Raw genomic sequence first — 57,671 nt, 5'->3', positions numbered from 1 at the left:
ACGACATCGCCAGGCCCGGCACCGCGATCGATGAGCACCCGGGCCAGCTGGGAGGAACGCCGATCCAGCACGTGGTAGGCGACCTCGTCGTCGCCGGCCAGCAGCGCGGGAGCTTCGGGGTCCTCTTCCACGACCTCGGCGAGCACCTTGGCCACCGTGCGCGCCCCGACCCGGCCGACCGGCTCCGGCGTGGACGCCGTCGCGGTGATGCCGGATTCGGCCAGCAGCCGCGCCCGTTCGCCTTCGTCCAGGATGTCGATGTCGCCGACCAGCGCGTCCGGATCACCTAGCAGCGCCTCCAGCACCCGCACCAGCCGCTCGGCGAGGGTCTCGACCTCTTCGGCGGTGAACCGGCTGCCCAGGTACTTCAGCGTCAGCTCGATGGTGGACTCCGCGATCACCAGCAGCGTCATCGGGTAGTGCGTGGCGTCGTTGACGCCGACGCCGGTCACCGACATGCCGTCGATCGAGCTGGCGGCCGAGATCGCCTCCTTGTCCATCGGATACGACTCGAACACCAGCAGCGTGTCGAACAGCGACCCGGTGCCCGCCACCCGCTGGATGTCGGTGAGCCCCACGTAGTGGTGCTCGAGCAGACCGGCCTGGTCGCCCTGTAGCCGGGCCAGCAGCTCGCCGATGCTCTGGCGGTCATCGATGCGCAGCCGCACCGGCAGCGTGTTGATGAACAGACCCACCATCGACTCGACACCGGGCAACTCGGCCGGGCGGCCGGACACCGTCGCGCCGAACACCACGTCGCCGCGTCCGGTGAGACGTCCGAGCAGAATGCCCCAGGCGGCCTGCACCAGCGTGTTCACCGTGACACCGAGTTCGGCGGCGTGCTTGGTGATCCGGCGGGTGCGGTCGGCGTCGAGTTCGGTGACCACCTTGCCGATCTCGTAGTTCTCCGCGGCGCGCGGCTGCGGAGCGAGCTGGGTGGGTTCGTTGACGCCCTCCAGCGCCGCCGACCAGGCGCGCAGCGAGGCGTCCCGGTCACGCCCGGCCAGCCAGCCGAGGAAGTTGCGGTAGGAGGCCACCCGAGGCAAGGCGGTTTGGTCGCCACGCACCGCGTACAGCACCAGCAGGTCCCGCATCAGCAGCGGCATCGACCAGCCGTCCAGCAGGATGTGGTGGGTGGTGATGGCCAGGTGCCATTGCGCGGAGTCGCTGCGCAGCAGCGTGAACCGGATCAGCGGCGGGACGGCCATGTCGAAGTGCGTCGCCTGCTCGGCCGCGACCTGCCTGCGCAGCTCCGCGGTCCGCTCGTCGGCGGGCAGATCGGTGAGATCCACTTCGCGCCACGGCGCCTCGACCCGATCCAGCACCACCTGCACGGCCTGTCCGTCGTTGTCGGTGACGAACGCGGTGCGCAGGTTCGGGTACCGGTCGACGATGCCCTGAGCCGCCGCCCGCAGCCGTGCCACGTCCAGCGCGCCGCCCAGGTCCACCACGGCCTGCATGGTGTACACGTCCACGGTGGACTGGGTCATCATCGCGTGGAACAGCAGACCCGACTGAAGCGGCGAGAGCGGCCACACCTCGGTCATCGCCGGGTAGGTCCGTTCCCACTGCTCGATGTCGGGCTGACCCACCCGCACCAGCGGCATGTCCGACGGCGTGTAGCCACCCGCGTCCGGCCGGCGCGCGTGCGTGGCAAGCGCGGTGAGCGCCTCGACCCACAGCTGCGCGAACTCCTGCACCTGTTCCCTGGTCAGCAGGCCGGTCGGGAAGGCGAACGACGCGCCCAGGCTGGGCCCCTCGTCGGAGTCGGTGACGATCGCGTTGATATCGATCGTCGCGTTGGCCGGCATGTCGAGGTCCATGTCGACATCCAGCTGACCCAGGTCGGCCACCGGCACCCAGCCGATCTCGGCGAGCTGCTCGGGGATCTCCCCGGCCGACATCCGGCCCAGGTAGTTGAAGCTGATCTGCCCGGAGGATCCCAGACCCGCCGCGGTCTCCGGATTCAGCTGCCGCAGCAGGCCGTAGCCCAGGCCCTTGTCGGGCACCGCGAGCAACTGCTCCTTGATCGACTTCACGATCTCGCCGAGCGCGGCGCCACCGGCGAACGCGTCGGTGAGGTCGGCGCCGGACAGATCGAGCCGGACCGGGTAGGCCGAGGTGAACCAGCCGACGGTGCGGGACAGGTCCGCACCCGGCACCACGTCCTCTTCACGGCCGTGGCCTTCGAGCTTGATCAGCGCCGCGCTGTGCCCGACGGCGGCGTCCGCGGGGCCCGTCGCGCCCGCCGCGCCGTCGCCGCGCCAGCGGACGACGGCCATGGCCAGCGCCGAGAGCAGCCCGTCGTTCACACCGCCCCGGTACAGGCCCGGGATCGCGGTGAGCACCGCGTCGGTGACCTCGGCGGGCACGGTGACCTCGACCCGCTCGACGGTGGCGAACGTGTCCACCGCCGGGTCGAACGGACGCTCGCCCAGCAGCGGGTCCGGGGTGGCCGAGACCTGCTGCCAGAACGGCAGTTCCGCGATCCGCTCCGGCGAGCTCGCCGCCTCGACCAGGCTGTGCGCCCAGCGCCGCATCGAGGTGCCGTTGGCGGGCAGCGTCACCGGCTGACCGGCGACCAGCTGCGACCAGGCGACCGCCAGATCCGGGATCAGGATGCGCCAGGACACGCCGTCGACCACGAAGTGGTGCGCGACGATGAGCAGCACATCGCGCCGCTCGCGGTGCCCGCTATCGGCGTCCGCGGGTCCCTCCGTGGTTACGCTCGCTGCCTCCTGCGGGCCCGTCGCTCCCGCCGAGAAAGCGAACCAGACGAACTGCGCCATTGCGGCATTCGCCGGATCGAGCCCGCCCATCGCCCCGTCGAGCGCCTCGGTGGCGACCCGGGCCAGCTCGGCCTCGTCGGCGTCGGCCGCCAGGTCCACGCGGCGCACCAGGGCGTCGACATCCACCGCGCCGTGCGGCAGCGCCTCGAACGTCCAGTCCGTGCCGGTCCGGCGCAGCCGCGACCGGAGCACGTCGTGGTGGTCGAACACCGCCGCGATGGTGGCGACCAGAGTCTCCCGGTCGATGCCATCGGGCAGTCGCAGCGCCATCGTCTGCGAGAACCGCTGGTAGGACGAGCCGCTCGCGAGGATCTGCCGCATGATCGGGGTCAGCGGGATCTCGCCGACACCGCCGCCGGGCAGCTCCTCGAGCTTCACCTGCTCGGCGCCCGCGCCGAGCGCGGCGATCTCGGCCAGCGAGGCCACGCTGCGCCGCTCGAACACGTCACGCGGAGTGAACTGCACACCGCGCGCCTTGGCCCGGGAGACCAGCTGGATGGACAGGATGCTGTCGCCGCCGAGAGCGAAGAACGAGTCGTCCAAACCGATCTGCTCGACGCCGAGCACCTCGGCGAACACCTCGGCGATGACGGCCTCGACCTCGCTGGCCGGCGCGCGGAATTCGCGCGGGGCCAGCTCCGGCTCGGGCAGCGCCTTGCGGTCCAGCTTGCCGACCGGGGTCAGCGGGATCTCGTCGATCACCACGATCGCCGTCGGCACCATGTGCGGCGGCAGGATGCGCGAGGCGTACTCGCTCAACCGGGCCGTATCGATCTCGCGACCGGGCGCGGCCAGCACGTAGGACACCAGAATCGTCGCGCCCGCCTCGGTCTTGCGGCCGATCGTGATCGCGTACTCGACGTCTTCGTGGCTCGCCAGCACGGTGTCGATCTCGCCGAGCTCGATGCGGAAGCCACGGATCTTCACCTGGAAGTCCGAGCGGCCCACGTAGTCCAGCTCCCAGCGCACCGACGGCAGCGCGGCGTTGCCCGCCCGCTCACCGGGTTCGGCGAACCAGCGCACCACGTCACCGGTGCGGTACATCCGCGCGCCCTCGTCGCTCCACGGGTTGGCGACGAACCGTTCCGCGGTGAGGTCGGGGCGGTTGTGGTAGCCGCGCGCCAGCGCGCCACCGGCCAGGTACAGCTCGCCCGCGACGCCCGGCGGCACCGGGTTGAGCCGGTTGTCCAGCACCAGCGCGGACATGCCGCGCACCGGACGGCCGATGGTGATGTGCCTGCCCGGGGTGAGCTGGGCGTAGGACGAGATAATCGTCGTCTCGGTCGGGCCGTAGGCGTTGAAGTACTTGCGGCCCGGCCACCACTTGGCCAGCAGTTCCGGCGTGGTGACGTCACCGCCGACCGACGCCACCTCGAGCGCCTCCATGCCTTCCGGATCGACCGTGCCGAGCACCGCCGGGGTGATGATCGTGTGGCTCACCCGCTCGGTGCGCAACAGCTCCGCCAGATCGGGGCCGCCGATGACGGTCGAGGGCACGACCACCAGCGTCGCGCCGGTGTAGGCGGCACACAGCCATTCGAGCACCGACGGGTCGAAGCTCGGCGAGCAGATGTGCAGGAACCGGTGGTGCGATTCCAGCTGGTACAGATCCGCCGCGACGCCGACCAGTCCGCCCATGCCCGCGTGGGTCACGGTGACGCCCTTGGGCATACCGGTCGAACCGGAGGTGTAGATGACGTACGCCGGGTGGCGCATGGCCAGCGAGGAGATCCGGTCGGCGTCGGTGACTTGCTCGGCGGACTGGTCCTCGATCAGCTCACCGAGAGCCGGGTCGTCGATCCGCAGCCACTCCACGTCGCGCGGCAACCGGTCGACGTACTCGCTCGCGGTGATGCCGATGACGGCGCCGGAGTCGTTGACCATGTGCCGCATGCGGTCTTCGGGGTAGGTCGGGTCCACCGGCACGTGCGCGCCGCCGGCCTTCGCCACCGCCCAGAACGCGGCGACCATCTCGTAGGAACGCGGGAACGACAGCGCCACGATGCGCTCCGGTCCCACACCGCGCGAGATGAGCACCCGCGCCAGGCGCGAGGAGTACTCGTCCAGTTCGCGGTAGGTGATCGAGCGGCCCTGGTAGCGCACCGCGATCTGCTCCGGGTCCAGCCGCGCGCCGTACTGCAGCAGGTCCGGCAGCAGGCCGGTGGCCATGACGTCCTCGCCCTGCACGTGCGTGAGCAGGTGGAACTCGGCCGTGTCCAGCAGCGGCAGATCACCGATCGGGGTCTCGCGATCGGTGGTGATCGCGGTGAGCAGCCTGGTGAAGCGCTCGGCGAACACCCGCACCGTCTCGTCGTCGAACAGGTCGCGCGCGAAGGAGAACTCCGCGTACATGCCCGCGTCGTCGGGGTTCTCCCCTGCCTCGCGGATGGTCAGCGACAGGTCGAACTTGGCGGTGTCGACGTCGAAATCGACCGCGCCCACGTGCAGTCCGGGCAGCTCGAAGCTGCTCTCGGGCAGGTTCTCGAACGACAGCGCCACCTGGAACAGCGGGTGCCGGGCGGTGGAACGCTCGGGGTTGAGCAGTTCCACCAGCCGCTCGAAGGGCAGGTCCGCGTGCGCGAACGCCTGGAGATCGGCGTCCTTGGTGCGGGTCAGGAACTGGTCGAAGGTGAGATCGCCGTCCACGTGCGAGCGCAGCACCAGGGTGTTGACGAACATGCCGATCACGTCGTCGAGCTCGGCTTCGCCACGGCCCGCGATGGGCGTGCCGACGGCGATGTCGTCGGTGCCGGACATCCGCGCGAGAAACAGCGCGAGCGCGGCGTGCACGACCATGAACAGCGTCGCGTTCTGCTCCCTGGCGATCTCGGTGAGCATGCGGTGCAGCTCGCCGGAGATCGGGAACACCACGCGCCCACCGGCGAACGACTGCGTCGTCGGACGCGGCCGGTCGGCGGGCAGGTTGAGCTCGTCGGGCAGCCCGGCCAGCGCGGTGCGCCAGTATTCGGCCTGCTGCGAGATCAGGCTGTCGGGGTCGGTCTCGGAGCCGAGCACGTCGCGCTGCCACAGGCTGAAGTCGGCGTACTGCACCGGCAGCGGCGCCCAGCCCGGTTCCACCCCGGCCGAGCGGGCCGCGTAGGCCAGCATCACGTCACGGGTCAGCGGGCCCATCGACCAGCCGTCCGCGCTGATGTGGTGCGCGACGAACACGAGCACGTAGGACGTGTCGGATTCCGCGTCCGTCACGCGGAACAGCTTGGCCCGCAACGGAACCTCGGTGGTCACGTCGAATCCGGCGGAGATCACCTCGATGATCCGGTGCCGGATGTCCCCGGGCGAGACCGCTTCCGGCGTCAGATTCGGCACGGCCCGCTCGGCGGGCACGATCACCTGATGCGCGGTGCCGTCCTGTTCGGGGTAGACGGTGCGCAGCGTCTCGTGCCTGCTCACCACATCCCCGACCGCCAGTTGCAGCGCTTCGACGTCCAGTTCGCCGGTGAGCCGCACGGCCACCGGGATGTTGTTCACCGCCGAGGCGGTGTCGAACTGGTTGAGGAACCACATGCGCTGCTGCGCCAGCGACAGCGGAATGCGGTCAGGACGCGGCCCGGCCACCAGCTCGCGACGGCCACCGGCGCCCGCGTGCTGCTCGGCCTTGGCGGCGAGTCCGGCCACGGTGGAGGCCTCGAACAGCACCCGCACCGGGACACGAGCGTCCAACGCCGCGCCGATACGCGCCGCGACCTGCGTCGCCAGCAACGAGTTACCACCGAGTGCGAAGAAATCGTCATCGGCGCCGACACGCTCGACACCGAGCACCTCGGCATACACCGATGCCACGATCTCCTCGATCGGAGTCGACGGCGCGCGGAAGGCCTGGACCTCGAACTCCGGTTCGGGCAACGCCTTGCGATCCAGCTTGCCGTTGACGTTCAACGGCAGAGCATCCAGCACCACGAACGCCGACGGCACCATGTACGACGGCAACCCGGCGGTGAGCTCGGACTTCACCCGCGCCACATCGACACCGGCTTCGGCGTCACTGCCCACCAGGTAGGCCACCAACCGGTCACCGGTCTTCGGATCCGACTTCGCGATCACCGCCGTCTGCGCGATCTCCGGCAGCGCGAGCAACGCCGCCTCGATCTCACCCAACTCGATACGGAAACCACGAATCTTCACCTGGAAGTCCGTACGACCCCGGTACTCGAGTTCGCCGCGACCGTTCCAAGCAACCAGGTCACCCGTGCGATACATCCGGGCACCCGACTCGAACGGATTCGCCACGAACCGGTCCGCCGTGAGATCGGCGCGACCGAAGTAACCACGCGCCAACTGCGCACCCGCGAGGTACAACTCACCGGAGACGCCGTCGGGCACGGGCCGCAAGCGGCCGTCGAGGACGTAGACCCGGCTGTTCCATTCGGGCGCACCGATCGACACCGACGTCTCATCGGCGAGGGTGACCCGGTGGCTGGTGATCGACACCGCCGCCTCGGTCGGACCGTAGAGGTTGAACAGTTCCGTGCGCGGGTTCTCCCGCAGGAACCGCTGCGCCACCGAACCCGGCAGAGCCTCACCGATCGCCAGCACCCGCCACAGCGAGTTCGGCATACCCGCGGTCAGCAGCGCGTCCAGCATCGACGGCACCACATGCAACGTGGTGACCCACTCGCGTGCCATCAACTCGTTCAGATACGCCGGATCCCGATGACCATCCGGCGAGGCGATGACCAAACGGCCACCACACACCGCCGCCGACCAGAACTCCCACACCGACAAGTCGAACGTCGCCGCCGTCTTCAACAAAATCGCATCAGCCGCATCGAGACCGAACTCGACACTCTTCCACTGCAACTGATTCGCGATCGCACCGTGCGCAACAGCCACACCCTTCGGCCGACCCGTCGAACCAGACGTGAAAATCACATACGCCGTGTTCTCCGGACGCAACGGCCCAACCCGATCAGCATCCGTGACCGGCTTCGCATCCACACCCGACAAATCCAGCTCATCGATACGCACCACCGGCGCGACATCGGTCTCGAACTCCGCATCAGCGTTGCTCAACACACACACCGGTGCCGCCGTCTCCAGGATGTAGCTCGTGCGCTCGGCAGCCTGATCCGGATCCACCGGCACATACGCACCACCGGACTTCGCCACCGCATACATCGCCACGATCAGATCCACCGACCGACGCAACGCCAGAGCCACCCGTGACTCCGGACCCACACCCAACGAGATCAAATGCCGCGCAACGCGATTCACCCGGGCGTCGAGCGCGCCGTAGGTGATCGACTCGCCGTCCTCGGTGACGAGCGCGACTTCCTTCGGCCCGGCCGCCACCGTGGCGTCCAGCAGGGACACCAGCGTGGCCGAGGTGTCCACCGCCTGCTCGGTCGCGTTGCGCGCGGTCAGCAGCTGGGTCCGCTCGCCGGCGTCGAGCAGTTCGAGGTCGCCGACCGGAGTGCGCGGGGCGGCGACGATCTCGCCGAGCAGGCGCGCGAACCGGTTCACGAAGCCCTGCACCGTCGCGCGATCGAACATGTCGGTCGCGTAGGTGAAGAACCCGGTGATGCCCTCGGGAGCGCCCGCGTCGTCGTAACGATCGGTCGCGATGAGGTGCAGGTCGAACTGGGACAGCTCGGTGTCGATGTCCAGACCGGACACGCTCAGGCCGGGCAGTTCCAGCGCGGACTGCGCCAGGTTCTGGAACGACAGACCCACCTGGAACAGCGGATGCCGGGCGGTCGAACGCACCGGGTTGAGCACCTCGACCAGGCGCTCGAACGGCACGTCTGCGTTGGCGAACGCCTGGATGTCGGTCTCGCGCTGACGGGCCAGCAGGTCGGTGAACGCCTCGCCCGCCTCGACCCGGGTGCGGAACACCAGGGTGTTGACGAACATGCCGATCAGGTCGTCGAGCGCGGCTTCGCCACGGCCCGCCATCGGCGTGCCGATCGCGATGTCGTCGGTGCCCGACAGCCGGGCCAGCAGCACGGCCAGCGCGGTGTGCACGACCATGAACAGCGTCGCGCCCTCCGTACGGGCCAGCTCGATGAGCGCCTGGTGGGTCTGCGCGTCCACCCGCAGCTCGACCTTGCCGCCCGCGAAGGACTGCACCGCCGGACGCGGCCGGTCCGAGGGCAGGTCCAGCTGATCGGGCAGCTCGGCCAGCGCCTGGCGCCAGTAGGCGACCTGCTTGGCGGCCAGCGATTCCGGATCGTTCTCGTCACCGAGCAGTTCACGCTGCCAGATGCTGTAGTCCGCGTACTGGACCTCCAGCGGCGCCCAGTTCGGCGCCTCGCCCGCCGCGCGCGCGGCGTAGGCGATCATCAGGTCCCTGGTCAGCGGGCCGACCGAGGAGCCGTCACCGGAGATGTGGTGCACGACCATGGCCAGCACGTAGTCCACCGACCCGTCCGGCCCGGCCGGCGTGCCCTCTCCGGCGATCTGGAACAGCGCGACCTTCATCGGCACCTCGGTGGTGACGTCGAAGATCGTCGAGGTCAGCGCCACCACGGCGGACTCGATCTGCGACGGCGCGACCACCCGCACCTCGAGGCGCGGCACGGCCTGGGCGGGCGGCAGGATGACCTGCACCGGGCCCGCCTCGGTCTGCGGGTAGACCGTCCGCAGGATCTCGTGGCGGCTCACCAGGTCCGCGATGGCGGCACGCAGCGCGGCCACGTCCAGCGCGCCCGACAGCCGCACCGCGATCGGCACGTTGTAAGCCGCCGAAGCGGTGTCGAACCGGTTGAGGAACCACATCCGCTGCTGCGCCAGCGACAGCGGAATGTGCTCCGGCCGCGGGCCCGCGGTCAGTGCGCGGCGACCGCCCATGTCGGCGTGCTGCTCCACCCGCACCGCCAGCGCGGCCACGGTGGACGCCTCGAACAGCAGGCGCACCGGCACCCGGGTATCGAGCGCCTCGCCCAGCCGGGCGGCGACCTGCGTGGCCAGCAGCGAGTTGCCGCCCCAGGCGAAGAAGTCGTCGTCCAGGCCGAGCCGCTTGGACTCACCGTCGCGATCGGAGATCCGCAGCACTTCGGCGAAGGTGTTCGCCACGATCTGCTCGATCGGCGTGACCGGCGCGCGGAACACCGCCTTCTCGAAGGTGGGCCGCGGCAGCGCCTTGCGGTCCAGTTTGCCGTTGGCGTTGAGCGGCAACGCCTCCAGCTCGATCAGCATCGACGGCACCATGTACGACGGCAGCTCGGCCGACAGCGCGGATTGCAGCGCGCGCTTGTCGAGCGCGCCCGTCCGGGGCACCACATAGGCGACCAGCCGGTCGCCGATGCTCGGATCGTTGTGCGCGACGACGGCCGCCGCGCTCACCGCGTCCTGCCGCAGCAGCGCGGCCTCGATCTCGCCGAGTTCGATGCGGAAACCGCGAATCTTCACCTGGAAGTCGGTGCGGCCCCGGTAGTCCAGCTCGCCGGTGGCGTTCCAGGCCACCAGGTCGCCGGTGCGGTACATCCGGTCGCCCGACGCGCCGAACGGGTCGGCGACGAACCGGTCGGCGGTCAGATCGGGACGGCCGAAGTAGCCGCGCGCCAGCTGCGCACCGGCCAGATACAGCTCACCCGAGACGCCCACCGGCACCGGCCGCAGGCGGGAGTCGAGCACGTAGACCCGGCTGTTCCACTCCGGCGCGCCGATCGACACCGACGCCTCGTCGGCATCGGTGACCAGGTGGCTGGTGATCGACACCGCCGCCTCGGTCGGACCGTAGAGGTTGTGCAGTTCGGCGGCGTTGTGCCTGCGCAACCGCTGGGCGGTGGCGGCGGGCAGCGCCTCACCGATGGCCAGCACCCGGCGCAGCGAGTCCGACAGGCGGCCACCGGATTCGGTGAGCAACGCGTCCAGCATGGACGGCACCACATGCAGGGTGGTGACGCCGGTGGCGCGCATCAGTTCGTTCAGATACGCCGGATCGCGGTGCCCGTCGGCGGCCGAGATCACCAAGCGGCCACCGGAAACCGCGGCCGACCAGAACTCCCAGACCGACAGGTCGAAGGTCGCCGCCGTCTTCAGCAGCACCGCGTCCTCGGCGCCCAACTCGAAGACAGATGTCTCCCATTGCAACTGGTTGGCGATCGCCGCGTGCGGTACCGCGACGCCCTTCGGCTGACCGGTGGAACCGGACGTGAAGATCACGTACGCGGTGTTCGCCGGAGTCAGCGCACCCGTGCGCTCGGCCGCGGTCACCGGCGCCGTCGGGTACTCGGCGAGGTCGAGCCCGTCGATCTGCACGACATCGGCCGCCGCGGTGTGGAACCCGTCGCGGCCGGTGGTCAGCACGCACACCGGCGCGGCGGTGCCGAGGATGTAATCGGTCCGCTCCGCAGGCTGGTCCGGGTCGATCGGCACGTACGCGGCACCGGCCTTCGCGACCGCGTACATCGCGACCACCAGATCGCTGGAGCGGCGGATGGCCAGCGCGACGCGGTCCTCCGGGCCGACGCCGCGGCCGATCAGGTACCGGGCCAGGCGGTTGACCCGCGCGTCCAGCCCGGCGTAGGTCAGCTCCCTGCGGCCGGTCGGCTCGTCGGCGACCAGCGCCACGGCCGCCGGGGTCGCGGCAACCGTGGCATCCAGCAGCGACACCAGCGTCGCGGTCGTATCGACCTCGTGCTCGGTGGCGTTCCACGCGGTGAGGATGCGTTCGCTCTCCTCGGACGCGAGCAGATCGATCTCGCCCACCCGCACGGTGGCGTCGGTCAGCACGGCGTCGAGCACCCGCAGGAACCGGTCGGCGAAGCCCTGCACCGTGTTCTCGTCGAACAGGTCGGTGGCGTAACCGAATTCGGTGATGATCTCGGCGGGCGTGCCGTCCTCGGCGTACCGGTCGTACAGCGTGACGTGCAGGTCGGTCTTGGCCAGCTGCGAGTCGAAGTTGACCGCGCTCACGGTGAGCCCGGGCAGCTCGAAGGTGGTCTCGGCCAGGTTCTGGAACGACAGGCCCACCTGGAACAGCGGGTTGCGCGCGGTGGAGCGCACCGGGTTGAGCACCTCGACCAGACGCTCGAACGGCACGTCGGCGTTGGCGAACGCCTCCAGGTCGCGTTCCTTCACATCGCCGAGCAGATCGGCGAAGCGCTCGGCCGGCCGCACCCGGGTGCGGAACACCAGGGTGTTGACGAACATGCCGATCAGGTCGTCGAGTTCGCGTTCGCCACGACCGGCGATCGGGGTGCCCACGGCGATGTCGTCGGTGCCCGACAGACGCGACAACAGCACCGCCAGCGCCGCGTGCACCACCATGAACAGCGACGCGTTGTGCGCGCGCGCCAGCTCGTGCAGGCGGGCGTGCCGCTGCGGGTCGATCTCGAAGCGGATCGCCTTGCCCTGGAACGACTGCGCGGGCGGGCGCGGCCGGTCGGCGGGCAGCTCCAGCTGATCGGGCAGGTCGGCCAGCGCCGTGGTCCAGTACGCCACCTGACGGGCGGCCAGCGATTCCGGATCGTCCTCGGATCCGAGCACCGCGCGCTGCCACAGCGCGTAGTCGGCGTACTGCACCGGAAGCGGCTGCCACTGCGGCGCCTCGCCCTGCACGCGGGCCACGTAGGCGGCCATCACGTCACGGGCCAGCGGGCCCATCGACGAACCGTCGGCCGCGACGTGGTGCACGGTGAACGCCAGCACGTGCTCGGCTGTATCCGATCCCGCCCTACTCCCACCCGCGCCAATCCGGAACAGCGCCACCGCCAACGGCACCTCGACGGTGACATCGAAGGTGGTCAGCGCGAATCCGATGACGGCGCCGAGCAGATCCTCCTCGGCCACGTCGATCGGGGTGAGCGCCGCCGCCGACCGGTCCGCCGGACGGATCACCTGGTGCGGCCCGTCGGCCGAGCGCGGGTAGGTGGTGCGCAGCACCTCGTGGCGGGCGAACACGTCGCCGATGGCCTGCTCCAGCGCGGCCACGTCGAGCGTGCCGGACAACCGGACGGCCAGCGGGATGTTGTCCACCGCCGAGGTGGCCGTGTCGAACTGGTTGAGGAACCAGTACCGCTGCTGAGCGGGCGACAGCGGGATGCGCGCCGGGCGCTCCCCCGCCTCCAGGCGCGGCCGGTCCCGACCGGACCCGGCGTTGTGCTCCACCCGGGTGGCCAGCGCCTGCACGGTGGACGCCTCGAACAGATCGCGCACCGCGAGCTTGGTGTCCAGCGCGGCGCCCAGCCGCGCGGTCACCTGGGTGGCCAGCAGCGAGTTGCCGCCGAGTTCGAAGAAGTCGTCGTCCAGGCCGACCCGCGCGACGCCGAGCACGTCGCCGAAGGTGCCCGCCACGATCTCCTCGATCGGGGTGGACGGGGCCCGGAACACCTTGGCCTCGAACACCGGCGCGGGCAGCGCCTTGCGATCCAGCTTGCCGGAGGCGTTCAACGGGAACTCCTCCAGCACGACGAACGCCGAGGGAACCATGTAGGCGGGCAGCTCGCCGCCGAGTTCCGCGCGCACGCCCTCGATGTCAACCGAACGACCGGCGGTCGCGATGACGTACGCGACCAGCTGGTCGCCGAGCCGATCGTCCGAGCGCACCACGACCACGGCCTGGGCGATCGAGTCCAGGGCGGTGAGCGCCGACTCGATCTCGCCGAGCTCGATGCGCAGGCCGCGCAGCTTCACCTGGAAGTCGGTGCGGCCCAGGTACTCCAGCTCGCCCTTGTCCGTCCAGGACACCAGGTCGCCGGTGCGGTACATCCGCGCGCCGGGCTCCCCGAACGGGTCGGCCACGAACCGGTCGGAAGTCAGATCAGGACGCGCGACATAGCCGCGGGCCAGTTGAACGCCCGCGAGGTACAGCTCACCCGCGACACCCACCGGCACCGGGTGCAGCCGTGAATCCAGCACGTACACCTGGGTGTTGAACACCGGTGCGCCGATCGGCACCGACACGGTGTCGTCCTCGGTCACCTCGTGGAAGGTGACGTCGACCGCGGCCTCGGTCGGGCCGTACAGGTTGTGCAGTCGCGCGCCGGTGAGTTCCTGCATCCGCTGCGCGGTGGCGGCGGGCAGCGCCTCACCGGAGGCGAAGACATTGCGCAGGCTGGTGCATTCGTCGGCGCGTTCCTCGGCCACGAACACCGACAGCATGGACGGCACGAAGTGCGCCGTGGTGACCTGCTCGCCGGTGATGACCTGCACGAGGTAGGCCGGGTCGCGATGACCGTCGGGCTTGGCCACGACGAGGCGGGCGCCGACCTGCAAGGGCCAGAAGAACTCCCACACCGACACGTCGAAGGTGGCGGGGGTCTTCTGCAACACCACGTCGGTGTCGTCCAGGCCGTACTCGTCCTGCATCCACACCAGGCGGTTGACGATCGCGGCGTGCGAGACCGCCACACCCTTCGGGCGGCCGGTCGAACCGGAGGTGAAGATCACGTACGCCGTGTTCGACGGACGCAACGGCGCGCGGCGTTCGGCGTCGGTGACCGGCTCGTCGGAGTAGTCGGCCAACGACACCACGTCGATCTCGATCGCCTGGGTCGCGCCCGCGTCGAATCCGTCGCGCGAGGTGGTGAGCACACACACCGGCTGCGCGGTGTCGAGCACGTAGCGGGTGCGGTCGGCCGGATGGTCCGGGTCCAGCGGCACGTACGCGCCACCGGCGACGCTCACCGCGTACATGCCGACCACGAGGTCGATCGAACGGCGCATGCCGAGCGCGACCATCGAATCCGGGCCGACGCCCAGCTCGATCAAGTGGCGGGCAAGGCGGTTCACCCTGGCGGCGAACTCGGCGTAGGACAGAGTCGTCCCCTCGAACGTCACCGCGGGCGCGTCCGGGGTCCGCGCCAGCTGCGCGGCGAACATCGACACCAGCGTGGCCGCCGGGTGCACCGGATGCGCCGTGTCGTTCCACCGCTCCAGCACCTCGGTGCGCTCGACGCTGTCGAGCAATTCGACGTCGCCGATGGTCACCGACGCGTCCGCGGCGATCGCGGTCAGCATCCGCACCAGCCGCGACGCGACACCGGCGATGGTGTCGGCGTCGAACATGTCTGTCGCGTAAGCGAATTCGGCGGTCATGCCGTCGGCGGCGCCCGCGGCGTCGAACCGGTCGGCCAGGTTGAGGTGCAGGTCGAACTTCGCGGTCACCACGTCCAGCGGAACACCGGCCACTTCCAGGCCGGGCAGCTCGAAGGTGGCCTCCCCGGTGTTCTGGAACGACAGCATCACCTGGAACAGCGGGTGGCGCGCCTGCGAACGCGCCGGGTTCAGGATCTCCACCAGCCGCTCGAACGGCAGGTCCGCGTGCGCGAACGCCGCGAGGTCGGTGTCCTTGGTGCGCGCCAGCAGTTCGGTGAACGGTTTCGCGGGATCGACCGCGCTGCGCAGCACCAGAGTGTTGACGAACATGCCGATCGCGTCGTCGAGCACCGCCTCACCGCGGCCCGCGACCGCGGTGCCGATGGCGATGTCGTCGCTACCGGACAACCGGGCCAGCAGGGCGGCGAACGCCGCGTGCACGACCATGAACAGGCTGGCGCCGTTCGCGCGGGCCAGCGCGTTCAGCTTGCGCAACAGCTGCGCGTCGAGCGAGAACTCGTACACCCCACCGCGGTTGGACGCCACCGCGGGACGCGAGCGGTCCGACGGCAGGTCCAGCTGATCCGGCAGTCCGGCCAGGCGCTCGGACCAGAACGCGACCTGCTGGGCGATCAGCGACGCGGGATCGCCTTCGGCGCCCAGCGTCTCGCGCTGCCACAGCGCGTAGTCGGCGTACTGCACCGGCAGCGGAGCCCAGGCGGGCGCCTCGCCGCGCGAACGCGCGGAGTAGGCCACCATCACGTCGCGCGCCAGCGGACGCACCGACCAGCCGTCACCGGAGATGTGGTGCACCACGAACACCAGCACGTGGGTGTCGGGCTGTGAGCCGTCCATCGAGCCCGCGATGCGGAACAGCGCGGCACGCACCGGGACCTCGGCGGTGACGTCGAAGCCGGTCAGCACCAGTTCGCTGATCCGGTCGGAGATCTCGGCCTCGGACACCTCGATCGGGGCGAGATCGACGGCGTTGTGCCCGGCGGGCAGCACCACCTGCACGCCCTGGCCGTCGGCGGTCTCCGGGTAGACGGTGCGCAGCACCTCGTGCCGGTCGACCACGTCGGTGACGGCCTGGCGCAGCGCCTCGGTGTCCAGCGTTCCGGTGAGCCGGACCGCGAGCGGGATGTTGTTCACCGCGGTCTGGTTGTCGAAACGGTTCAGGAACCACATGCGCTGCTGAGCCAGCGACAGCGGGATCTTGGACGGACGCGGGCCCGCGACGAGCTCGCGACGGCGGCCGGTGCCCTGGTGGGTCTCCACCCGGGCCGCCAGCGCGGCCACGGTCGGCGCCTCGAACAGGGTGCGGACCGGGATCCGGGTGTCCAGCGCGGCGCCGAGCCTGGCCACCACCTGGGTCGCGATCAGCGAGTTGCCGCCCAGGTCGAAGAAGTCGTCGTCCAGGCCGACCGTGCGTTCGGCACCGGCCTGCGTCAGGCCGAGCACCTCGGCGAAGACATCGGCGACGATCTCCTCCACCGGAGTCGACGGTGCGCGGAATTCCCGTGCCTCGAAGACCGGCTCGGGCAGCGCGCGCCGATCCAGCTTGCCGTTCGGGTTCAGCGGCATCGCGTCGAGCACGACGATCGCGGCGGGCACCATGTACGACGGCAGGTGCGCGGACAGGTGCGCCCGCAACGCCTCGACATCCACCGTGGCGCCGTTCGCGGGCACCACGTAACCCACCAGCTGATCGCCGGTGCTGTGTCCCATCCCACCCTGCACCCGCCCGGGTCCGGAGCGCACCAGCGCGACCGACTGCGCGACCGATTCGTGGGCGGTCAGCGCGGTCTCGATCTCGCCGAGCTCGATGCGCAGACCGCGCAGCTTCACCTGGAAGTCGGTGCGGCCCAGGTACTCGATGGCGCCGGTGGCGTCCCGGGTCACCAAGTCGCCCGTACGGTACATCCGCGCGCCGGGCTCCCCGTACGGGTTGGCCACGAACCGGTCGGCGGTCAGATCCGCGCGACCGAAGTAGCCGCGCGCCAGCTGATCACCCGCGAGGTACAGCTCGCCCGCGACGTTCGGCGGCACCGGGTGCAGGCGCGCGTCCAGCACGTACGCCTGCGCGTTCCACACCGGAAGGCCGATCGGCACAGCGCCGTCCACCTCGTCGGCGACGGGTGCGTGGGTGGCGTGCACCGTGAACTCGGTGGGGCCGTACAGGTTGTACAGCGCCGCGTCGCTCACCCGCCGGATGGCGACGACCGCGTCGGCCGTGAACGCCTCACCGGCGACGAACAGCGTCCGCAGCGAGGCGAGCGCGCCGGCGTCGGCCGGGTCGATCCCGGCCGCGAAGACGCTCAGCATGGACGGCACGAACGAGGTCATGGTGACCCGCTCGGCCGCGATCACCTCGGCGAGGTACTGCGGGTCGCGGTGCCCGTCCGGGCTCGCCACCACGATGCGCCCGCCGGTGCTCAGCGGGCCGAACAGCTCCCACACCGACACGTCGAAGGTGGCGGGGGTCTTGAACAGCACCACGTCGCCAGAGCCGATGCGGTATTCGCCGGTGATCCAGCGGATCTGGTTGACGACCGCCGAATGCGGCACGGCGACGCCCTTCGGACGTCCGGTCGAACCCGAGGTGAAGATCACGTACGCCGGATGCTGCGGACGCAGCGGCGCGAGGCGCTCGGCGTCGGTGACCGGGTCGTCCGCGTAACCGGACAACTCCAGCTCATCGATGCGCAGCGTCGCGCGGCCCGCGCCGTCGAACGCGTCGCGCACGGTGGTCAGCACGCAGACCGGGTCGGCCGAATCGAGCACGTAGTGCACGCGGTCGGCGGGCTGGTCCAGGTCCAGCGGCACATAGCCGCCGCCCGCGGCGTGCACCGCGTAGGCGGCCACGACCAGGTCCACCGAGCGGCGCATGCCCAGGGCGACCAGCGTCTCCGGGCCGACGCCCGCCTCGATGAGGCGGCGCGCCAACTGCCGCACCCGGGCGGCGAATTCGGCGTAGGTCAGAACCGTTCCGGTGGCCGGGTCGACCACGGCGACCGCGTCCGGCGTGGCCGCGGCCTGCGCGGCGAACTCCTCGACCAGCGTGGTCGCCGGGCCGAGGTCGCGGGCGGTGTCGTTCCAGCCGCGCAGCGCCTGCGCGGTCTCCCGCTCGTCCAGCAGCGCGATGTCGCCGATCGGCCGGTCCGGTTCGGCGGCGACGGCCTTCAGCAACCGGCCGAAGCGGCGGCCGAACTCGGCCATGGTGGCCGGGTCGAACAGGTCGGTGGCGTAGATCAGCTCGGCGGCGATGCCCGCGCCGGTGCCGCTCGCGGTTTCGGCATCGCGTTCCGACAGCACCAATTGCAGGTCGAACTTGGCGACGTCGATCGGCAGGTCGACACCGCTCACCGTCAGACCGGGCAGTTCCAGGCTGTTCTGGCCGGTGTTCTGGAACGACAGCATCACCTGGAACAGCGGGTGGCGCGCCTGCGAACGCGCCGGGTTCAGGATCTCCACCAGCCGCTCGAACGGCAGGTCGGCGTGCCCGAACGCGGCGATGTCGGTGGCGCGCACCGAACGCAGCAGCTCGGTGAATGTCGCGCCGGACTCGATCGGGGTCCGCAGCACCAGGGTGTTGACGAACATGCCGATCAAATCGTCGAGCGCGCGTTCGCCACGACCGGCGACCGGCGTGCCGATCGCGATGTCGTCGGTGCCCGACAGCCGCGACAGCAGCACGGCCAGCGCGGTGTGCGCGACCATGAACAGCGTCGCGCCCCTGGTACGGGCCAGTTCGGTGAGCTGGGCGTGGGTCTGGGCGTCGATCTCGAAGACGTGCGTGGCGCCGCGGCCGGAGGCGATCGCGGGGCGCGGCCGGTCGGCGGGCAGATCCAGCTGCTCGGGCAGGCCGCGCAGGGTGTCCGACCAGAACGAGATCTGCTCGGAGATCACCGAACTCGGGTCGTCCTCGGCGCCGAGCACCTGGCGCTGCCACAGCGCGAAGTCGGCGTACTGCACCTCCAGCGGACGCCAGGCGGGCTCGCCGCCGTCGACGCGGGCGCCGTAGGCGGTCATCACGTCGCGGGTCAGCGGGCCCATGGAGAAACCGTCGGCCGAGATGTGGTGCACCACCAGGGCGAGCACGTGCTCGGTGGGGCTGATCTCGAACAGCCGGGCGCGGAACGGCACCTCGGCGGTGACGTCGAAGGCCGTGCCGATCAGCCGCGCGAGCTGCTCGGGCAGTTCGGCTTCGGTGACGTCGACCGGCGTGAGGTCGGGGATGACCTTCGCGGTGGCCACGGTCTGCTGACGCGCCGCGCCGTCCACCTCGGGGTAGAACGTGCGCAGCGACTCGTGGCGGGCCAGCACGTCGGCGACGGCGATCTGCAACGCCTGGCGGTCGAGCAGGCCGGACAGCCGTACCGCGGCCGGGATGTTGTCCACCGCCGAGTCGGGGTCGAAGCGGTTGAGGAACCACATGCGCTGCTGGGCCAGCGACAGCGGGACCAGCTCCGGTCGCTGCTGCGGCGCCAGCGGCGCACGGCCGCCGACGCCCGCCTTGGTCTCCGCGCGCGCCGCCAGCGCGACCACGGTGGACGCCTCGAACAGTTCGCGCACACCGAGGTCGGTGTCCAGCGCGGCCGACAGCCTCGCGGCGACCTGGGTGGCCGACAGCGAGTTGCCGCCGAGGGCGAAGAAGTCGTCGTCCAGGCCGACCCGCTCCAGGCCGAGCACGTCGGCGAAGGTCGCGGCGACGATCTCCTCGACCGGCGTGGTGGGGGCGCGGAACACCGCGGCCTCGAACACCGGCGCGGGCAAGGCCTTGCGGTCCAGCTTGCCGGAGGCGTTGAGCGGGAACTCCTCCAGCACGATCACGACCGAGGGCACCATGTACGCGGGCAACTGCCGCGCCAAGTCCTCGCGGACCAGGTCGGTGTCCAGCGCGGCGTCCGGCGCGGGGATGACGTAGGCGACGAGCTGGTCGCCCGCGTGCGCGTCCGAGCGCACGACGACGACCGCCTGTGCGACTTCTTCCAGGCCGGTCAGCGCCTGCTCGATCTCACCCAACTCGATACGCAGACCACGCAACTTCACCTGGAAGTCGGTGCGGCCCAGGTACTCGAGCTCACCGTGCTCGGTCCACGCCACCAAGTCACCGGTGCGGTACATCCGCGCGCCGGGCTCCCCAAACGGGTTGGCGACGAACCGGTCGCTGGTCAGATCCGGGCGCGCGACGTAGCCACGCGCGAGCTGGGCACCCGCGAGATACAGTTCACCCGCGACACCGACGGGAACCGGCCGCAAGCGCGCATCCAGCACGAACACCTGCGTGTTGAACACCGGCGCACCGATCGGCACGGTCTCGGTGTCGGCGTCCACCACTTCGTGGAAAGTGACGTCGACCGCCGCTTCGGTGGGGCCGTACAAGTTGTGCAGGGACGCGCCGGTCAACTCCCGCAGGCGATGCGCGGGCTTCGGCGGCAACGCCTCACCCGAAGCGAACACCAACCGCAGCGAACCACATTGCGCGGCAGCGACATCCGCCACGAACACCGCCAGCATCGACGGCACGAAGTGGGTGACGGTCACCTTCTCGGCGCTGATGATCTCCGCCAGATAGGCCGGGTCGCGGTGGCCGTCCGGCTTGGCGACGACCAGGCGAGCACCGATCTGCAAGGGCCAGAAGAATTCCCACACCGACACGTCGAACGTGGCCGGGGTCTTCTGCAACACCACATCATCGGCGGTCAGCTGGTAGGCGGCCTGCATCCACACCAGGCGGTTGACGATCGCGGAGTGCGAGACCGCGACACCCTTCGGACGACCCGTCGAACCCGACGTGAAGATCACATACGCGGTATTCGAAGGACGCAGCGGCGCACGACGATCCGCGTCGGTGACCGGAGCCTCCGACAGCCCCTTCAGGTCCAGCAGGTCGATGCGCACCTGCGCGGTGTCGATGTCCAGATCACTGCCGGAGGTCAGCACGCACACCGGATCGGCCGTGCCGAGGATGTATTCGGTGCGCTCGGCCGGGTGATCCGGATCCAGCGGCACATACGAGCCACCGGCCACGGCGACGGCGTACATGCCGACCACCAGATCGATCGAGCGCCGCATGCCAAGCGCCACATACGATTCCGCGCCCACACCGCGCGCGATCAACCAGCGCGCCAGCTGGTTCACCCGCCAGGAGAACTCGGCGTAGGACAGACTTGTCCCCTCGAACGTGATCGCGGTCGCGTCGGGGGTGCGTTCCACCTGGTCGTAGAACATCGAAGCCAGGGTCGCGCCGTCGGCGGAGACCGCGGCTACATCGAACTCGGTGTCGTTCCAGCCGCGCAGCACGAGTTCGCGCTCGGCGGTGTCGAGCAGCTCGATGTCGCCGACCACCGCGTCGGGCGCGGCGGTGATCGCGGTGAGCACCCGGATCAGGCGGTCGGCGATGCGGCGCACCGTCTGCTCGTCGAACAGGTCGCGCAGGTAGCCCGCGCGCACCCGCAGCCGCGAATCCAGTTGCGCGATCAGGGTCAGCGGGTAGTGCGTGGCGTCGGCCGCGTCCAACCCGACCACGGCCATGCCGTCGATGTCCGCGGCCTGCGCCTGTAGGCCCGCGGCGTCCACCGGGTAGGACTCGAACACCACGAGCGTGTCGAACAGTCCGCCGATGCCCGCGACCGCCTGGATGTCGGCCAGGCCCACGTAGTGGTGGTCGAGCAGGTCGGCCTGCTCACCCTGGGTGCGGACCAGCAGATCGCGCACGGACTCCGACGAGTCGAAGCGCACCCGCACCGGCACGGTGTTGATGAACAGACCGACCATCGCCTCCACGCCGGACAGCTGAGCGGGACGCCCGGAGACGGTGGTGCCGAACAGCACGTCGTCGCGGCTGGTCATCCGGCCGACGAGCATGCCCCACGCCGTCTGCAACACGGTGTTCGGGGTGACACCGAGCGAGCCGGCCAGCGCGGTCAGCCGCGCGGTGGTCGCCTCGTCCAGCTCGAAGAAGTACTCGCCGGACAGCGAGGTGATCTCGCGACCGGCGTCCGGCCGCGCCAGCAGGGTCGGCTCGCCGACACCGCGCAGCGCGTGCGCCCACGCGGCCAGCGACGCCGCGTGGTCCTGCTGCCGGGTCCAGTCCAGGAAGTGCCGGTAGGAGCGCACGGCGGGCAGCGCGGAAGTATCCGCGTGCACGGCGTAGAGCATCAGCAGATCCCGCATGAGCAGCGGCATCGACCAGCCGTCGAGCAGGATGTGGTGGTTGGACACCACGAACTGCCAGCGGTCGGGCGCCACCTGGATCAGCGTGAAGCGGATCAGCGGCGGTGCGGCCAGGTCGAACCGCCGCGTGCGGTCGGCCTCGATCAGGTCGTCGGCCGAACCGGATTCGATCCGGTCGTGTTCGGCCCACGCGACGCGCACGCTGTCCAGCACGATCTGCACCGGGTTGCCGTCGTGGTCGCTGACGAACGCGGTGCGCAGGTTCTCGTAGCGGTCCACCAATGCCTGTGCGGCAGCGCGCAACCGGGCGGCGTCCACCCGGCCGGTGAGGGTCAGCACCGCCTGGGCGGTGTACACGTCCACCGAGCTCGCCGCGAGGCGGGCGTGGAACAGCAGACCGGCCTGCAGCGCCGACAGCGGCCAGACGTCGGCCAGCGCCGGGAAGCGCCGCTCCCAGGTGTCGATATCGCGCTGTGTGATCCCCCGCCCCGAGCCGCCCCGCGCACTTCGCACCAGCGCGAAGTCCGACGGGGTGTGCCCGCCCGCGCCCGCCGAATTGGCATGGCGCGCCACCGCTTCCAGCGCGGCGGTCCACAGCTCGCCGAACTCGCGCACGTCGGCGGCCGACAGCAGGGTCGCCGGGTAGCCGATATTGGCGGTCAGCTTGTCGCCGACCACGATCGCGTTGACGTCCAGCGGCGCCATCGCGGGCATGTCCGCGTCGTAGGCTCCGCCCAGCGCGCCCAGTTCCGGCGCGGGGATCCAGCCGAAGCCGCGCAGCGACTCCGGCACGTCACCCTCGGAGATCCGGCCGAGGTAGTTGAAGCTCACCTGGCCGGGCAGTTCGCGCGGCAGCTCGGCGGCGGTCTCGGCGTTCAGGTAGCGCAGCAAGCCGTAGCCGATGCCCTTGTCCGGCACCGAGAGCAACTGCTCCTTGACCGCCTTGACGGCCGCGCCCAGCGCGGGTCCGCCGGTGAACGCGGCGTCGACGTCGATGCCGGCCAGGTCGAACCGGACGGGATAGATCGCGGTGAACCAGCCGACGGTGCGCGACAGATCCGCACCCGCCACCACGTCTTCCTCGCGGCCGTGGCCCTCCAGGCGGATCAGCAGCGAGTCCTCGCCCCGCGCGGCCACTCGCCGCGCCCGCCACTTCGCGGTGGCCAACGCCAGCGCGGTGAGCAGGCCGTCGTTGACGCCGCCGTGGAACAGCGCCGGAACCGTGGTGAGCAGGGCCTTGGTGACCTCGGCGGACACCTCCACGCGCAGTTTCTCGATGACGCCGGACGTGTCGAGGGCCGGATCCATCGGACGGTCGGTCAGCAGCGGATCGGCCGTGGCGACGACAGAACGCCAGTAGTCCAGCTCGGCCACTCGCTCGGGGTCGGCGGCCTCGCGTTGCAGCGCATGCGCCCAGGCGCGCATCGAGGTAGCCGGAGCGACCAGCTCGGGCGTCTGGCCCGCGGTGCGCTGACCCCAGGCCGTCACGAAGTCCGGCACCAGGATGCGCCAGGAGACGCCGTCCACCACCAGGTGGTGGGCGACGACGATCAGGCGTCCGGCGCGTTCGGCGGAATCGGGTTCCAGCCAGACGAACCGGATGACCACGCCCGCGGCGGGATCGAGCCGGTCCAGCGACTCGTCCAGCGCGGCCGAGGCGATCGCGAACAACTCGGCATCGGTGGCGTTCGCGGCGAACTCGGTGCGGTCGATCAGCGCGTCCACCTCGACGGTGCCCGGCGCGGCGGTCTCGACGACCCAGTCGTCGCCGTCGCGGCGCAGGCTCGCGCGCAGCATGTCGTGCCGATCGATGACCGCGCCGACCGTCGCGGCGATACCCGCCCGGTCGATGCCGACCGGCAGTTCCAGCGCCAGCGTCTGGTTGAACCGCCCGAACGAGCCGCTCCGCTCCGCCATGAACCGGACCACCGGCGTCAACGGCATCGCGCCGATGCCGCCGCCGGGCGGCTCGGCCAGGGTGGTGGCCGACGCCTCGGCCTCCTCGGTGGTCTCGGCGACGGACGCCAGCCCGGCCACGGTGCGCTGCTCGAAGACGTGCCGCGGGGTGAACACCACGCCGCGCGCCTTGGCCCGCGAGACCAGCTGGATGGAGACGATGCTGTCGCCGCCGAGGGCGAAGAAGGAGTCGTCCACGCCGACCCGCTCCACGCCGAGCACCTCGGCGAACACCTCGGCGATGGTCTGCTCGACCGGGGTGCGGGCCGCGCGGAACACGACCTCGGTGGCGAACACCGGTTCCGGCAGCGCCTTGCGGTCCAGTTTGCCCACCGGGGTGAGCGGCACGTGGTCGATCACCATGATCGACGAGGGCACCATGTAGGCGGGCAGGCGATCCTCGACGTGCGCGGTCAGCGCGGCCACGTCGATCGAGTGTCCCTGCGCGGCGACGACGTACGACACCAGCGACACCGCGCCCGCGGCGCTCTTGTGGCCGACGGTGACCGCGAAGTCGACGGTCTCGTGCGAGGCCAGCGCGGCGTCGATCTCGCCGAGCTCGATGCGGAAACCGCGGACCTTCACCTGGAAGTCGGAGCGCCCGACATACTCCACCTCGCCGGTGCGGGTCCAGCGAACCACGTCACCGGTGCGGTACATCCGCGCGCCGGGCACCGACGGGTTGGCGACGAACCGCTCCGCCGACAGGCCCGGCCGCGCGTGATAGCCACGCGCCAGCTGGATGCCCGACAGATACAGCTCACCCGCGACACCCACCGGAACGGGCCGCAGCTGGGCGTCCAGGATCAGCGACTGCATGCCCCTGGTCGGGCCACCGATGGTGACCCGGTCGCCCGGCGCGAGCGCGTCGCTGATGTTGGTCATGATCGTGGTCTCGGTCGGGCCGTAGCCGTTGTGGAAGCGGCGGCTCGACCCGTCGGGCGTGCCACCCCACTTGGCGACCAGATCGGCGGGCACGGCTTCACCACCGGCCACGATCACCCGCATGCCGGCCAGCGCGGCCGAATCCAGCGAGGCGAGCACCGACGGGGTGATGAACGCGTGGGTGACCCGCTCGGTGCGGATCAGCTCGGACAGCTCCTCGCCGCCGTAGACGCCGGGCGGGCAGACCACCAGGGCGCCGCCGCGGCCGATCGCGAGCAGGAATTCCAGGATCGAGGCGTCGAAGCTGGGCGAGGCGAAATGCAGTGCGCGCGTGTCGGAATCGACGTCGTAGCGGGCGTTCTGCTCGTCGCGGAAGTTGGCCAGACCGGCGTGGGTGACCACGACGCCCTTGGGCACACCGGTGGAACCGGAGGTGTAGATGACGTACGCGGGGTGCTCCGGCCGCACCGGGCGCACCCGGTCGGCGTCGGTGACCGCGGCGTCGTCGAACCCGTCGAGATCCAGTTCGTCGAGCACCAGCCATTCGACCGACTCGGGCAGCTCGGCGCGCACCGACGCCACGGTCAGACCGATCGGGGAGCCCGAATCGGTGACCATGTGCGCAATGCGGTCGGCCGGGTAGGTGGGGTCGATCGGCACGAACGCGCCGCCGGACTTGGACACCGCCCATTCGGCGAAGTACGACTCGTCCGAGCGCGGCACGGCGACCGCCACCAGGTCCTCGGTGCCGATGCCACGTTCGATCAGCAAGCGGGCCAGGCGGTTGGACCGCGCGTCCAGCTCGCCGTAGGACACACTTCGCCCCTGGAACACCACGGCGGGCGCCTCGGGATCGATGGCGGCGGCCTCGGCGATGAGGTCCGGCAGCGTCCGCGCGGGCGTGGCGGGCGCGCCGGTGCGCGCGACCAGGTCGGCCCGCTCGGCGGCGTCGAGCACGTCGATCGCGCCGACGGTGACCGACGCGTCGGCCGCCACCGCCGCGAGCACACGTTCCCAGCGGTCCACGATGGCCGCCGCGGTGGACTCGTCGAACAGCTCGGTGGCGTAGGTGAGCGCCAAAGCCATGGCGCCGGAACCGGTTTCACCGCGCTCGGCCAGGGTGAATTGCAGGTCGAAGCGCGCGACGTTCTCTTCCAGGTCCAGCGCGGACACCGAAAGACCGGGCAGCTCCAGGGTGGTGCGCTCCAGGTTCTGGAACGCCAGCATCACCTGGAACAGCGGGTTGCGGGCCTGCGAGCGCTCCGGCGCGAGCAGTTCCACCAGCCGCTCGAACGGCACGTCGGCGTGGCCGTAGGCGTCCAGGTCGGTGCGGCGCACGCGGCCGAGCAGGTCGGCGAACGACTCGCCGGGCTCGATGCCGGTCCGCAGCACCAGGGTGTTGACGAACATGCCGACCAGGTCGTCGAGCGCGGCCTCGCCGCGGCCCGCGATCGGGGTGCCCACCGCGACGTCGTCGCTGCCGGACAGGCGCGACAGCAACACCGCCAGCGCACCGTGCATCACCATGAACAGCGACGCGCCGCGCTGCCGCGCGACCTCCTCCAGCGCGGCGACCAGGTCGCCGGACAGCTCGCGGTGCAGCGTCGCGCCGCGGTGCGAGGCGACGGCAGGACGCGGGCGGTCGGTCGGCAGGGCCAGCTCGTCGGGGACGTCGTCGAGCGCGCGCCGCCAGTACGCGACCTGCTCGGCCAGCAGCGAGTCCGGATCCTCCTCGGAACCCAGGATCTCGCGCTGCCACACCGCGAAGTCGGCGTACTGCACCGCCAGCGGAGCCCAGCCGGGTGCGCTGCCGGTGCTGCGCGCGGTGTAGGCGGCCATCACGTCGCGGGTCAGCGGGCCCATCGAGAAGCCGTCGGCGGCGATGTGGTGCACCACCACGACGAGCACGTGCTCGTCGGGCCCGGCCGCGTACAGCCGGGTGCGCAGCGGAACCTCTTCGGCCACGTCGAATCCGGTGGTGACGAACTCGGTCACCGTCTCGATCAGCCGCTCCTGCTCCACCGGCACGGGATGCAGATCCAGGACGATGTCCTCGGCGGGCACGATCACCTGGACCGGGGTGCCGCCGTGCTCGGGGTAGCGGGTGCGCAGCGATTCGTGCCTGCGCACCACGTCGGCGACCGCCAAGTGCAGCGCCTCGACGTCCAGCGCGCCGGTGAGCCGGATGGCGATCGGCAGGTTGTAGGCCGCCGAGGCGGTGTCGTACTTGTTCAGGAACCACATGCGCTGCTGCGCGAACGACAGCGGCACCAGTTCGCCCGCCGCGCGCTCGCGCGCGACCAGCCGCTGTCTGGCGGCGCCGTCGGCGTGCGATTCCACCCGCGCGGCAAGCGCTTCCACGGTGGAGGCCTCGAACAGCGTGCGCACGGCGACGGTCGCGCCGAGCGCGGCGCCGATGCGCGCGACCACCCTGGTCGCGATCAGCGAGTTGCCGCCCAGATCGAAGAAGTCGTCGTCCACGCCGACCCGCTCCAGGCCGAGCACGTCGGCGAACACCGCGGCCACGGTTTCCTGCACCGGGGTGACCGGCGCGCGGAAGGCGCGCGAGGTCGCCGTCGGGGCGGGCAGCGCACGGCGGTCCAGCTTCCCGTTGACGGTCAGTGGGATCCACTCCAGCCGCACCACGGCCGAGGGCACCATGTAGGCGGGCAGCTGCTCGGCCGCGCCGTCGCGCACCGCGTCGAGCACCGGCTCGGCGCCGGGCTCGGACACCACGTAGGCGACGATCCGCTGATCGCCGGGCTGGTCCTCGCGCACGATGACCGCGGCTTGGGCGATACCGGGCTGGGCGAGGATCGCCGATTCGATCTCGCCGAGCTCGATGCGGAAGCCGCGCACCTTCACCTGATCGTCGGCGCGGCCCAGGTACTCCAGCTCGCCGAACCGGTTCCAGCGCGCCAGGTCGCCGGAGCGGTACAGTCGCCCGCCCGGCGCGTCGCCCATCGGGTCGGCGACGAAGCGGGTGGCCGACAGGTCGGGACGGCCGAGGTAGCCGCGCGCCAGCTGCGGGCCCGCCACGTACATCTCGCCCGCGACACCGACCGGCACCGGACGCAGCCGGTTGTCGAGCACGTACACCCGCAGACCCGCGATGGCGCGGCCGACCACGCTGCCGGAGGCGGCGGCGATGGTCGCGGCGTCCAGCGCGCGGTAGGACACGTGCACCGTGGTCTCGGTGATGCCGTACATGTTGACCAGCAGCGGCGCGGTTGTCGATGTCGCACCGGTGCCGTCGCCGTGGCGCGCCACCCAGTCCGACAGCCTGCGCAGTTCCAGCGCCTCGCCGCCGAACACCACATAGCGCAGCGCCAGCGGCGCGGCGTCGGGCGCGGCGTTCCGGTCGGCCTCGGCCAGCTGGTAGAACGCGGACGGGGTCTGGTTGAGCACCGTGACGCGTTCGGCGCGCAGCAGTTCCAGGAACTGCTCCGGCGAGCGCGAGGTGTAGTAGTCGACCACCACGAGGGTGCCGCCGAACAGCAGCGGACCCCACAGCTCCCACACCGAGAAGTCGAACGCGTAGCTGTGGAACAGCGTCCAGGTGTCCTCGGGCCCGAAACCGAAGTCGCGGTCGGTGTTCGCGAACAGACGCACCACATTGCGGTGCGCGACCGCGACGCCCTTGGGGCGGCCGGTGGAGCCGGAGGTGTAGATCACGTACGCGACGTTGTCGGGGGTGAGCGCCGCGTTGCGGTCGGCGTCGGTGATCGGCGCGTCGTCGGCGTCCTCGATGTTGCCGGTCTCCACCGCGAACCCGTCCAGTACGACGGCGGGCAGCCCGGCGGGCACCTCGACCTGCACCGTGGAGTCGAGCACCACGCTGGTCGGCCGGGAATCGGCGAGCACGTAGGCGATGCGCTCGGCCGGATAGGTCGGGTCGACCGGGACGTAACCCGCGCCGGTCTTCACCACGGCCAGCAGCGCGACCACGAGGTCCAGCGACCGCGGCAGGATCACCGCGACCAGGGTCTCCGGTCCCGCGCCGTCGCTGATCAGCCTGCGCGCCAGCACATTCGCGCGCCGGTCCAGCTCGGCGTAGGTCAGCGTCTCCACGCCGAAGCGGGCCGCGATCCGGTTCGGGTGCGCGGCGACGGCCGCGTCGAACAACCCGACCAGCGTGATGCCGGGATCGCCGAACGCGCCCGCGACGCTCTGGGCGCCGGAGGACACCCAGCGCTGCGACACGTCCAGCCGCTCGCCCTCGCCGAGCAGATCGATATCGCCGATGGCGACCCGCGGATCCTCGGCCACACCGCGCAGGATGCGCACGAAACGGTCGGCGAACGCGGCCACCGTCTCCGGGTCGAACAGTTCGGTGGCGTAGTTCCACGACAGCGTCAGCCCGCCCTCGGCGGACTCGCCGACGGTGAGCTGCACGTCGAATTTCGATGTGCCCGGGTCGAACTCGACGGCGGCGACATCGAGGCCGCCGGGCAGCGCGACGGTGCCGAGATCGGCCGCCGAGGCGGCCTCGAAGGTCAGCGCGACCTGGAACAGCGGGTGGTGCGCCTGCGAGCGCACGGGGCTGAGCACGTCGACCAGCCGCTCGAACGGCACGTCGGCGTTGGCGAAGGCGGCCAGATCGGTGCGGCGCACCTGGTCGAGCAACTCGTCGAAGCGAGCGCCCGGATCGACTTCGCTGCGCAGCACGAGCGTGTTGACGAACATGCCGACGACGTCGTCGAGCGCGCGTTCACCGCGGCCCGCGATCGGGGTGCCGATCGCGACATCGGTGCTGCCCGACAGCCGGCCCGCCCACACCGCCAGCGCGGCGTGCACCACCATGAACAGCGTCACGCCACGGGCGCGCGCCAGCTCCGACAGCGCTTCGTGCACCTGCGCGTCGACCGAGAAATCATGCGTGCCACCGGCATTGGAGGCGCTCTCCGGCCGAGGCCGGTCGGCGGGCAGTTCGATCTGGTCGGGCAGGTCGCGCAGCTGTTCGGTCCAGTAGGCGATCTGCCGGGCCGCGACGGAATCCGCGTCGTCCTCGGCTCCGAGCACCTCACGCTGCCACAGCGCGTAGTCGGCGTACTGCACCTCGAGCGGGGCCCAGGACGGCACCTCGCCGCGGGCGCGCTCGGTGTAGGCGAGCACGACATCGCGCAGCAGCGGCCGCAGCGAGAAGCCGTCCGCGCTGATGTGGTGCATGACCAGCACCGCCACGTGGTCGGTCGCCGACAGCGCGAGCAGGCTCGCCCGGAACCCGATCTCGGCGGTCACGTCGAAACCGGCGCTCGCCAGCTCGACGATCCGCGCGGGCAGCTCGTCCGCACCGACGGGTTCGGCGACCAAGTCGAAGGCGACCTCGCTCACCGGCAGCACACGCTGGTAGCCGGTGCCCTCCACCTCGGGGTAGATCGTGCGCAGCGCCTCGTGCCGCGCGAGTACGTCGCCGATGGCGGCGCCGAGCGCGGCGATGTCCAGCTCACCGGTCAGCCGCAACGCGACCGGGATGTTGTTCACCGCGGTGCGGTTGTCGAACCGGTTGAGGAACCACATCCGCTGCTGGGCGAGCGACAGCGGCACCAGCTCGGGGCGCTCCCGCGCGACCAGCGGCGTCCGGCCGCCCTCTCCGGCGGCCGATTCCACCTTCGCCGCCAGCGCGACCACGGTCGACGCCTCGAACAGCGCGCGCACCGGCACCTGGGTGTTCAGCGCCTCGCCGAGCCGAGCCGCCACCTGCGTGGCGACCAGCGAGTTGCCGCCCAACTCGAAGAAGTCGTCGTCCAGGCCGACCCGCTGCACGCCGAGCACCTCGGCGAAGGTCTCGGCCACGATCTCCTGCACCGGCGTGGCGGGCGCGCGGAACACCTTGGCCTCGAACACCGGGTCCGGCAGCGCCTTGCGGTCCAGCTTGCCGGAGGCGTTCAGCGGGAACTCGTCGAGCACCACGTAGGCCGCGGGCACCATGTACCCGGGCAGCCGCGCGCCGAGTTCGGCCTTGACCGACTCGACGTCCACCACCCGGTCCGGGTCGGTCACCAGGTACGCGACCAGCTGGTCACCGGTCCGCTCATCGGCGCGCACCACGACCACCGCCTGCGCCACCGACTCCAGCACCGTCAGCGCCGACTCGATCTCGCCCAGCTCGATGCGCAGACCGCGCACCTTCACCTGGAAGTCGGTGCGGCCCAGGTACTGCAGCTCACCGTCTTCGGTCCAGGCCACCAGGTCGCCGGTGCGGTACATCCGCTCGGCGTCGCCGAACGGGTTGGCCACGAAACGCTCGGTGGTCAGGTCGGGGCGGCCGACATAACCGTGCGCCAGCTGCGCGCCCGCGAGGTACAGCTCGCCGGGCACGCCGACCGGAACCGGTCGCAGCCGCGAATCCAGCACGTACACCTGGGTGTTGAACACCGGGGCGCCGATCGGCACCGACACCGTGTCGTCCTCGGTCACCTCGTGGAAGGTGACGTCGACCGCGGCCTCGGTCGGGCCGTACAGGTTGTGCAGCCGCGCGCCGGTCAGCTCGCGCAATTTCTGCGCGGTCACCGCGGGCAGCGCCTCACCGGAGGCGAAAACGTTACGCAGGCTGGTGCATTCGGCCGCGCGTTCCTCGGCCACGAACACCGACAGCATCGACGGCACGAAGTGCACCGTGGTGACCTGCTCGTCGACGATCAGCCGCGCCAGGTACGCGGGATCGCGATGGCCGTCCGGCTTCGCCACCACCAACCGGGCGCCGACCTGCAACGGCCAGAAGAACTCCCACACCGACACGTCGAAGGTCGCGGGCGTCTTCTGCAACACCACGTCGTAGGCCGCCAACCCGTATTCGGCGTGCATCCACACCAGGCGGTTGACGATCGCGGCGTGCGAGACCGCCACACCCTTCGGGCGGCCGGTCGAACCGGAGGTGAAGATCACGTACGCGGTGTTGGCCGGACGCAGCGGCTTGTGCCGGTCGGCGTCGGTCAGCGGTCCGTCGGCGAATTCCGACAGGTCGAGCTGATCGATGCGCACCTGCCTGGAGACGGTGGTCTCCAGGTCGGAGCCGGAGGTCAGCACGCACACCGGGCGCGCGGTCTCGAGGATGTAGTCGATGCGCTCGGCCGGATGGTCCGGATCCAGCGGCACGTACGCGCCGCCCGCGGCGTTCACCGCGTACATGCCGACCACCAGGTCGATCGAGCGGCGCATGCCGAGGGCCACATACGATTCCGGCCCGACGCCGTTGACCTTGAGCCAGCGCGCCAACCGGTGCACCCGGCGGGCGAACTCGGCGTAGGACAGATTCGTCCCCTCGAACGTGACCGCTGGACTGTCCGGCGTACGCGCGACCTGCGCCTCGAACAGCGAGACCAGGGTCGCGGCGGCGTCGCCGACCGGCGAGGTGAGCGCGGCGTCGACCGGGAACTCGGTGGCGTTCCACCGCTCGATCACCAAAGACCGCTCGGCGTCGTCCAGCAGATCGATCTCGCCGACGGTGACCGACGGCTCGGCCGCGACCCCGCGCAGCACCCGCACGAAACGCTCGGCGAAGGTACCGGCGAACACGCCGTCGAACAGATCTGTGGCGTAGACGAGTTCGGCGTCCATCGCCGCCTCGCCGCCGGGGACCTCGCTGAGCGTGAGCTGGAGGTCGAACTTCGCCGTCGGCTGGTCGATGCCCAGTTCGGAGACGGTGAGCCCGGGCAGCTCCAGCGCGGTGCGGCCGAGGTTCTGGAACGACAGCATCACCTGGAACAGCGGGTGGCGCGCCTGCGAGCGGGCCGGGTTGAGCACCTCGACCAGCCGCTCGAACGGCACGTCGGCGTGCGCGAACGCCTGCAGGTCGCGCTCGCGGACCCGGGCGAGCAGGTCGGCGAACGACTCGGCGGTGTCCACCTGAGCGCGCAGCACCAGGGTGTTGACGAACATGCCGACCAGATCGTCGAGCGCCTGCTCACCGCGACCGGCGACCGGGATGCCGACGGCGATGTCGTCGGAGCCGCTCAACCGCGCGAGCAGTGCGGCGAAGGCGCTGTGCACCACCATGAACAGCGTGCCGCCGTGCGTCTGCGCGACCCGGTTCAGGTCCTCGACGAGATCGCCCGGCACGCGGAACCGGTAGGTGCCCGCGCCGTAGGAGGCGACGGCGGGCCGCGGACGACCGGCCAGGCGCAGTTCGTCGGGCAGCCCGGCCAGCGCATCGCGCCAGTAGTCGAGCTGCTCGGAGATCAGCGACGTCGGATCGTCCTCGGAGCCCAGCGTGTCGCGCTGCCACAGTGCGAAGTCCACGTACTGCACCGCCAGCGGCGGCCAGCCCGGCTGGGCCGCGGAGGTACGCGCCACGTAGGCGGTCATCAGGTCGCGCACCAGCGGCCGCATGGAGAAGCCGTCGGCCGCGATGTGGTGCACCACGACGACCAGGACGTAGTCGTCCGGGCCGAGCCGGTAGGCGCGCAGGCGCACCGGCGCCTGGCTGGTCACGTCGAAGCCGCGCTCGACGAATTCGTAGAGCACGCCGAGCAACTGCCCCTCGGCCACCTCGACCACGTCCAGCTCGGGGATGGCCTTGGCGGCGTTCAGCACCCGCTGGTAGGCCACGCCGTCACGCGACGGGTAGATCGTGCGCAGCGATTCGTGCCGCGCGACCACGTCGGCGATCGCGCCGCGCAGCGCGTCCAGATCCAGCGCGCCTTCCAGCCGCACCGCGGCCGGGATGTTGTTCGCGGCGGAGTCGGCGTCGAAGCGGTTGAGGAACCACATCCGCTGCTGCGCCAGCGACAACGGCGGGTGCTCGGGACGCACCTGTGCCGTGAGCGCTTGGCGCGCACCGCTTCCGGCGTGCGACTCGACCCGGGCGGCCAGCGTGGCCACGGTCGGGGCCTCGAACAGCACGCGCACACCGACCTCGGCGTTCAGCGCCGCGCTGAGGCGGGCGACCACCTGGGTGGCCACCAGCGAGTTGCCGCCGAGTTCGAAGAAGTCGTCGTCCACGCCGACGCGCGGCACGCCGAGCAGGTCGGCGAAGATCTCCGCGACGATCTCCTCGATCGGCGTCGACGGCGCGCGGAAGATCCTGGCCTCGAACACCGGGGCGGGCAGCGCCCTGCGATCCAGCTTGCCGGAGGCGTTGACCGGGAAGGCGTCCAGCACTACCAGCGCGGCCGGGATCATGTAGCCCGGCAGCGCCGTGGCGAGCGCGGCCTTCACCTCGTCGATGTCGACGGCCACATACGGTTCGCATACCAGGTAGCCCACCAGCTGATCGCCGGCGTGCGCGTCGGAGCGCAGCACGACCACCGACTGCGCGATCCCGGGCTGCGCCAGCAGCGCGGCCTCGATCTCGCCCAGCTCGATGCGCAGGCCGCGCAGCTTCACCTGGAAGTCGGTGCGGCCCAAATAGTCCAGCTCGCCACCGGGGGTCCAGGCCACCAGGTCGCCGGTGCGGTACATCCGGTCGCCCGGAGCGCCGTAGGGGTTGGCCACGAACCGGTCGGCGGTCAGGTCGGAGCGACCCAGGTAGCCGAGCGCCAGCTGCTCACCCGCGAGATACAGCTCACCCGCGACACCCGGCGCGACCGGGTGCAGGCGGCTGTCGAGCACGAAGACGCGGGTGTTCCACACCGGGCGTCCGATCGGCACCGACACCGTGTCGGCTTCGGTCGCCTCGTGGTACGTCACGTCGACGGCGGCCTCGGTCGGGCCGTACAGGTTGTGCAGCCGGGCGCCGGTCAGCTCGCGCAAACGCTGCGCGGTCTGCGCGGGCAGCGCCTCACCGGAGGCGAAGACCTGCCGCAGCCGCGGCACGGGCAGCCCGTCGCCGTTCTCGTTGCCCAGCGTGGAGACGAAGACCGAGAGCATGGACGGCACGAAATGCGCCGTGGTGATCTGCTCGTCGGCGATGATCCGGGACAGGTACACCGGGTCGCGATGCCCGTCCGGCTTCGCGACCACCAGCCTGGCCCCGGTCTGCAACGGCCAGAAGAACTCCCACACCGATACGTCGAAGGTGGCGGGCGTCTTCTGCAGCACCGCGTCCTCGCGGCCGATCGGGTACTCGTGCTGCATCCACAGCAGCCGGTTGACGATCGCGGCATGGCTGACCGCCACACCCTTCGGGCGACCGGTGGAACCGGAGGTGAAGATCACGTACGCGGTGTTCTCCGGCCGCAGCGGGCGGGTGCGTTCGGCGTCGGTGATCGGCGCGCCGCTGGTCGCGGCGAAACCGGGCACGCCCTCGATGCCCTCCACCGACAGCGCGGTGACCTCCGGCTGCGGGTCCAGGCCGAAGCCGTCCGCCGAGCGGTAGAGGACCATCCGCGGACGCGCGGTCTCGATGATGTAGTTGACCCGGTCGGCGGGCTGATCCGGATCCAGCGGCAGGTAGGCCGCACCGGTCTGCACCACCGCGTACATCGCGACGACCAGTTCGGTCGAACGCCGCAGCGCCAGCGCCACCAGCGATTCCGGGCCGACGCCCGCGCCGATCAGCTGCCGAGCGATGCGGTTGGCCCGTTCCTGGAACTGGCGGTAGGTCAGCCGCTCGCCTTCGAAGTCCAGCGCGATCGCGTCGGGCGTGGCCGCCGCCTGTGCGTCGAACAGCGAGACCAGCGTCGCGTGCTGGTCCACCGGGTGCCCGGTGTCGTTCCAATCGACCAGCACCCGCGCGCGTTCCTCGGACGCGAGCAGATCGATGTCGCCGATCGGCACGTCCGGGTCGGCGGTCACGGCCGCGAGGATGCGGTCGAGGCGGCGGGCGAACGCCGCGACGGTCGGCTCGTCGAAAAGGTCCAGCGCGTAGGAGAACTCGGCCGACATGCCCGCCGAGTCGCCCTGTTCGTCCTGGGTCTCCGAGAGGGTCAGCTGCAGGTCGAACTTGGCCAACCGGGCGTCGTAGTCGATGCCGTTGACCGAGAGACCGGGCAGTTCCAGATTGGCCTGCCGGGTGTTCTGGAAGGTCAGCATCACCTGGAACAGCGGGTGACGCGCCTGCGAACGGGCCGGGTTGAGCACCTCGACCAGCCGCTCGAACGGCACGTCGGCGTGCGCGAACGCGTGCAGGTCGGTTTCGCGGGCGTGCGCGAGCAGATCGGCGAAGCTCGTGGCGCCGTCCACCTCGGTGCGCAGCACCAGGGTGTTGACGAACATGCCGATCAGGTCGTCCAGCGCGGCCTCGCCGCGACCGGCGACCGGGGTGCCGATCGCGATATCGCCGGTGCCGCTGGCCCGGGCCAGCAACACCGCGAGCGCGCTGTGCAGCACCATGAACAACGACGCGTTGTGCTTGCGGCCCAGCTCGATCAGGGCGCGCTGGGTCTCGCCGGAGATCACGAACGGGTAGGTGCCGCCGCGGTAGGAGGCGACGGCCGGGCGCGGCCGGTCCGAGGGCAGCGTCAATTCGTCGGGCAGATCGGCCAGTTCGCGCGTCCAGTAGCGGATCTGGTTGGCGATCAGCGAACTCGGGTCGTCCTCGGAACCGAGCACCTCGCGCTGCCACAGCGCGTAGTCGGCGTACTGCACCGGCAGCGCCGACCAGGCCGGCGCCTCCCACGACGTGCGGGCGGCGTAGGCCACCATGACGTCGCGGGCCAGCGGGCCCATCGACCAGCCGTCGGCCGAGATGTGGTGCACCACCATGCCCAGCACGTACTCGGTCTCGCTGATCTCGAACAGCCGGGCGTGCAACGGCACTTCGTTGGTCACGTCGAACGCCATCGAGGCCAGCTCGACCAGGTGATCGATCAGATTGTGCTCGGTCACCGGCACCGGGGTCAGGTCCGGCACGATCTGAGCGGCGTCCAGCACCACCTGCACCGGACCGGACTTGGTCTCCGGGAACACCGTTCGCAGCGACTCGTGCCGGTCGATCACGTCGATGACCGCCACCTGCAACGCGGCGATGTCCAGATCACCGGACAGCCGGATGGCGACCGGGATGTTGTTGACCGCCGAGGAGGTGTCGAACCGGTTCAGGAACCACATGCGCTGCTGTGCCAGCGACAACGGCACCTGCTCCGGACGGTTCCTGGCGACCAGCGCCTTGCGCGCGCCGTCACCGGCGTGCGACTCCACCCGCGCGGCCAGCGCCGCGACGGTGGACGCCTCGAACAGCATGCGCACGGGCACCCTGGTGTCCAGCGCGATGCCGAGGCGGGAGGCGACCTGGGTGGCGATCAGCGAGTTGCCGCCGAGCTCGAAGAAGTCGTCGTCCACGCCGACGCGGGAGATGCCGAGCACCTCACCGAAGATCTGCGCGACGATCTCCTCGATCGGCGTGGTCGGAGCGCGGAATTCGCGCACCTCGAACACCGGGGCGGGCAGCGCCTTGCGGTCCAGCTTGCCGGAGGCGTTCAGCGGGAACGCCTCGAGCACCACGATCGCCGAGGGCACCATGTACGCGGGCAGCGTGCGGTGCAGGGCGTTCTTGATGTTGTCGATGTCGACCGGGCCACCGGTGCTGACCACATAGGCGACCAGTTGGTCGCCCGCGACGGTCTCCATCACCAGTACGACGGCCTGGTTGACGGCCGGGTGGTCCAGCAGCGCTGTCTCGATCTCGCCGAGCTCGATGCGCTGGCCGCGGAATTTCACCTGAAAGTCGGTGCGGCCGATGTACTCCAGCACGCCCGCGCTGCCCACCTCGGGATCGCGCGGCTGCACCCAGCGCACCAGGTCGCCGGTGCGGTACAGGCGGGAGCCGGGCGCGCCGAACGGGTCGGCGACGAAGCGTTCGGCGGACAGGTCGGGGCGCCCGTGGTAGCCGCGGGCGGTCTGCACGCCGCCCAGATACAGCTCGCCGGGCACACCGACCGGAACGGGCGCGAGGCCCTCGTCCAGCACATAGGTCTGCGCGTTCCACACCGGGCGGCCGATCGGCACCGACGTGGGCGCGACCTCGTTGAGGTGCCAGGCGGTGGCGTGCACGGTGAACTCGGTGGGGCCGTACAGGTTGTGCACCGCGGCGGTGGAGAACTGCCGGAACGCGGTGACGGTCGCGGGCGGCAGCGCCTCACCGGCGACGAGAACCGCACGCAGCGAAGCGCATTCGGCCGTGGACGCGGCCCCGGCGAAAACCGAGAGCATGGACGGCACGAACGAGGTCATGGTGACCCGGTGCCGACCGATGATCTCCGAGAGGTAGATCGGATCGCGGTGGCCGTCGGGCGCGGCGATCAACATGCGGGCGCCGACGGCCAGCGTGCCGAACAGCTCCCACACCGACACGTCGAAGGTGACCGGCGTCTTCTGCAGGATCACGTCGGCGGGGCCGATGCGGTACTCGCCGGTGATCCAGGCGATCTGGTTGACCACCGACGCGTGACTGACCGCGACGCCCTTGGGGCGTCCGGTGGAGCCGGAGGTGTACAGCACGTACGCGGTGTTGGTGGCCCGCAGCGGCGCGCGGCGCTCGGCGTCGGTGACGGGTCCGTCGCCGAACTCGCTCAGGTCCAGCGTGTCCAGCGTCAGCGTCGGGATGCCCGCGGCGGTGACGTTGTCGGCGGTGGTGGTGAGCACACACACCGGCTGAGCGGTCGCCAGGACGTACTGGGTGCGCTCGGCCGGGTGGTCGGGATCGATCGGCACGTAGCCGCCGCCCGCGGTCAGCGTGGCGTAGATCGCCACCAGCATGTCCACCGACCGGCGGATACCGACGGCGACCAGCGTTTCCGGGCCGACGCCCGCGTCGATCAGTTTGCGCGCCAAGCGGTTGACCCGGGTGGCGAACTCGGCGTAGGTCAGCTCGATCGGCAGGCCGAATTCGTCCGCGCCGCGCGAGCCGCCGTCGAACACGACGGCGGGGTCGTCGGGCCTGCCCCGCACCTGCTCCTCGAACAGCTCGAGCACGGTGCCGGCGGGCACGTCGTGACCGGTGTGGTTCCACTCGGTCAGCACCCGGGCGCGCTCGGCGTCGTCGAGGATCTCGATGTCGCGCACGGCGGTTTCCGGCGCGGCGACGGCCGCTTCCAGCACGCGCTGGTAGCGGCGGCCGAACTCGGCGACGGTGGCCGCGTCGAACAGGTCGGTGGCGAAGGAGATGACCGCGCCCATGCCCGCGGGCTCGCCGTCGGCGCCCCGCTCCTCGGTGACCGTCCACTGGAGGTCGAACTTGGCGATGTCGACCTCGAGCTCGTCGGCGGTGACCGAGAGGCCGGGCAGTTCCAGGGTCGCGTGCGACATCTCCTGGAACGACAGCATCACCTGGAACAGCGGGTGGCGCGCCTGCGAACGGGTCGGGTTGAGCACCTCGACCAGGCGCTCGAAGGGCACGTCCGCGAACGCGAACGCGGCGAGGTCGGTTTCCCTGGTGCGGCCGAGGAATTCGGCGAACGGCTCGCTGCCGTCCACCTCCGAACGCAGCACGAGGGTGTTGACGAACATGCCGATCAGGTCGTCGAGGGCCTGCTCGCCACGTCCGGCGACCGGCGTGCCGATCGCGATGTCGCCGGTGCCGGACAACCGGGCCAGCAACACGGCCAGCGAGGCGTGCATGACCATGAACAGGCTGACGCCCTGCGCGCGGGCCAGCGCGACCAGACGCCGGTGCAATTCGACGTCGATCTCGAAGCTCACCCGGCTGCCGTGGAAGCTCTGCACCGGCGGGCGCGGGCGGTCCGCGGGCAGGTCGAGCTGATCCGGCAGGCCCGCGAGAGCCCTGCGCCAGTAGGCGATCTCGCGCGCCGCCATGGACGCGGGGTCGGACTCCGCGCCGAGCAACTCGCGCTGCCACACGCTGAAGTCCTGGTACTGCACCGGCAGCGGCGCCCAGCTCGGCGCCTCGCCCGCGGTGCGGGACAGGTAGGCGGCGGCCACGTCGCGGGCCAGCGGGCCGAAGGAGAAGCCGTCGGCGGCGATGTGGTGCACGACGAACGCCACCGCGTAGTCGGCGACGCCGTTGCCGCGCCCGCCGGTGACCGCGAACACCCGCACCCGGATCGGCAGTTCCCGCGAGACGTCGAAGCCGCGCGCGGCGAATTCGGCCAGCGCGCCGTGCAATTCGGCCTCGTCGATCGGCTGCACCTCGATGCCGAGATCGACCTGGTCGGCCGGAAGCACCTGCTGGTAGCCGCCGTCGCCGGACTCCGGGAAGATCGTGCGCAGCGACTGCTGCCGCTCGACCACGTCCAGCAGCGCCGACTGCAACGCCGCCAGGTCCACCTGGCCGCGCAACCGCACCACGAATGGCAGGTTGTAGGTCGGCACGGTGGGGTCGAACTGGTTGATGAACCACATGCGCTGCTGCGCCAGCGACAGCGGCACCCGCTCCGGCAGCTGCTGGGCCACCAGCGGCGGACGCGATTCGCCTACCGGAGCGGCGTTCTCCGCACGCGCCGCGATACCGGCGACGGTCGGGGTCTCGAACAGCGCGCGCACCCCGATCTGGGTGCCGAACGCGGCGCCGATGCGCGCCACTACCTGGGTGGCGACCAGCGAGTTGCCGCCCAGCTCGAAGAAGTTGTCGTCGATGCCGATGCGTTCCTGGCTGAGCACGTCGGCGAAGATGCCCGCCACGATCTGCTCGGCCTGGGTACGCGGGGCACGGAAATCACCGGCGTCGGCGCTGAACACCGGCTCCGGCAGGGCCTTGCGGTCCAGCTTGCCGCTGGTGTTGAGCGGGAAGGCGTCCAGCACCATGATCGACGCGGGCACCATGTAGCTGGGCAGCTTCTCGGCGGCGAACCTGGTCAGCTCCACCGGTTCCACGGTGTGGCCGGGTGCGGGAACGACGTAGGCCACCAGCTGCTGACCGGTGGCGGTGTCCACCACCAGCACCACGGCCTGGCTGACGGCGGGATGGGCGAGCAGATCGGTCTCGATCTCGCCCAGCTCGATGCGCTGGCCACGGAACTTCACCTGGAAGTCGGTGCGGCCGATGTATTCCAGCGTGCCCGCGTCGTTCCAGCGCACCAGGTCGCCGGTGCGGTACATCCGCGCTCCGGCTTCGACCCCGGACCCGCCCCCCGCCAGCGGGTTGGCGACGAAGCGGTCCGACGTCAGGTCGGGACGGCCGCGGTAGCCGCGGGCGAGCTGGCGCCCGCCGAGGTACAGCTCACCCGGCGCGCCGATCGCGGCCGGGCGCAGCCGCGAATCCAGCACGTACACCTGGACGTTCCACTCCGGGATACCGATCGGCACGGTCACCGTGTCGGCGGCCGTCGCCTCCCAATAGGTCACCGAGACCGCGGCCTCGGTGGGGCCGTAGAGGTTGTGCAGTCCCGCATCGGTGATCGCGCGGAAACCCGCCGCGGTCTCCGGCGGCAGCGCCTCGCCGATCACGAAAACCGCGCGCAGCGTGGCGCATTGGGCCGGGGTGGCGTGCGCGACGAACACCGTCAGCATGGACGGGACGAAGTCGGTCACGGTGACCCCGTGCCGGGAGATCATCTCCGCCACGTACAGCGGGTCGCGATGCCCGTCCGGCGACGCGATGACCAGCTTCGCGCCCACCAGCAGGGGCAGGAAGTAGCCCCACAGCGACACGTCGAACGTGGTCGCGGTCTTCTGCAGGTACACGTCCGCCGCGGTCAGCCGGTACTCGTCGAGCATCCACAACTGCTGGTTGACGATCGCGTGATGGGTGACCGCCACGCCCTTGGGGCGACCGGTCGAACCCGAGGTGTAGATGACGTAGGCGGTGTTGTCCGGCCGCAGCGGCGCGAGGCGGTCGGCGTCGGTGACAGGGTCCGGCGCGTACGCCGAGGTGTCCAGGGTGTCGATCGCCACCCGGCGCACCGACTCCGGAAGTTCCAGCTCGTCGGCCGAGTGCGTCAGCACGCACACCGGCGCGGCGCTGTCGAGGATGTAGGCGGTGCGCTCGGCCGGGTGATCCGGATCGATCGGCACGTACGCGCCACCGGCCTTCAGCACCGCGTGCATGCCGATCACCAGCTCCAGCGAGCGGCGCATGCCCAGCGCGACCAGCGACTCCGGGCCGACGCCGTCGGCGATCAGGAAGCGGGCCAGCCGGTTCACCCGGGCGTCGAACTCCGCATACGTCAACGTCGCGCCCTCGAAGTCGAGCGCGATGTTGTCGGGGGTCAGCGGGATCTGCGCGTCCAGTAGCGCCGCGAGCGTGGTCTCCGGGACGTCCTGCTCGGAGTCGTTCCACTCCAGCAGCGTCCGCTCGCGTTCGCCCGCGGTGGCGACCGGCAGGCTCCACACCCGCTCGTCCACGCCCGCCGTGAGGAAGCGGTCGAAGAACTCGAGGAAGCGGCCGTGATGACGGCGCGCCTCGTCCTCGGTGTAGAGGTTGGGGTTGGTCTCGAAGTCGATATGCGAACGGGTGCCCGCGACCGACTGGTAGAAGTTGACGCCCAAGTCCTCGATGCTGCCGGTGGACAGCACGTGCATCTGACCGACGACCGACCCGAGCGCGATCTCGTCGTGGAACAGCATGATGTTGACCCACGGCCCGAAGAACTCCGTGGTCACCACGCCGTCACCGGCCGCGTCGCGACGGATGTCCTCGTGCCGGTAGCGCTGGTGGCGCAGTGCGCCGGAGACCTCGACCTGGACCTGCTTGAGCAGCTCGGACACCGTGGTGTCGTGGCCGACGCGCAGCCGCAGCGGCACGATGTTCGACGACACACCGCCGGAGCGGCGCATCGCGGCGGTGGTGCGCGCGGTCACCGGCAGGCTGAGGATGACGTCCTCGACGCCGTTCCACTGCGCCAGGTAGGCGGCGAAACCGGCCAGCAGCAGACCGGCGGGCGACGAATCGTGCCGCGCGACCGCCGCTTCCAGCCGGCCGTTCTGCTCGTCCGACAGCGCGGCGCTGGCGATCCCGTTGAGCGCGGCCGGCGGCGCGGAACGGCCGGTCAGGCTGGTGCCTTCCTCCAGCCCGGCCACGCGCTGGGCCCAGTACTCCTTGTCGGAGGCGAAGCGGGTGCTGTCGCGGTAGGCGATCTCCTGCTCGTAGAGCGTGGGCAGATCGGTCGCCTTGGACGGCGCGGGTTCGGCGCCGGTGGCGTAAGCGGTGTACAGCTCGGCGATCCGGTTGACGTTCGTCATGGCGCCGAAGCCGTCGAGCGCGATGTGGTGCGAGCGGGAGTACCAGTACCAGTGATCATCGGCCAGGCGCAGCGCGGCGGCCTTGATCAGGCGGTCGGTGGTCAGGTCCAGCGGGCGGCTGTACTCGGCGCGCATCCAGGCCAGCGCGGCGGCTTCCGGATCGTCCTCGTCGCGCAGGTCGACGTACTCGACCCGGTCGTAGTCGCCGATCGAGTGGTCGACGAACTGCAACGGCTCGCCGTCGCGCTCGACGATGCGCAGGAAGCCGGAGCCGAGCTCATGCGAGGCATCGATGCTGGCCCGGCTGAGCAGCTCGACATCCAGCTCGCCGCGCAGGTCGACGTACTGCGCGATATTGACCGGCACCTGCGGGTCCACGTGCTGCGCGTACCAGATGCCCAGCTGAGCAGGTGACAACGGAAAGGCGCCGGACAGGCCGGGTTCTACCCCGGAACCAGCGTGTGCCCGTTCGCCACCAGTTTCGCCGTTTCCGCCGAAATCCAGCCGGTCCAACCGTAACCTCGCTTCCGGAACACCACGCAAGCGCTCCCCGACCACACCCGGAGGGGACGCGCACCTATCCGAGCGTGGCGCCTGCGTCTCCAGGTTGAGTTCTCACATCAAATCAGGCAAAAAATGTTCATTTGAACTATCTGTCCAACGGGCCGGGCTTGTTACATGGGCTCGACCGTGCCCAGAACCCACCGACCGGCTCCGCCGGGACCTTCTTTGCGAATCACCGGATCAATCTACCGTCGCCTCCGGCACCCGACCAACCATCGCTGATAGCCGTTGGCCATTACCGCAGGCAAACGCGCCGCACGGGTTTGCCAGAAGGATGTTGCGGTTCTCACAGAGGGTCACCGATGCGCCAGTCCGGCACTTTCGCGCCGAGCGAGGGCAGGCGCCTAGGGCAGCCGCCGTCATAGCGGGGGGCGGCCGCGGACCGGCCGCCGCCGCTAATCCCGCCGCACCCCGGCGGACCCACGGACCCGCGCCGGGTCGTAGAGGTGGGATTCGGCGCACGAGACGGTCGGCGTGAGCGCGCGGCCCACCAGGATCACCGCTGCCTGCCGTAGTCCGGCGGCCTCGACCTGGTCGGCGATGTCGGCCAGGGTGCCGCGCAACACCAGTTGCTCGGGTTGGCTGGCGCGGTAGACGACGGCGGCCGGGCAGTCCGATCCGTAGTCGGCGGCCAGTTCGGCGGCCAGGGGTCGGATGCGGGTGATGGCCAAGTGCAGCGCGAGCGTGGCGCCGGTCGCGGCGAAGTTCGCCAGCGCTTCGGACTCGGGCATCGCGGTGGAGCGGGCCTGGGTACGGGTCAGCACCACGGACTGCACCAGTTCCGGCACCGTCAGCTCCGCGCCGAGCACCGCCGCCGCGGCGGCATAGGCGGGCACGCCCGGCGTGACATCCCACGGCACCCCGTGCGCGTCGAGCCTGCGGGTCTGCTCGGTCAGCGCCGAGTACAGCGACGGGTCACCCGAGCACAGACGAGCCACGTCCTGACCCGCACGGTCCGCGCGCACCAGACGCTCCACGATCTGGTCGAGATCCAGGTGCTGGGTATCGACCAGCTCGGCGTCCGGCGCGCAGTACGCCAGCACCCCGGGATCGAGATAGGTCCCCGCGTACAGGCACACCGGCGACGCGCGCAGCAACTCGACCGCGCGCACCGTCAGCAGATCGGCCGCGCCCGGCCCGGCCCCGATGAAGTGCACGGTCATGCGCGCGAGTGTATTGACCGCCACCCACCGCCCACCCGGCACCCAGGATGCAGTGCTGGCCGCTCAGGCGGTGGCGTCGAAGTGGGCGATCACCTTGTCGGGCCGCAGGCGGACGACGAGTTCGCCGGGGACACCGTTGCGCTTGCCGAACTCCTCGGCGCGGTCGGCGCCCATGTAGCGGCCGCCGATCTCCGTCGCGGTGCGCAGCAGTTCGTCCGGGTCCTCCGAGAGCGTGACCGTGCCCCGCAACTGGACAGACGCGTAGGGCGGCTCCTCCAGGTCCACGCACACCGAGACGCGCCCGTCCCTGGCGAACGCCTTGCCCTTCGCGGTGGACCTGCCGGTGTTGAAGACCAACTCGTCCCCGTCGATGACGAACCACACCGGCGTCACCATCGGACTGCCGTCGGCGGCCACGAACGCCACCTTGCCGGTACGGGTGCCATGGGACAGGAAGTCGCGCACTGCGGGATCGGAGAGAGAGGCCATCCGCTCACCCTAGGTCGCGGCCGATCACCGAGCACGCGACGAATCGCCGGGACGGACACATTCCCGAGCGCGATCGGGCACAGCGCCGCCCGACTCGGGTTCGCGGCCGTTCACCATAGGCGCCGACGGCTCACGGCCGCGTTTCCCACGACGGTCGCATCGCGCACCCGGTCGCGCGTGCGGGTCTGTCGTAGTTCGCGAGGGGCAGCGCCCGCAGACCGCCCGGATCACCAAGCCGAGGACCGCCCGCTCGGAACGCGTGCTGCCGGGATGACACCGCCGAAGGCGATCGGACCGCGCGTCACAACATGCCGCGCTCACGTGCCCGCGCCACCGCGGAGGTGCGCGAACGCACGCCCAATTTCCCGTAGATGTGCACCAAGTGGGATTTGACGGTGGTCTCGCTGAGGAACAGCTGTTTGGCGATCTCGCGGTTCGACCGGCCGTCGGAGACCAGCCGCAACACCTCGATCTCCCGCCTGCTCAACGTGGTGTCCGCGCGGCGCACCCTGGTCATCAGCTTGGAGGCGACCGCGGGGGAGAGCACGCTGTCCCCCGCCGCGGCCGAACGGACCGCGGAGAGCAGTTCGGCGGGCGGCGTGTCTTTGAGGATGTAGCCGCACGCGCCCGCCTCGATGGCGCCGAGGATGTCGGCATCGGTGTCGTAGTTGGTGACCACGAGCACATTCGGCGGAGTCGCTATGGCCCGCAGTCGGGCGGTCGCCTCGACGCCCGACCGGCCGGACCCGAAGCTCAGGTCCATCAGCACGAGATCAACCGGAGTGATCGTGCAGAACGCGACGGCCGCCTCCGCCGTGGCCGCCTCCGCCACGACGGTGATGTCGTCGGCGACGTCCAGCAGCGCGCGCAATCCGGCGCGGACGATCGCGTGGTCGTCAGCGAGCAGCAGGCGGATCACTCGCGGCCCTCCGCGCCCGGCACGTCGGCCGCACTCTCGCCGGACGGGGGCGGTTCGTCCGCACCAGGACTCGCCGCAGACTCCGGGCCGCCCGAATGCGGACCCGGCATCGGGCCGCGCTCTTGTGACTCCTGGGCTCGTGTGTCGGCGGAATCCGCCGCCGCTTCGAGCGGAAAGGACACCGTGACCGCCGTGTGCCCTGGCTCGGTCTCGACAGCCATCACACCGCCCTGCTCATGTACCCGCGACCGCATGGCGGCCAGGCCGAACGATCCCGACGGGCTTCGCTCGAGCAGTTCCGGAGCGATGCCGACACCGTCGTCGACTATGTCGAGATGGATGGCGTCGTCGGCATAGGTGAGCGTCACGCGCATCCGGCTCGCCCCCGCGTGCCGCGTTACGTTCGAGACCGCGCCTTGCGCGATCCGGACCAACGCGGCCTCGATCGGCATGGGCAGTCGCTCCGGCGGCCCCTCCACCACGAACCGGGTGTCCAGGCCGGGGGTCGCGGCGCGCAGGGTGATCCGCTCCAGAGCCTGGGCCAGGGACTGCCCCTCCAGCGCGGCGGGAGCCAGCTCGGCGATCAGCCGCCTGGTCTCGGCGAGGTTCTCCGCGGCCGTCTCCCTGGCCAGCCGAACCCGTTGCAGCGCGGGGTGATCCGGCGCTTCCCGCTCGGCGGCGTGCAGCAGCAGTTGGATGGAACTCAACCCTTGCGCCACCGTGTCGTGGATCTCGGCAGCCAGCCGCTCGCGCTCGGCGAGCTTGCCCGCCATGCGTTCCCGCTCCGCCAGAATGGCTCTGGCGCTGAGTAATTCGTCGATCAGCCGCTGCCGCTCGGCCGCTTCGCGGAACAACGCCTGATAGCCGAGCCCGATGCCGACCGCGACGGCCGCTCCGATGACCGGCCCGATGACCCCGGCCACCGACCAGCCACGGTGCAGGCCGAAACCCACCACCGCCACGGCGGTTGCGGCGGCGACGGCGCAGAGATTCCATGGGCGCGCCAGCAGATGCAGATAGAGGAAGAACAAACCGAACGCGAGATAACCGGCGTCCGGCGCGAGCGCGACGAGCCCGAGCCACAGAACCGTCAGCGCGCCGAGCCACACCGGGATCGCGCGCTTCCTTCCGCCGAAGGCCGCACCTGCGAAGTAGGTCGCGAGGAATACCGCGGTAAGGGTCACGGTCGCGGCCGGGTGCGCGCCGCCGGGCAGTACCGCGCGCACCGCGACCACCGTTGCCAAGCCCGTCATCAGCGCGTGCAGACCGAGCCGCAGCGTCGTGAAAACCGGGGTCAGCGGTGACGAGTGCACGATGTCAGCTTATGTACGGCTACCGCCACGGCATCCATCGAAAGGCGGAAAACGACCGCCGCCTTTCGCTCGCTCGCGGTTCCTTCCCGTGCGCGATGGAAACGGGCCTGCGCGGCCGGAGAGTGGAGACATGTTCCTCGCACTCCGAGACCTTCGCGCCGCCCGGGGCAGATTCCTGCTGATCACACTCGTCGTCACGCTGGTGGCGCTGCTGGTGAGCTTCCTCGGCGGGCTCACGGCCGGGCTCGCGCACCAGAACGTCTCGGCCGTCGAGTCGCTGCCCGGGGACACCGTGGTCTTCGCCGACACCGGTGGCGCCCCCTCGTTCGACGGCTCCGTTCTGAACGAGGACCAGATCGAAACGTGGCGGGCCGCGGCGAGCGGAGTGACTCCGGTCGGCATAGCCCGGGCCAAGGCCGGAGGTGACGGCCGCCCGCAAGCGCAGATCGCACTCTTCGGTACGGAACCGGCCTTCGGCAATCGCTCGGCGATCGAAGCGGGCACGGTGGCGCTCAGTACCGGCGCCGCCGACGATCTCGATGCCGGCCCCGGCGAGTCCATCGCGATCGGCGGGCGAACCTTCACCGTGACGGCCGTGCGCGGCGACGACTGGTACAGCCACACTCCGGTGGTCTGGTCGACGCTCGCCGACTGGCGGACGCTCAACCCTCGTTCCGGCGCGGCCACCGTCCTCGCCGTGTCGGGGGCGACTGATCGGGAAGCGGTGAACGCCACCGCGCACACCCGCACCACCGACGTGCCGGGAGCACGCTCGGCGATCGGCTCCTACCAGGCCGAGAACGGCTCGCTCACCCTGATGACCGCCCTGCTGTTCGCCATCTCCGCCCTGGTGATCGGCTCCTTCTTCACGGTGTGGACGATCCAGCGGATGCCCGACATCGCCACCTTGAAGGCATTGGGAGCGACTTCGGGTGCGCTCGTCCGCGACGCCCTCGTCCAAGCCGCGATCGTGCTCGCCGCCGGTGTCGCGACCGGCCTCGGGCTCACCGTCGCCGCGGCGGCACTGCTCGGCGACGCGGTGCCGTTCGTGCTGAGCCCGGCCACGACGCTGCTCCCTGCGGCCGCCCTCGTCCTCCTCGGTCTGCTCGGCGCGGCGTTCGCCCTGCGCTTCCTGTTCACCGCCGACCCACTCACCGCGCTCGGCGCGGGCCGCTGAATCCCCAGACGCACGCCCCTCAACAGCGGTTCACTCGCCGTCGACGCGACCGGCCGCCCCACCGGAGTTCCGAGATGACACCCACACCCACCACCACGCTCACCCTTTCGGACGTAACGCTCACCTACCCCGACGGCACCGGCAGGCTCACCGCGCTGGACCGGGTGAACCTGCGGGTCAACGGCGGCGAGATCGCCGCCATCACCGGCCCGTCCGGCTCCGGCAAATCCAGCCTGCTGGCCGTGACCGCCACCCTGATCCGCCCGGACTCCGGGCGGATCGGACTCGAAACGCCCGAGGGCGCGGTCGATCTCGCCATGGTGAGCCGTCGCGAAGCGGCAACGCTGCGCCGTTCGTCGATCGGCATCGTCTTTCAACAGCCGAACCTCATCCCGGCGCTCACCGCCGTCGAGCAACTCGAGGCCATGGCGCATCTCGGGCAGCGAATCGTCACGTCGCGCCGCGACCGCCGCGCGACCCGCGACCGCGCGCTCGCGCTACTGGACTCCGTCGGACTGGCCGACCAGCGACACAAGCGCCCCGCACAACTGTCCGGCGGGCAACGGCAGCGGGTGAACATCGCGCGCGCCCTGATGAACGCCCCGTCCGTCCTGGTGATCGACGAACCCACCAGCGCGCTGGACTCCGAACGCGGCGCAGCCGTGATCGACCTGATCGTCGCGGTCGCGGGCGAACACGCCGCAGCCACCCTCTTGGTCACCCACGACCCCACCCACCTGCACCGGATGAGCGCCGTCTACCGCATGGCCGACGGACGACTCACCGCCGAATCCGCTCCGACCGGAACGCGGCACTCGCGCACCGACCGGGCTACCCGCACCTGACATTCCCGCCGCGGAAGCCATCGGGGCGCCCACCATTGGCAATTTCGTATGCAAGCGCATATCATCTGCACATGCTTACTAACTCTTCCGATCATCAGACCAGCGAACAGCCGTTTTCCGCGGGGACCGTGCTGATGCCTTGGCAAGCCGGGCCGCGACACGACACTGCGGGTCCGGTGTTCGTCAGCGTGACCGACTTCCTCGCCTCCTCCGAGGAGGACGTTCAGGAGATCTACAAGACAGGGATGCGACTGGGCCGGAACTGGCCTGTGATGCACGGCGCGGTCGGCCTGTGGCTGTGGGGCAGGCCCTCGGAGGCGCGCGGCGGCTCTATCTCGGTGTGGGAAACCGAGCAGGACATGCGGCGATTCGTGCGCTGGCCGGTGCACACCGACATCATGCGGAAATGGCGCGGCCGGGTCCGCGTCGCCACCGACTCGTGGCAAGCCCCCACGTTCGATGTGCGGGAGGTGTGGGCACGGGCAAGCGACACGATCGACTTGCGCCCGCACCCACAGGCCGGATGATCCGTACGGCGTCCGCGCGCCGGATGGGCGAGGAGACCGAGCGCTCGGGAGAAATACTCCGCCGCCGGTGCCCGGATCAGGGCGGCAGCACCCTGGCATCGGCTGGGATCATGCCGAGTTCTCGTATCCTCTCCAGCCGTGCCACCGCCCCATTGATGGCGTTGTCGTGGAGACCGGCGTCGCCGAGCGCCGCCCGGAAGCGGTCCATATCGACACCCTGAACCCCGCGCAGCACATCACCCTCGAGTCGCACGCCCTTCTGCGCCATGGCGAAGTCGGAATCGATATTGATCTCCAGCGGTCGAGTCGACAGGGGGAACGATCGACCGTGATCGATGGCGACCACTTCGAGCTGCCCGTCGCGTTCGACGGTGCGATAGTTGCCGGGATGGCGATCGAGCGCACCGATCACGTAGTCGAGCACCGCGACCTGCTGTTGCTGGACTTTCGGATAGTCGCCGACCGCCCGCGCGGGCTTGGACTCGACGAACTGCTGGATCATGCCCGGCCCGGAGGCCCTGCCGTCGGGTCCGATCACACCGTCCGTCCGAGCGGTCGGTGGCACCCTGCCGAAACCGAGTAGTTCGTCGACTCGATATGCCGCGACCTCGCGACTCGTCAACGCACCGGGAGCATGCACGAAAGGCAACCCCGCGTCGTACTGCTCACCATGGATCGGTTTGTAGATGTTCAATTCGCCGTCGTCGGAGCGCATCCTCCGTACTGTGGTGGAGCTTTTCGCTACGACTTCACTCATCTCGCCGTCGAACCCGACATCCGTGGTCAGCCGGCGTGCACGCATGGCGGATTCGGCCGCACCGGGCTGGTAATCCCACGTTCGCTGCCGAGCCGCCTGCACCGGATGCACCTGTGTCCGGGTGCGCGCTTCTTCCAGCAGATGCGACGATCGCTGGTCGGCATCCCGGAACTCGCGAGCACCGAGGTCCAGCGTGCTACTGGTGCGCCGATAGGTGCCCGCTGCCCTCCTCGACCCCAGATCGAGGGTTCGGGTCAGGCGTTGGGTGATGTTGCGAAGTAGAGGGGTGACACTGTTTCTCACCGCGAGGACGGCGCCGACGCGCCATCCGAACCCGATGCCGGGTTCGCGGACCACGGGGTACGACGGCCCGGCCGCCGCGCTTCCTCCGGGCTTTCGTCGACGACGCGGTAGTAACTCGTCGGCGGTGCCTCCAGCAACGCACGCAGGAAAGGCGCACCTTCGGTCGGCATTATCCGCGCGGGCGGGTCGAACACTCCGACACCGCGCTCATACAACCTTTCGGCGAACAAGCATCCGTCACCGTCGGTCACGCTGAGCGTCACACCGCCATCGGTGTCCAACCGGAATTCGGCTACGCGGCGTGGCCGCGCATAACCGACGTCATAAATCGCCACCGAACTCGGCGTGTACTCGGCCATGAACCCTCATCTTCACCTGCAAAGAGACGCCCGACAGCGGCACGATCTCCGACCCGAGCGGCATCTCGGGAGCGGACTTGACGTCTCATGGAAGCAACCTACTACCGGAGCAGGAGGAAGTCACTGCGAGTGGATCGCTCCGGTTCCAGATGCACCCCGGTTCCACCCGGGCGTGATGAGCGACTCCGGCGATGGCGCCGTGCCGTCGAGTGCGACCTGAGTGAGCTACAGCACGGCGATATGAAAGCTACCGACCCGCTATCGCCCAGCGATTGTTTATCCACAAGTTGATCCGCGCCGCCGACGCACTGGGGGTGCCGCGTAAGGAGTTGCTTCCAATCGAGCTTCGGTGCGTCAACGCTGCCGAGGAAGGCGGCGCGCAGCCGGGTTGCCGAGCCGGAGGAATGTACGTGCAGCGTCGGTCCCTCCGCTCACCCGTGACCCGGGAACTCACGGTGTGGCGGCGCGGCCGGGCGCCGACCGAGACCCTGCGCCGGGAGGTGCCGGGATTCGAGAGTGATCAGCGCGCACACCGCCATGATCTCGTCCGCACGGAATTCCACATGGTTCAGCGTGGGAGTGAGCACCGCGACCGCGCCGACGCGACGCACCACGGTGAGCAGCGCCGCGAGCGACGCGGGCGCGGTCGGGCCGGCGACCAGCGTGCGCGCCAGATCGAAACCCGACGCCTTCGCCAGCGCCCGGATCTCCATCTCGTGCCTGCGCGCGCGCCGCCCGGAGATGTCGCGGCGCAGATACCCGACCACTTTCGGCTTCATGTTCACCTCTCGTTCGATGGGAGCGCCCGCCGCCGGGGGCTTTCGCCACCGGACGCGGCTCACCGCGTCCGGAGTGCCGTGCCGACACGACATCGCCCCGGCGGCGCGCGCCCCTAGAGCCTCGAGGAACGCAGAGCGCACCGCGACGCTGTCAAGCGCGCGAGGCCGGGTGTGCGATATCTGCCGTTGCCTCTCGCCACCTGCGAACTTGTGCTTAAAGTTCGCTCATCACAGCGGATTTCGGGAACCGGGGGCCGGAAAGTGATCGATCACGAGATGGACGGCGTATGGACGACGCCGCGATTCCGCAAGTTGCTCGCCGAAGGGCAGCCCGGACAAGCTCTCGCCCTCGTCCGCAAGGAAATGGGACTCTCCCAAGCCGACTTCGGCGCCCTCCTGCACTGGGACCGCACCCACGCGGGGCGGGTGGAACGCGGAGAAGTGGGGACCATCTTCGACATTCGCGAATTGGTCCGCGCCGCCGACGCACTGGGTATCCCCCGCTCCGCGCTGCTGCCACTCTTGCTCGCGACACCCGATCCGGGGACCATCGACTACAGGGGCGGCGAAGGAGTCGATGACGTGGACCGCAGACAATTCGGCCTGGCAGCGACGATTACGGCGGTGGCGGGCGTCTCCATGCCGCCGACCGGGGCGGCTGAACCGATTCGAGTCGGCACCGGCCATGTCACCTATATACGTGTGCTCACGCAACGGCTGTGGGAGCACGACAACCATCACGGAGGCGGCGGGGCATTCGACTACGCATCGCGGCAATACGCCTCCGTGCGGCGGTTACTCGACTCCAAGTCATACGGCCACCGCACGGGAGCCGAATTACTGAGTGCCACGGGATGGCTGTCGAATACCGTCGCCTGGCTGGCTCGCGACAGTAATCACCCGGGAACTGCTCGGCGGCACCTGACGGAATCGGTTCTGCTGGCCGAACAGTGCGGCGACAACGCCTTGTTGGCCGCCGCCCTCGGAGACCTCGCGAATCTGGCCGCCTCCTCCCCCGCCTCGTTCGCCGAGCCCGTGCGCCTTGCCCGGCGCTCGACCGAACTCGTCAACAACATACCGTCGGCTCGCATGAACGCCCTGAAGGCCGCTGAGGAGGCAACCGCGTACGCGGCCGTCGGTGACCAACAGGAATTCGACCGCGCGATGGCGCGAGTCTGGCGTGAAGCCGATCGCGGTCTCGACAGCCCGGACGACCCGGCGTGGTTGGAGCACGTCAACGAGGCCGAACTGCGCGCTCACGAGGCGCGCGGACTCCGCATGCTCGGACACCACGCGCGAGCGGCCGAGCTGTGCCGGAACAGCGTCGCCCACAAGAGCAGTTTCCCGCGCGACGAAGCGTCGTACCGCACCTATTACGCCGCCGCCCTCGCAGGCCTCGGCGACACCACCTCCGCGATCACCGAAGCCGACACCGCCCTCACCCTGCTGGAAGGCCCGGTCAACTCACCACGCCTCCTGACCGAACTACACCCCGTCCGCACAGCCGCCGACCACGCACACAGCGACGACGCCGAACACTTCCGCCTTCGATTCGACACCCTCACCCGCACCGCATGACCCGAACACCCCGCACCGCGCATTCAAGCCAGCGCCGCAGCTCATAGCCTCGGGAACGCCGTGCCGATACAACATCACCCTGTCGATACGTGTAGTTCGAACCTCGAACTGCGAGGCACAACGCGCCGCTGTCAAGCACTCTGGTCCAACTGGGCGAAATCTGCTGTTGTTTCACATAATCCGCGCTGCGTTGCTTATATCTTGCGCACAGCGATCAATTCGGGCAGGGGGCCGGAAAGTGATCGATCACGAGATGGACGGCGTATGGACGACTCCGCGATTCCGCAAATTGCTCGCCGAAGGGCAGCCCGGACAAGCCCTCGCCCTCGTCCGCAAAGAAATGGGACTCTCCCAAGCCGACTTCGGCGCCCTCCTGCACTGGGACCGCACCCACGCGGGGCGGGTGGAACGCGGAGAAGTGGGGACCATCTTCGACATTCGCGAATTGGTCCGCGCCGCCGACGCACTGGGGGTGCCGCGTAAGGCGCTGCTTCCAATCTTGCTGGGACCGGTTGATCCGAGGACCATCGAAGACGGGGGTAAAGGAGCCGACGACATGGACCGCAGACAATTCGGCCTGGCAGCGACGATCACTACGATGGCCGCCAGCGCCCCGGCACCTTCCGTGTCACTCCAGGTCGGGTCCGGCCATGTGAGTTACTTCCAGACGCTGACTCGACGCATGTGGAATCACGACAATCACTTCGGTGGCGGGGACATCGCCGAGTTCGCCCTCCGTCAATACGGTTTGGCTCGTCGCCTGCTCGACCACGGCGTGTATGGCCGAAACACCGGCCTCCGCTTGTTGACCGAGACGAGCCGCCTTGCGCGCTGCGCTGGTTGGCTCTGCCTGGACGCTGGGCGAACCACTGTCGCGCGGCGGTGCTACATCGAAGCGGTGTTGATGGCCGAGCAGGCCGACAACGACGAACTGCTCGCCAACGCGCTGGCCAGCTTGACGTTTCTGACCACCGAGAGACCGGCCAGCCGAGAACCGGTGCGCCTGGCGCAGCGTGCCAGCCATCTGGCTCGTCGCATTCCGTCGGCTCGGCTGAACGCGGTCCGCTCCGCCCGCGAAGCCGTGGCGCACGCGGCAATCGGGGAACGACAGGATTTCGAGCAGGCGATGACTCGTGCCTGGCGTGAGGTCGATCGCGGACTCGACGATGTCGACGAGCCGGTCTGGCTGCATCACGTCACACCGACCGAAATCAGATCGATCGAGGCACGCGGCCGCGTCTATTTGGGACAGCACGACCGGGCAGTCGGCACCTACCGCGACACGATCGGTGACGGCGGCACCCAGCGTCCGCGCGACGAAGCGTCCTACCGGACCTACTATGCCGCCGCCCTCGCCGGCCTCGGCGACACCACCTCCGCGATCACCGAAGCCCACACCGCCCTCACCCTGCTGGAAGGCCCGGTCAACTCACCACGCCTCCTGACCGAACTACGCCCCGTCCGCACAGCCGCCAACCACACACACAGCGACGACGCCGAACACTTCCGCCTTCGATTCGACACCCTCACCCGCACCGCATGACCCGAACACCCCGCACCGCGCATTCAAGCCAGCACCGCAGCTCACAGCCTCGGGAACGCCGTGCCGATAGGGACTGTCTGATCTTCGGCGGATCTGAACATTGAGGCTATTGCTACCCTGGTATGCGAAGCCGCCCCATTGCGGTAGGGTTGGAAGTGAGCCACGGGATTACTCGCCGGAGACGAGGTCCGTGGCTCGCGTCGTTTCAGAGCACGTGAATGTCGATCTGGCCGCCGAGCGCGTCGAGGTAGGCGGAGTTCCCGACGCGGTGCTGCACGATCGCGCCGCACACGATGTCGGGCACCGAAAGGACCGGTTATACGCGGCCGCGCTGGTGTTCGATCCGCATGTTGGCCTCTAGGAGGCGACGGGCGCGGAACTTCTGCAGGATGTCGAGGTCACTTCGGTCCAGACTGCCGCGTGACTCGAAGGTGACGTTCACACACGACAGGTGCGTCAGGTGCGGAAACAGATGCTCAAGGCATTTGCGGCGGTGTCGGCGGTCAGCGGAGCTCCGATCGGTGTGCACCACGACGATGCTGCACATCGGTAGTTGAGCGACGACACCCACAAGCTCTTGGCGCCGCTCGTCGCTGCTGCCTTGCCAGTGCACCTTCTTCTCGCTGGGCAGCAGCAACCCATCCATCGTCTTACGGATGACCGGCACGTCTTCGCTTTCGATGAGCGCGGCCGCGACGATGTACGTCCCAGGGTCACGGTGCGGCTGCGACCCGCCCCCCACCACCACGCTGTCAGCATGGAACCGGAGTGTAGAAGCGCACCGCGACAACCGAATTCGACGCAACTGCCTTCTCTGAGCGAAAAGTTCTCCTTGCCGAAGATATCCGGCCACACATCACTGGAAATCAGGCATGGCGGACCACCTGCAAGCAGATTTGGGCACCTGGCGGTCAGCTCGCCGCCGTGCCCGAACCTGCGTTGCTCGATTCTCCGTTCTGTGCACAAGGGCTGCGATTGCGCCGAAGCAGTGCCCTGAGCCCGACCGCGATACCGGCGGCTCCGCCGACCCCACCGAGGACGACCGGCCCGACCACCAGGTACAACACCAGCGCTACCGCAGCCAGGAGCACCGGAACGACCGTGACCCCAGCGATGTATCCGACGGTCTTCCAGCGCCAATGTCCGCTGGACATCAGCAACACCAGGAGTCATGGTCGCCCGACGCTCCGGCATCTCGGGTCCCCTACTGGCCGACCAGACTCACTGTGAGAGATTGCAATTCGGATGGAACCGATCGACTACCCGGTACGTCCAACTATTCGGAACCATCCTGTGGGGGGATGAGAGGGCAGAGAATTTGACGCACGACCCTTCCGCCACAACCACGTTCACCGTGGTGCCTGAACACGTCTCCGATGCCGGGCGCTATGTGCAGCAGACCGCACAAGCACTGATCAGCGGCTTGCATTCGGCCGGCGCCGAAGTCGACGGACTCATGTCGAGTTGGCGCGGCGCGGCGGCTACCGCCTACGCGGTCGCCTGGGACGAGACGCACACCGCCGCACTTGGTGTGTTCGAAGCGCTGGCCGACATGGCCGACTTGCTGGGCGTGGTGGTGGATCGCAGTGCGGCCGCCGACACCGCCGCCGCCGACCGATACAGCTCATTGAGCTTGCCGCCGATCTGACAACCGACCCGAATCTACTGAAGGCAACGACTTGTGACCGAGTATCGAGTAGACCTGGCCCACTTGGAAGCCGTGACCGCCCGCATGGAGGGGCTGAACGGGTTCGTTGAGGACTCGTTGCGCGAGATCGATGAGCGTGTTGCGACCGTGCAGGGCAATTGGAGCGGCGAGGCGGCCGACGCACACGCGACGGCTCACGCAGAGTGGACCGCTGCCGCCGCGAAGATTCGTGACGGGCTGGCAAAGATGAAAGCTGCTGCCGTGTCCGCACGTAAGGAGTACGAAGATGCCGTAGCGGCCAACCTCGCCATACTCGGCCGGGGTGGCAGCGGTGGCGTCGGGGCCGCGCAGTGACCGTGCTGGACGTGTCGGTGCCGGTCTACTACGACACCGCACAAATGCTCGCCGATGTCGCGTCGCGATTCTGGATGTCGATTGACGGCGAGTGGCCGAATATGGCGAAGGCGACGAATATGGCGGGCTCGTATTCGGATGCGAAAAAATGGGGTGAGTCCTATGACAATCGGGCCGCTGCCATTCTGAGCATGGTGTCGAAAATCGCCACCGCCGCGCACGACTACGCCACGATATTGCAGACCGTCGGATACAACCACGAGGTTGCCGAGCACAAAGCGACGATGGGTGAGACAGCGCCGCCGCCCGTCCATCCTGCGCCGTTCATGCCTCCGGTGGTGGTGTGCCGCATCCCGTTGCCCTCGGCCGGCGGTCCCGGAAACGGGTTGGTGGACGAGGGAATCGGGCTCGCCGAGATGATCGGCATCATCGTGCCGGACGGCAACGCCACGACCATCTCCAACGCGGCCGATACGTGGGCACGAACCGCAGCCTCCGACGCGGTGGCATCGTTCCCGGCCGCTCTGGAAGCCGCCGCAATCGCGTTCGACTCACTCACCGCGCCCGAAGTCGCGTTCATCGATGA

General features: G+C 70.0%; 17 protein-coding genes and 1 pseudogene (1 of these 18 running past the window's edge). 8 read left to right on the top strand and 10 right to left on the bottom strand.

Annotation, left to right across the window (positions count from 1 at the left end; all coding sequences use genetic code 11):
* The 5 genes from ABZ803_RS11280 to ABZ803_RS11260 form a co-directional block, all read right to left on the bottom strand.
* Window positions 1–43,184, bottom strand: the 5' portion of a protein-coding gene (locus tag ABZ803_RS11280; RefSeq protein ID WP_357035511.1) for a non-ribosomal peptide synthase/polyketide synthase. Its footprint begins 577 nt before the window's first position; the window shows 43,184 of its 43,761 coding nt (coding positions 1–43,184); it begins with the start codon at window positions 43,182–43,184; the stop codon falls past the left edge of the window.
* A 542-nt stretch (window positions 43,185–43,726) separates the two neighbouring features.
* Entirely contained in the window at window positions 43,727–44,494 is a 768-nt protein-coding gene (cobM, locus tag ABZ803_RS11275; RefSeq protein WP_357035508.1) for a precorrin-4 C(11)-methyltransferase, read from the bottom strand.
* Window positions 44,495–44,557: 63 nt separating this feature from the next.
* Window positions 44,558–44,983: a PPOX class F420-dependent oxidoreductase gene (locus ABZ803_RS11270; protein ID WP_040870050.1), complete on the bottom strand. Its 426-nt coding sequence runs from the start codon at window positions 44,981–44,983 to the stop codon at window positions 44,558–44,560.
* A 301-nt stretch (window positions 44,984–45,284) separates the two neighbouring features.
* Window positions 45,285–45,902: a response regulator transcription factor gene (locus ABZ803_RS11265; protein WP_357035504.1), complete on the bottom strand. Its 618-nt coding sequence runs from the start codon at window positions 45,900–45,902 to the stop codon at window positions 45,285–45,287.
* Window positions 45,899–47,215 carry a sensor histidine kinase gene (locus ABZ803_RS11260; protein WP_357035501.1) on the bottom strand — a complete coding sequence of 439 codons (1,317 nt, stop codon included), beginning with the start codon at window positions 47,213–47,215 and terminating at the stop codon, window positions 45,899–45,901. Before ABZ803_RS11260 ends, ABZ803_RS11265 begins: the two co-directional genes overlap by 4 nt.
* A gap of 130 nt (window positions 47,216–47,345) precedes the next feature.
* Between ABZ803_RS11260 and ABZ803_RS11255 the strand changes: the two genes are divergently transcribed.
* The 3 genes from ABZ803_RS11255 to ABZ803_RS11245 all read left to right on the top strand — a co-directional run bounded on the left by ABZ803_RS11255 (window position 47,346) and on the right by ABZ803_RS11245 (window position 49,764).
* On the top strand, window positions 47,346–48,392 hold the full coding sequence (locus tag ABZ803_RS11255) for an ABC transporter permease (RefSeq protein WP_357035497.1): 1,047 nt from the start codon (window positions 47,346–47,348) through the stop codon (window positions 48,390–48,392).
* A 74-nt stretch (window positions 48,393–48,466) separates the two neighbouring features.
* On the top strand, window positions 48,467–49,237 hold the full coding sequence (locus ABZ803_RS11250; protein WP_357035494.1) for an ATP-binding cassette domain-containing protein: 771 nt from the start codon (window positions 48,467–48,469) through the stop codon (window positions 49,235–49,237).
* A 71-nt stretch (window positions 49,238–49,308) separates the two neighbouring features.
* A complete protein-coding gene (locus ABZ803_RS11245; protein ID WP_357035491.1) occupies window positions 49,309–49,764 on the top strand; it encodes a hypothetical protein in 456 nt (151 codons plus the stop codon).
* Window positions 49,765–49,840: 76 nt separating this feature from the next.
* Here ABZ803_RS11245 and ABZ803_RS11240 read toward each other — a convergent pair whose 3' ends face one another.
* The 3 genes from ABZ803_RS11240 to ABZ803_RS11230 all read right to left on the bottom strand — a co-directional run bounded on the left by ABZ803_RS11240 (window position 49,841) and on the right by ABZ803_RS11230 (window position 51,962).
* On the bottom strand, window positions 49,841–50,824 hold the full coding sequence (locus ABZ803_RS11240; protein ID WP_357035488.1) for a hypothetical protein: 984 nt from the start codon (window positions 50,822–50,824) through the stop codon (window positions 49,841–49,843).
* Complete coding sequence (locus ABZ803_RS11235) at window positions 50,821–51,183, bottom strand: hypothetical protein (protein ID WP_357035485.1); 363 nt, start codon at window positions 51,181–51,183, stop codon at window positions 50,821–50,823. Before ABZ803_RS11235 ends, ABZ803_RS11240 begins: the two co-directional genes overlap by 4 nt.
* A 431-nt stretch (window positions 51,184–51,614) precedes the next feature.
* Window positions 51,615–51,962 (bottom strand): hypothetical protein, encoded by a 348-nt coding sequence (locus ABZ803_RS11230; protein WP_357035482.1) that lies wholly within the window; start codon window positions 51,960–51,962, stop codon window positions 51,615–51,617.
* 276 nt (window positions 51,963–52,238) lie between these two features.
* Between ABZ803_RS11230 and ABZ803_RS11225 the strand changes: the two genes are divergently transcribed.
* Together ABZ803_RS11225 and ABZ803_RS11220 are read left to right on the top strand one after the other, a co-directional pair.
* Window positions 52,239–53,540 carry a helix-turn-helix transcriptional regulator gene (locus tag ABZ803_RS11225; protein ID WP_357035479.1) on the top strand — a complete coding sequence of 434 codons (1,302 nt, stop codon included), beginning with the start codon at window positions 52,239–52,241 and terminating at the stop codon, window positions 53,538–53,540.
* A gap of 166 nt (window positions 53,541–53,706) precedes the next feature.
* Window positions 53,707–55,083: a helix-turn-helix transcriptional regulator gene (locus ABZ803_RS11220; RefSeq protein ID WP_357035476.1), complete on the top strand. Its 1,377-nt coding sequence runs from the start codon at window positions 53,707–53,709 to the stop codon at window positions 55,081–55,083.
* A gap of 316 nt (window positions 55,084–55,399) precedes the next feature.
* On the opposite strand, the gene ABZ803_RS11215 is transcribed toward ABZ803_RS11220, so the two are convergent.
* Entirely contained in the window at window positions 55,400–55,831 is a 432-nt protein-coding gene (locus ABZ803_RS11215; RefSeq protein WP_357035473.1) for a hypothetical protein, read from the bottom strand.
* Window positions 55,832–55,994: 163 nt separating this feature from the next.
* Window positions 55,995–56,237, bottom strand: a complete 243-nt coding sequence (locus tag ABZ803_RS11210; protein ID WP_357035470.1) for a hypothetical protein — start codon at window positions 56,235–56,237, stop codon at window positions 55,995–55,997.
* Window positions 56,238–56,440: 203 nt separating this feature from the next.
* Here ABZ803_RS11210 and ABZ803_RS11205 point away from each other — a divergent pair, with 203 nt between their 5' ends.
* The 3 genes and pseudogenes from ABZ803_RS11205 to ABZ803_RS11195 form a co-directional block, all read left to right on the top strand.
* Window positions 56,441–56,731, top strand: coding sequence for a WXG100 family type VII secretion target (locus ABZ803_RS11205; protein ID WP_357035467.1), 291 nt, complete (start codon window positions 56,441–56,443; stop codon window positions 56,729–56,731).
* 33 nt (window positions 56,732–56,764) lie between these two features.
* The gene (locus tag ABZ803_RS11200; protein ID WP_357035464.1) at window positions 56,765–57,085 is read left to right on the top strand and encodes a WXG100 family type VII secretion target; all 321 of its coding nucleotides are present in this window, start codon (window positions 56,765–56,767) and stop codon (window positions 57,083–57,085) included.
* Window positions 57,082–57,671, top strand: a pseudogene (locus tag ABZ803_RS11195) (hypothetical protein); the annotation flags it as partial. The gene ABZ803_RS11200 and the pseudogene ABZ803_RS11195, both read left to right, overlap by 4 nt.

Source organism: Nocardia sp. NPDC047648 (genome assembly GCF_040642815.1).
GTDB lineage: Bacteria > Actinomycetota > Actinomycetes > Mycobacteriales > Mycobacteriaceae > Nocardia > Nocardia gamkensis.
The sequence above is the reverse complement of the archived record's forward strand: the minus strand, read 5'-3'. Positions and strand labels throughout refer to the sequence as shown.

Coding starts and splice junctions, on each gene's coding strand:
- ABZ803_RS11230 (WP_357035482.1), bottom strand. CDS start 51,962: ATGAAGCCGAAAGTGGTCGGGTATCTGCGCCGCGACATCTCCGGGCGG.
- ABZ803_RS11210 (WP_357035470.1), bottom strand. CDS start 56,237: ATGTCCAGCGGACATTGGCGCTGGAAGACCGTCGGATACATCGCTGGG.
- ABZ803_RS11250 (WP_357035494.1), top strand. CDS start 48,467: ATGACACCCACACCCACCACCACGCTCACCCTTTCGGACGTAACGCTC.
- ABZ803_RS11225 (WP_357035479.1), top strand. CDS start 52,239: ATGGACGGCGTATGGACGACGCCGCGATTCCGCAAGTTGCTCGCCGAA.
- ABZ803_RS11245 (WP_357035491.1), top strand. CDS start 49,309: ATGCTTACTAACTCTTCCGATCATCAGACCAGCGAACAGCCGTTTTCC.
- ABZ803_RS11255 (WP_357035497.1), top strand. CDS start 47,346: ATGTTCCTCGCACTCCGAGACCTTCGCGCCGCCCGGGGCAGATTCCTG.
- ABZ803_RS11235 (WP_357035485.1), bottom strand. CDS start 51,183: ATGGCCGAGTACACGCCGAGTTCGGTGGCGATTTATGACGTCGGTTAT.
- cobM (WP_357035508.1), bottom strand. CDS start 44,494: ATGACCGTGCACTTCATCGGGGCCGGGCCGGGCGCGGCCGATCTGCTG.
- ABZ803_RS11270 (WP_040870050.1), bottom strand. CDS start 44,983: ATGGCCTCTCTCTCCGATCCCGCAGTGCGCGACTTCCTGTCCCATGGC.